Below are 57,671 nucleotides of genomic sequence, written 5' to 3' on the forward strand. Positions count from 1 at the left end.
AGTTACTTTTAATAACGGCGTGATTGGCGAAACCTTTAGGAAAAAAACAACAAATTTAAAGAAATAGCGGTAAAACAGAAGAAAGCGTGACTGGTCGTAAAATTATCGAAAAAAGATGAGAAAATCGCTAAAGTTGCCGGGAAGTCAGTCGAGTGAGAAATTGTATTTTTATTCGCCAAAAAGCACCGACCAAGCTGAAATGCTTTTATAAGATTGTAGGTAATTCATTAACCTAATAACGTTAAAGCTAGATTCGGCGCTTGCTTGGCTTGAGCGAGTATCGTTGTGCTCACTTGCTGCAGTATTTGTTGCTTGAGCATTTGAGTGGTTTCTTTGGCGTAGTCGGTATCTTTGATTCGACTGTTTGATGTCGCCAAATTCTCATGAACGTTTTCAAGATTGTTAATGGCATGATCAAAGCGGTTTTGCATTGCCCCTAATTCAGAGCGATGGCTATCGACATACTTCATCGCCGTATCCAAAATAGAGACGGCGCGCTGAGCACCACCCACATCCGTTACATTGATGTCATTAACTGACTCGTAATAGCCCGCTGACATCGAAAGCTCACTGGCTAATGAACCTGAAAAAGAGATGGTACCCGCGGTATCTTCACCTGACATATAAATCTGAAGTTGTCCGTCATCATTAACAGAAGCCGATAAGAGATCCGTTTGACCATTAATGTAAGTCGCCAACTCTTCGATATCATCGCCCGCTTTCGCGTTGATGGTGATCTCTTGTGGCTGACCAAAACGATCGGTAAACGACATCGTCATATCATTCTGGTTTGATTTCACTTCCCATGAATCACTGGCCATGCCATTAGCAACGTAGCTAAAGCCGCCCATGTTGATGTCATCAGTACGCATGCTTTTCAAACCAATCTGCACAGCTTCGCCCGAACTGCCGCCGATTTGAAACGAGGTGTGCCCAAAACTGCCGTTAAGGAGTTTTTTACCACCGAATGAAGTGGTTTCGGCAATTCGATTCAGCTCGTCATTTAACGCGGTGACTTCTTCTTGAATAGCGATTCGTTCCGATGAACTATTCGAGCCGTTACTCGCTTGTAGGGATAAGTCTCGCATGCGCTGCATGATATTAGTGGTTTCATTCATAGCTCCTTCTGCAGTCTGCATAATGGAGATACCGTCGTTAGCATTTCGAACAGCAACATCAATGCCACTCATCTGTGCTTCCAAGCGGTTCGAAATTTGTAGCCCTGCAGCATCGTCTTTAGCGCTGTTAATACGACTCCCTGAAGCCAAGCGCTCCAAAGATTGGTTCAGCATGTTATTGGCATTAGAGAGGTTTCTCTGGGCCACCAGCGCTGAGACATTGGTATTAACAGTTATAGCCATAGACCTTCGCTTACAAAAAGAGGAATAAAACTCACGATTGCTCTTATATCGACCAGTTCATATAAAGCTTTAATAAAAAAGGAGCCCTGAGGCTCCCTTTCTTTGCTGCAGATGAGGTGATTTACTTAATCGTTAATACACTCAACATGTCAGTTGAAGGTGCAAAGTAGTAAGCGCCAGTCACTGCTTTGGTAAAGCGAAGCAGTTGGTCTGTTTTGCCATCTGTTGCGCCGTACATGCTCTCTAACATCGCATCGAAGTTATGACGAACGTTACAGTAAGCAATGAACAATAAGCCGTGGTCGCCCGTAGCAGTACCGTAAGGTAGACTGTGGCGAACAATCTTAAGCCCCTTGCCTTCTTCTTTGATATCCACACGGCCAACGTGAGACGCCGCAGGAACATCATCTAACTCAATTGAATCAGGTTTAGTTCGGCCAATCACTTTCTCTTGTGCCGATACATTCAAACGATTCCAAGCTGGCAGGTTATGCACAAAACGCTGCACCATTACATAACTACCACCAGCGAATTCCCCCTCAGGCACAATAGCGACTTCAGCACGTTGTGCGTCTTTCGGGTTTTCAGTGCCATCAACAAAGTCTGTCATGTCACGAGAGTCTAGGAAGCGATAACCATAAGTTTCATCAACCACTTCAACATCAGCTGCTACTTCAGATAGCAATTTACGCAAGATAAAGAAGTGCAGATCATGTCGGTTTGAATGACAGTGAATCAGAACGTCAGACAGTGTGCTCGGTGCTGTGATATCACCTTCACCCAGCACAGGGAAGTCGATCAGATCAGCGGGCGCTGCTTGCTCGAACCTATCCCAAAAAGCTTTTGAGAACGCAACCGATGCCGTTAAGTTCGCATCAGGCTGAGTTTGGTTTAGTTCGTCGATTAGAGTCGGAAGCTTTTGAATTTCTGCTAGTACATTAGCAGTATTAGCGTTCACTTTAAGTTGAACGTAAAGCGCGAAAGGCCCAGCTTCAGGCAAAATAGCACTTTGAACGTTAGGCTGCTCATTTGAAACATTAAGCATAGATTATTCCTTCCAGTTTTAGCTTCTAAGTATAATTGTGAATGGGACAAATGTTTTGATGAGAATCAGTCTTCGAGCTCAACCACTTTAAAGCAATCCCTTGCAGCATGGCTATTGGTTAGATAAAGCGCTAACCACAGCAGCAACAATAGGGTGATGCCATTTGACCAACGGAACCATCCGTTATCCAAATAGATTAAATAAATCGTATGGGAGCCCTGTGCCAAGATAGCCATCATGGTAACCCAACGTCCCCATGACACGACTTTGTTAAGGCGCTTTCTATCTGGCGATCTTAGCCCAAATAACCACATCAGCAGCAAACTAGGCACACTCAACGCGATCCCGACATAAAACATCTGATGGTCTGGGTAGATTATCTCAAGAATATCGGTTCCCGATTCTCGGCTTGCGCCTGCAACAATGAAAACGACCAAGGCTTTCGCAAGAAACAACCAACCTAGCCAGAGCAAGATTGGAGCTTTCAAAAAGCCGTGCTTGTCGTATTGTTCTATGGAGTACCGCACAAATCTCACTTTCACTTATTTTCAAACCAACACTTTAACGCAAATCATTCATACTTAACTAGCTTTGCGTTATCTTAGTAGCCAATCCGTTTTAATTGTCGAACTCAGTATGAAAAACAAAACTAATACGCCCTCTGTTGAATCTCAACAGGAAGCACTGAAGATAGCCAAAGCGACTCAAAAGCCAGCTCAAACCAAAGAACAAACTAAACTGATTACTCAGGGTATCGAGAAAGGCATCGCACTGTACAAGAAACAGCAAAAAGAACGCAGCCGCCAAGCCGATAAAGCGAAGAAGCGCGTACAGAAAGAAAAACAGACTCAACAAGCTAATCAACACCAAGAAGACACGATCGAAACAAGTGTTGAAACACCATCAAATCACGCCACTAAACTGCCGTGGTTACTACTGTTCGCAAGCTGGGTAGGCTTCGCGATTTATTTGATGCAATAGCAGGGTAAACGTATGAAAAAGGAATTAGTCGCTTTGGCTATGAGTGGCATGTTACTCGGGTGTACCAAACCCACATCAACGCCTCATAGTAAAGCGGACAAGGTACAAATGGATTACCACGGCCTGATTAACATCGAGCAGTGTGAGTATAAAGGGGAAATCACTGGCAGCGAAGGTCATTGGTACAGCTACTTGTTCTTTCCCAATGACACCCTGATTCAAGGTGCGATGAATGAGCTTAAATCGAATGCCATTGAGCTAGGCGCAGACACCGTCATCTTTACCCTACCCCAAGATTTCAGCACTTCCGTGACTATGCTTGGTACCGCCTACCTGTGCGAGTAAGCAACTAAAGCGGCATATCGATATGCTTTGATTTTATGACACCCAAAAGAAAGCCAGCTTTCGCTGGCTTATGCACTAAATCCAAGGCTTGTTGCTATATCGCCTTTACGCTGGATAACCCATTGACTGTCAAATGGCCCCCAGTCGGATAACTGGTAATAGCCATCATTATGACGTCGCCCATCTTGAACAAACATAAGTTCGATACCGATCCCCGGTAACGCCTTGAGTACATCTTGAATAGTACGACGAGGCCACCCCGTTTTTTCGATGAGTTTAGGCACATTTGGCCTATCAAGGCTTTCCACTAACAATGCTAAATATAGCCGCCTTGCAAAAACAGGACTCAACTCCATTGACACCTCCTATATATGTGCAGCTCAATTATTTCTTTTTTCGCTGACAACATGTTGAGGCTGATCAATAAGTCTCCAATAGTGACATTTTCTTACGCTTTTTTTTCACTCTATGAAATATTCATCACTCTATTTTGTCTGAGTTGCTGCTTCCTGATAGGATTCAACTCATAACAATGAAATAAAATCACTCAAAGGAAGAATAATGACTATCACTATGTTTGGTATTCCAAATTGCGACACTATTAAAAAAGCAAAGAAATGGCTCGAAGCTGAAGGTATCGAGTTCGAATTTCACGATTATCGCAAACAAGGCATCAACACAGAGCTAGTAACAAACTTCTGTTCTGAGCTAGGTTGGGAGCTTGTGCTAAACAAACGTGGGACAACTTATCGCCAACTTCCTCAAGAGCAAAAAGACACGTTAACGGAAGAAAAAGCAGTGGCTTTGCTTGTTGAGCAACCAGCAATGATCAAGCGCCCAATCTTAAAAGTAGATGGTAAGCTTCACATCGGATTTAAAGCAGACCAATACGCGGCTATTTTTTCTTAGGCCGTTGTATTCACATAGACAGACAACTGGACGTTGATCATTGAATCAGCTTCTAAAAATTAATGACTAGACGTTTTATTTAAACAAGGAATTCAAGGATGACAGATAGCCCAACTTTGGCTCTGGCAAAAGACCTAATCAGCCGTCAATCGGTAACACCAGAAGATGCAGGCTGCCAAGACCTGATGATTGAACGCTTAAAAGCACTCGGTTTTGAAATCGAAGTGATGGTATTTGAAGATACGACCAACTTCTGGGCTCGTCGTGGTACTGAAGCGCCTCTGTTTGCTTTTGCTGGTCACACTGATGTGGTACCTGCAGGCCCAATCGAACAATGGAACACTAAGCCATTCGAACCGACTATCGTAGACGGTTTCCTACATGGCCGTGGCGCTGCTGATATGAAAGGCTCTCTGGCTTCAATGATTGTTGCCGTCGAGCAGTTCATTGCCAAACACCCAGACCACACAGGCTCAATTGGTTTCCTGATCACTTCAGATGAGGAAGGTCCTTTCATCAACGGTACTGTACGTGTTGTTGAAGCATTAATGGCGCGCGGTGAAAACATCGATATGTGTATCGTTGGTGAACCATCGAGCACTGAGTTCGTGGGTGATGTCGTGAAGAACGGCCGTCGTGGCTCTATCACTGGCGACCTAACGATTAAAGGCACACAAGGTCATGTTGCCTACCCTCACCTAGCAAACAACCCAGTACACAGCTCTCTGCTTGCTATTAATGAGCTAGCAACAACTGAGTGGGATAAAGGTAATGATTACTTCCCGCCAACCAGTTTCCAAATTCCAAATGTGAGTGCGGGTACTGGTGCTTCAAACGTGATCCCTGGTGAGTTTAATGTTCAGTTTAACCTACGCTTTAGTACAGAGTTAAGCAACGACATCATCGTTGAGCGCATCACAACGACACTCGACAAGTATGATTTCGAATACGACCTAAGATGGACATTCAATGGCGACCCGTTCTTAACAGACGCAGGTTCACTGCTTGATGCTATTGTTGATGCAGTGGGTCACGTCAATGATGTGAAACCAGCACTGCTAACGACTGGCGGTACATCTGATGGTCGCTTTATTGCACGTATGGGCGGACAAGTGGTTGAACTAGGCCCTGTGAATGCAACGATTCACAAGGTTAACGAATGCGTGAAGGTAGCCGATTTAGAAAAGCTAACTGACATGTACGAAAGAACATTAGTGAACCTATTCGCTAAATAGTCTTTCATCAGCGATTCATAGCATCCAATTATTGAGAGACTCGTTATGACACCAGAGCAGCTTACCGGACAATCAGATTCTCATCTAGAGCCTAGCCTGATCGGCACCAAGACCTTCTTGGTCCACAGTGAGGTTAAGAATGACCTGAATAATTTGATTGAAGCTGCTCAGCTCGCTGGTTTTAAAATGGAGATTGCCAGTGGCTTTCGCGACTATGAAAGGCAATCTCTGATTTGGAACCGTAAGTTTTCTGGCGAAGCTCCGATATTAGATTCAGAAAGCCAACCTCTTGATGCTTCAAAACTGACCGAACAACAAAAGCTATCGGCTATCCTGAGATGGTCTGCGCTTCCCGGCGCGAGTCGTCATCATTGGGGTTGTGACTTCGATGTCTTTGCTCGTAACCACTTACCTGAAGGCATACATCTGCAATTAGAACCATGGGAATACCTTACTGGCCACCAGCAATCGTTTTACCAATGGCTATCAGTTCATGCTGCACAATTTGGTTTCTTCTTTCCTTACCGCCAAGATTTGGGTGGTGTGGCGATCGAACCATGGCATATCAGCCATCGCAAAGTATCGGAGTCGTGTTTATCACAGTTATCTCCGACTTTACTTGGCAAGCAACTCCAATCTAAGCCAGTATTAGGGTATGAGATTATTATGGAGCAGCTAGACGAGATCTATGCACGCTTCGTAGCGAATATCAGTCATTAGGAGCGCTTATGTTGGAGTGGCTTACAAACCCTTGGGTTATCATCATCATCGTAGTTAGCGTTGTTGTGGGTAACATCGCAGCGCTCAAACAGACAGCCAATATGGATCTGACGGGGCGTGGTAAAACTGAGCGAGATTTAGATAAGCTCAATCGCTCGGATAAACTTAACCAAGAGAAAGCTGAAAAAGAAGAATCCAAAGACAATAAAGACGCATAGCCTTTTGCTTTGGCTAATCAGCTTGATTGACCAATTTTGATTGACCAATGTAGCCTGATGACAACGAATACAATAAAAAAGAGGACACAGTGTGTCCTCTTTTTTATTTGCTTTTGCTAATCACAAGGCTGATTTAACTCAGCTTGTGACGGCTTGAATGACTACTCAGCTTTCGCTTCTTTGTCATCTTTGGTTTGGTCAGCAATATGCGCTAATACCGGAACCATAGACTTAAGCAGCTCTTCTTCTACTGGCTTACCTGATGCATCTGTTACGTTGATTGACGTACGGTTGCCAAGGTCACCAAATAGGAAGTTGTAAGTGCCTGGCGCTAAGTCGATAGGCTGTAGGCCAATTTCTTCCCAGAACTCATCATCTGGTGCTGCGTACTTCGCCTTCACCGTACCCTGAGATTGATTGCGTTCTTCAAGCTCAAAGCCCATTTCAGGCAACAAGTTAGGCAGACGCTGCCAGAATACATTGTATGGCGTACGAGCAATAATCACAGGGAAACCACTACGGTCAGCACCCATTGAAATTGGAATACGCTTCACCAACTCTTGCGCTTTCAGCGCCGCTTCAGCACGAAGGTTTTCATCGTACTTAGCCATAACTAGGTTGGTCAGGAACGCGTTGTAACGCTCTTTATTGGTTGCCGTTACTGTTTTCTCTTCAGTACCTTCACGCCAATCAATCAGATTAATCTTGAAGCCATGACGGTTGTTTGCTTGGAAGCGAGAGATAGAGTAACGACTACCAATCTCTACGTCTTCATCTTCAGAAACCCAAGTTACCCAATCGGTCTCAATCTCATTCTCTGATTGCTCACGAATACCAATACCACGTTGAGCCAGCATATCTACAGCCGTTTGCCACACGCGGTCTGCCTCTTCTGCGCGAAGAAGCCATAGTGTCACTTCACCGTTTTGACGCTCAGCACGAGCACCCGGGATCAGTTCAAGAACCTGTTGCGGTGGACGAATATCCACTTCACGACCAGTACCACCACTGAATTCACCGCTTGGGATGTCAAAATTTGGGTAGAACTGAGGCTGAGCATCTACAGGCAATTGCCATTGTGAAAACTCAGGTGTTTCTAAGTATTCGAAATCATCTTTGGCTTGGCGACGTTGAGTCGGGTTGCCAGAACATGCTGTAAGAACGAAAACAGCCAGTGACCCAATCACTAGCTGGTGAGAATACTTCATTTATACTCCTAAATGCCGAAGGTTCGCTTCGGCATCACTTCATACGTTTTAGTAAATGCACGCTTCAGTCATTGCTTGAGCAACAACAGGTTGAACTGGCTCTGACAGTTCAGTCAGCGGTAGACGTAAGCCACCTTCAGCAATCAGACCCATTTTATGAACCGCCCATTTTACGGGAATAGGGTTAGACTCAACGAACAAATTCTTATGTAGAGGCATCAAACGCTCATTGATCGCTTCCGCTTCTTCAAACTTACCTTCTTTTGCTAGCTTGAACATGGTTGCCATATCAGCGGCTGCAACATTGTTCGTTACAGAGATCACGCCATCGCCACCACGCTTAACAAATTCTAGGCCTGTTAAGTCATCACCACTTAGTAAGATAAAGTCTTCGCCACAAAGTTCACGGTGAATTGCAATTCTGTCGAGATCACCCGTCGCATCTTTCAGTGCAACGATGTTTTCGATCTCAGCAAGACGAGCAACCGTTTCTGGCAACAAGTCTACCGCAGTACGACCTGGAACATTGTATAGAATTTGTGGAACGTCACTGACTTCAGCAATCGCTTTGTAGTGTTGGTACAAACCTTCTTGAGTCGGTTTGTTGTAGTAAGGCGTTACGCTCAGGCAACCAGCAATACCAGAACCATTCAACAAACGGCTGAATAGAACAGATTCATGAGTTGCATTTGCACCTGTACCAGCGATAACGGGAATACGACCATCAGCAAATTCAACGATCTTGTTGACGACTTTGACATGCTCTTCAATAGTGAGTGTTGAAGACTCACCTGTTGTGCCAACCGCAACCAGACCATCACTACCTGCAGCAATATGGTGCTCAACTAACTTTTTAAGGCTGTCGAAATCCACTTCACCATCTGTATTAAATGGCGTAACTAGCGCAACGATACTTCCTGAAAACATGTCTATCTCCCTTAATTTATTCTTTTTGCATGTTACTGTAAGCCAATCAATAAACACAAGACATTAAAGTGGCTTACCGGCAACATCTGCATTAAATATTGTCGTATGTTTGAGGTAAAACGACTTCTAACGGCGTTCTACCTAGAATTTGGGTAACCTGCACTCAATCTAGCGGATAGCACATCACTGGATGTCAGTAACAAGTAAGCTGTGCTCTCATCGCTCTATCTCATTTTTTAACGCGCTCGATATTCTTATCATTGGTTGCATGTTCGAAGCAAGGTCGCACATAAAAAGCCCCGCACGCACGCTTATTCCACGAGCTAACTGTGCTAACATGCATGAATCAATGGAATATAAAGAGACGTGATTTTATGACTCAACATCTAGTAATCACAGCTGTGGGCACTGATCGCCCAGGTGTATGCAACCAAGTGGTTCATTTAGTCAACCAATCAGGCTGTAACATTATTGATAGCCGTATCGCCCTGTTTGGCGAAGAATTTACGCTTATCATGCTGCTGTCTGGAAAGGCAAACAACATTACCCGCGTTGAAACCACCTTGCCCTTGCTTGGACAAGAGCACGACTTGATTACGATTATGAAGCGAACCTCAACTCATGATGTTATTGAGAACTCTTACACAGTAGAGGTGTTCGTTGAGTCAGACGATAAAATCGGACTTACTGAGCAGTTTACCCAGTTCTTCGCAGACCGAAACATCGGCCTCGATTCGTTAAGTGCACGAACCATCAATAAATCTAAGGTTCAACTCGACAACGACCAATTCCATATCTCTATTACCGCTTCTGTGCAATCAGAATGTAATTTGATGCAGCTACAAGAAGAATTCGATTCGCTGTGTCAGAGCCTATCAGTCCAAGGCTCGCTCAACTTTATCAAAAACAGTCTTTAAAAAGGAAATGTCATGAATACGCTAACGGCTGGTGTTCCAGCACCTGCTTTTTCTCTTCCAGATCAAGATGGCAATATCGTATCTCTTGGTGACTTCAAAGGTAAAAAAGTACTTTTCTATTTTTACCCTAAAGCAATGACTCCAGGTTGTATTGTGCAAGCGGAAGGCCTGCGTGATATCAAAACACAGCTTGATGACCTAAACGTGGTTGTTCTAGGTGTGAGTGTTGACCCAGTAAAACGTCTACCAAACTTCGTTGAGAAGAAATCTCTAAACTTCACCCTGCTATCTGATGAAGACCACAGCGTTGCTGAACAGTTTGGCGTTTGGGGCGAGAAAAAATTCATGGGTAAAATCTACGACGGTCTGCACCGTATTAGCTTCCTAATTGATGAAGAAGGTCAGATTGAACATGTCTTCAACAAGTTCAAGACTAAGACTCACCACGAAGTGGTTCTAGATTACTTCAATCAAGAAGCTTAAGGGCGATTTGAGTGAGTTAATGACTTAGATTCATCACTTTCTAAGGCAATAGCAACACTCATTAAGCTAATGATTAAGCTAATTATTAAGCTAATTATTAAGCTAAGAGCAAAAAGGCCGAACATCATGGATGTTCGGCCTTTTTCTATAACAAGATCAATTACTTTTGATGTTCGGGGTCATCGTCTAATGCGTGACTCGGTAAGGCATTCCAAACCGCCTTAACTAACGTTGCCAACGGGATAGCAAAGAACACGCCCCAGAATCCCCACAGTCCACCAAACACTAACACGGCAACAATAATGGCCACTGGGTGCAGGTTCACCGCTTCAGAGAAAAGAACAGGAACGAGCACGTTACCATCTAGCGCTTGGATAATACCGTAAGCGAGAAGCAACCAGTAAAACTGAGGCTCTAATCCCCACTGGAACAGGCCTACAATCGCCACAGGAACAGTCACAGCTGCCGCGCCGATATAAGGGATCAGTACCGAGAAGCCAACCGCGACAGCCAACAAGACTGAATAACGCAGATCCAGAATCGCAAAGGTTACGTAGCTAACACCACCAACAATTAAAATCTCTAAGACTTTACCGCGAATGTAGTTCGAGATTTGCTGGTTCATCTCTTCCCATACTTTGGTCGCTAAACGACGATTTCGAGGAAGTACACCGCTCGCCATTCTGATCATCTCTTCTTTGTCTTTTAACAAGAAGAAAATAAGCAGTGGTACAAGAATCAAGTAAACCGCTAAGGTCGCTAAGCTCACAAGAGAAGCAAGAGAACCTTTGACAACACTTTCACCAAAACCTAACGCTTTGTTCTTGGCGTTAGACATAATGGACTCAACGATCTGCAGGTTAGCTAATTCTGGATAGCGTTCAGGAATCGTCGCAATGAAGTTTTGCAAGCTGCCATACATGCTTGGGATATCATTAATTAGATTGCCCACTTGTTGCCAAATGGTTGGTACCAAGCCAAAGATCGCAAGTAGCATCACGCTAAAGAACATCATGATCACCAACATCACCGAAGGCGTTCTTGGAACACCGAGTCTTTGAAGTTGGGTAACAGGCCACTCAAGCAAATAAGCCAACACAATTGCAACCAAGAGTGGCGCAATTAGGTGACCAAAGAAGTAGATCGTAATAAAGCCGAAGAGAATGATGGCAACCAAACTGACAGCATGGGGATCAGAGAAACGTCGTTTATACCAACGATTGACCATTTCAAGCATCTGACTGCAATTCCTTTTTAGTGACGAGGAGATGATGGTAATTAGAGCAAACCTCAGTGATGACGTCATAGGCTTGCTTAGACAAATAAGTAACAATATCTTTCATCGAACTGTTATCAGACACATAAATTGACAATGACTGCCCTACTTCTAACTTTACACTGTGACGCTTGGCTAATAATAGCGCCATTGGACAGCGCTCTTGGCGTAAATCTAGAATATTAGGTGTCATTCTTGAGCTCGATGCTTATTATAAGGGTCGTATTGTAATCTGTTTTTGAAAACGCGCCATCATTCATTCATCCTCCTTCATGATAGCGCACGCACTTGGCAAAGGTTAAATCAGATAAAGAACCAATTTCCATTGCACTTGTCTTACTGTCAGAAGAAACGGAGTATTACTGACTAATATGTTTAAACGCGCTCGCTCAATTGCTTGCTTATGCATCGCAGCTACATTAAGCACCCCAACTATGGCGAATACCAATAGTTTGGAGCTACCAGATATCGGTACCGCTGCTGGCGGCACACTCACTATCGACCAAGAGCTTATCTATGGTGATGCCTACATGCGCATCATCAGAAGTAGCCAGCCTATCGTAAACGACCCAGTTCTAAATCTATATATTGATACTCTTGGCCATCGTCTGGTCGCGAACGCAAATGATGTAAAGACACCTTTCCAGTTCTTTATGATCCGTGACCGCAACATCAACGCCTTTGCTTTCTTTGGTGGTTATGTTGCTTTGCACTCAGGTCTATTCCTGCATGCACAATCTGAAAGTGAATTAGCTTCTGTATTAGCGCACGAAATCGCGCACGTAACCCAACGTCACTTAGCGCGTAGTATGGAAGACCAAGCGCGCCGCTCTCCAGCAACCATTGCAGCGCTAGCAGCCTCTGTATTACTGGCAATTGCAGCTCCTGAAGCCGGCATTGCAGCCCTAACGGCAACGACTGCGGGTAATATGCAAAGCCAAATCAACTACACCCGTAGTAATGAAAAAGAAGCCGACCGCTTTGGTATCAACACGCTAGCAAAAGCTGGGTTTGATGTGAATGCGATGCCACGTTTCTTTGGCCGTTTAGCTGATGAATATCGCTATGCGAGCACACCACCGCCAATGCTACTGACTCACCCATTACCAGAAGACCGAATTACCGATTCACGTGCTCGTGCTCGTAGTTACCCGCCACTGAAACTGGCTCCCTCTCTGGACTACCACCTAGCAAGAGCCCGCATTGTTGCGCGCTATGCTGGCATTAATAATGATGCTGCTCTTGATTGGTTTGAGCGTCAGCTAAAGAAAGCCCCTAAAGCTTTGGTTCCGTCATTAGAATATGGCCAAGCACTGGTTTACCTAGACTCTAAAAAATTAGACAAAGCAGAGCCCATCCTGAACAAGCTGATTAACAGCGATCCAACCAACCTGTTTTATCTAGATGCTATTTCGGATCTGCACATCGAGAAGAAGCAGCCTGAGATTGCGATTAAAGAACTTAAATCGGCACTGGTTCGTCAACCAAACAACCCGGTTCTGACCATTAACTACGCCAACGCACTGATTGAAAATGAAGATCTTCAAGAAGCGGTTCGCGTATTGCAGCGTTACACGCACGATAACCCGAATGACACCAATGGCTGGCACTTACTTTCAAAAGTAAATACGAGCCTTGGTAATAGCGACGAAGAACTGGCTGCTCGTGCAGAAATTTTGGCACTGCAAGCCAACTGGAACAAAGCGATTCAGTACTACACGCAAGCAAGCCAAATCGCAGAATTAGGAAGCCTAAAACAAGCACGCTACGACGCTCGAATTGATCAGCTAATGATTCAACGAGAGCGCTTCTTGTCGCTACAATAGAGTGTTTACTGGTAACGCTCGTTGCCAGTATAAAAAGAAAGCTCAACGTTACACAAAAAAAAGAAGTCACCTATGGTGGCTTCAGCTAAACAATTAAATCAAAAATAATAATGAGGAAGAACCATGTCTGTCGTGATTTATCATAACCCACGCTGCTCAAAGAGCCGTCAAACTCTAGAAGTGCTTCAGGAAAACGGCGTACAGCCAGAGGTAATCAAATACCTAGAGACTCCGTTAACAGTTGAACAGCTGAAAGTACTGTTCACTCAGCTTGGTTTTGACAGTGTTCGCGACATGATGCGCACCAAAGAAGCGGACTACAAAGAAGCAAACCTTGGTGATGCTTCAGTCACTGATGAAGATCTTTTCGCCGCGATGGCAACCAATCCAAAACTGTTTGAGCGCCCAGTCGTTGTCGCGAACAACAAAGCAAAAATTGGTCGTCCACCAGAGCAAGTGCTAGAGATTCTGTAATCCAATATGAGCATTAACATTCTTGTTCTTTACTACAGCCGCCACGGCAACACACAAGCTCTAGCAAGGCAGATTGCACGAGGGGTTGAGTCTATCCCAAACTGTGAAGCCATGTTAAGAACGGTGAACGACGTGTACACAGTAGAAGAGCAGCCTGATTCACGCTATCAACCAACCGATCCTATTGCCTCGTTACAAGAGCTTCGATCTTGTGATGGTTTGGCGCTAGGCAGTCCGGTTTGGTTTGGTAACATGGCCGGGCCAATGAAGCACTTTTGGGATAGCACGACATCAATGTGGATCAATGGTGATCTCATCGATAAGCCAGGTTGTGTATTTACCTCTTCTTCATCATTGCATGGTGGTCAAGAGACAACACAACAAAGCATGATGTTGCCCCTGCTTCATCACGGCATGTTAGTCGTGGGCATCCCCTACTCAGAACCGGCGCTGCACACCACTCAAACTGGTGGTACGCCTTATGGTGCAAGCAGTACTGGAGAGAGCGCTTCACTTAGCAAAGAAGAGATTGAGTTGGCGCAAAACCTAGGTAAACGCCTAGCGCGCATCGCAATAAATCAGAAGGGAATTTCTCAATGATGTATATGCCAGAGAAGGCTATGTCTCCCAAAACCAAGCTATTTCGCTACCTTGCTTTAGCGGGCAACTTGTCGCTTTTATTCTGGGTGGTGGCTTGGCAGATGACGCTTTCACCGCACCCTCATCTCAGTAATGTCACACTGGCGATTGCTTGGGCTATCCCGCTGTTATTGCCATTACCGGGCATTTTAGCAGGAAAACCTTATACGCACGCATGGGCAAATTTCGTCTTGATGCTCTATTTCCTACACGCATTAACTATCTTGTATGTAGACGATGGTGAACGTTTATTAGCGGCTGTAGAACTGCTTCTGACGACTCTAGGTTTCGCGGGCAATATCTTATTTACTCGCTTTAGAGCCAAAGAGTTAGGCATCAAGTTGAAGCGTCTTTCTGAAGTAGAAAAGAGAGAAAAAGCTAAGTTCGAGCAATAATATTGAGCCCATGCTTTTAAACTGACCGCTTACAAACAAAAAGCCCTGCGAGATTGCTCTTGCAGGGCTTTTTTCAAGTTTTCATTTCAATCAGTCATGTCAGCTGACAATTATGAGCGAACCCACTCGTATACCAAGCTTGGCTTAGCATGTACTGGCGCAGTGATGGTTAGATCTTCTGTACTAGAATCCTCTAACGTTGCGTCAGGCGTATTCGTTAGCTCAGCATCCTCAGATACCTCGTTGCCCTTAATCACTTGTACGCCTGAGTCAGTTTCGTCACCAACGACTTCAGCAGCGTCTGTTGAATCATCACCTACAGACATTGTGTTGTCTTGAGTTTCAAATTCAGGGCTCACTTCAGGCTCAATGTAAGATTCTTCAACCTTCGCAACTTGGCGAATACTTGCTACTTCTTGCTCAAACTCTTGTTGAGTCGACAATAAGTGAATTCGGAAAGTGACTTCGTTATTCTGAATCTTCAGAATATCTAGGCTTGCCACCGAGTTTAGACGCTTAAGTGCGTTCTCTAACTGGAAGAAGTCTTGAGCATTATTCAGGCTAATAAACTGCGTTAAAATCGATTCTGATGACTCACTCGCTACCGTCACAGCACTTTTGCCTGCGTAGTAGTTACTGATTTGGTCAACTAACTTCTTAGAAGTCGTGTCGCTGTTACCCGATAGTGAACCACTTACAGGCGATGTTGGTGCACTCGTCAATTGACTTGGCTTTTGATCGTATAGAGCCCAACGTAGGCCTGAAGATTGAGCCTTTATCACCAACACAGCATCAACAGGATAACGCTGACTCGCTTTACTGATTGGCGTAACAAAGCTACCCCACAAATCAGAAGTCGCAATACCCGTAATATCGTCAAAGTCACCCACAGGCAGCGTTAGAGGCAAGCCACGCTCTTTTGCGTTAGCTTGTAAGCTAGCTGCTAACTGTGAGTTAGAGTGTTCCCATACGATGTTCTTGTCGTAGTTGTCCTCTTCCACCAGCCAAACAAGGATGTTTGAACGCGTGTCAGGCCAGTAAGGTAACTGTGCTTGAGTCAACAGAGAACGGATTTGAGCACCGTTAAAACGCATACGCAATGTTGATTGGTCATTGCTTTCGCCAAAACTCATTTGAGACATGTACTGCGAACTCTTGCGCATCGCCTTTTGAATCGTCTCATTCGAAGCGACATCAGTTTGGCCAGTCGCACGTATCAATACCTGCTCCATACCTGTATTTCTTGCCACTTGTTCTGGCTGTTTGTCTTCAGCGTTAATCGCAACTTCAGCACTAAAAATATCTACTTGAGTTAAGGCATAACTCGGAGAGGCTAATAGTCCCATCAACAACAATGCTATGTAGCGCATACTGATCCTAATATTCAAATCTTGTGCCTAGATGATAAGCAACTATGGATTGAGGGGCAAGGTCGATAGCGCCCACTGTGTTTAATAACCACAAAATATCACCTGGCCATGATAAATCGCTCACTTATAAAATGAATTTCTAGGGCTTAGATGGATATAAAACATCACTAAGATAAATAAATTTGATCTATTTGGTGTAGCAATCGATTGCCAAGTGATAGAATCCCGCGAATTTTATTTTTCGCTTTTCATATAACGACCATTTTTAAGGACATAACATGAAAAATGCTCTGCAAGGTGCGCAAATGCTGTTTGTAGCATTTGGTGCGCTTGTATTAGTGCCGCTACTGACTGGACTTGATCCTAACGTTGCACTCTTTGGCGCAGGTATCGGTACCCTTTTATTCCAACTTATTACACGCCGTTCAGTGCCAATCTTCTTAGCGTCTTCTTTCGCATTCATCGCGCCTATCATGTTTGGTATTCAAACTTGGGGTGTAGGTGCAACCATGGGCGGCCTTATGGCGGCGGGTGTTGTGTATGTACTAATGGGCGCGTTAATTAAAGTTCGTGGCGTTGGCTTCATCCATAAACTGCTTCCACCTGTCGTGGTTGGCCCTGTGATCATGGTTATCGGTTTAGGCCTTGCGCCTGTTGCGGTTAACATGGCACTAGGTAAGACAGGCGATGGCGCAGTTCAGCTTGTTGATGCAGACGCTGCACTGTGGATCTCTTCTATTTCACTGTTAGTGACCATTGTCATCAGTGTGTTCTCTAAAGGCTTCCTTAAGCTACTACCAATCTTCGGTGGTATTGTCGCGGGTTACATCACTAGCTTGGTTTATGGCGCAGTCGACTTCACACCAGTAGCGCAAGCATCTTGGTTAGCACTGCCAAACTTCACAGCGCCAGAGTTCAACATCAACGCTATCTTCTTTATGGTATTTGTTGCGATTGCACCTGCTGTTGAGCACGTAGGTGACATGCTTGCTATCTCTAACGTGACCGGTAAAGACTACCTTAAAAAACCTGGCCTACACCGCACAATCACTGGCGACGGTGTGGCAACAATTGCGGCTTCTATGCTGGGCGCGCCACCAAACACGACGTACAGTGAAGTAACAGGCGCAGTAATGCTGACCAAAGCGTTCAACCCAGTGATCATGACTTGGGCTGCGGTAACAGCCATCGTTCTTGCATTGGTAGGTAAGCTAGGTGCACTACTTCAAACGATTCCGGTTCCTGTTATGGGCGGCATCATGATTCTACTGTTTGGTTCTATCGCAACCGTAGGCTTGAATACTCTAATTCAAAACAAAGTTGACCTGCACAAATCTCGCAACCTTGTGATTGTGGGCATTACCTTAGTCTTTGGTATTGGCGGCATGGCATTTGGCATCGGTGACTTTAGCCTACAGGGCGTAAGCTTATGTGGCATCGTAGCGATTCTACTTAACCTAGTACTTCCAGATGAGCTAGGTGACAACACTGTGGTAGATAAAGCTCAAATCGATTAATGAATCGATAAGGCTAGATTCAATAGAATCACAACCTAACAAGATCAAAAAAGGGAGAGCATCGAATGCTCTCCCTTTTTATTAATACAGTTAATTCAGCGAGTTAAGGAACTGTTTAGAGTCACTTAAGCTGAAACCGAATTACTTAGTACCGAAGATCTTATCGCCAGCATCGCCAAGACCAGGAACAATGTAGCCCTTGTCGTTTAGCTTCTCATCGATTGCAGCCGTGTAAAGCTCAACATCTGGGTGTGCTTTTTCTAGAGCAGCGATACCTTCAGGAGCAGCAACAAGCACAAGAATCTTAAAGTGCTTACAACCTTTCTCTTTCATCAGGTCGATAGTCGCGATCATAGAACCACCTGTCGCAAGCATTGGGTCTACCACTAGAGCAATACGCTCATCGATGTTAGATGCAAGCTTGTTGAAGTATGGTACTGGCTCAAGTGTTTCTTCGTCACGGTAGATACCAACAACGCTGATACGTGCACTTGGGATGTGCTCAAGAACGCCGTCCATCATGCCTAGACCAGCACGTAGGATTGGCACTACCGTTACTTTTTTACCTTTAATTTGGTCAACTTCTACTGGACCGTTCCAACCGTTAATCGTCACACGCTCAGTTTCAAAGTCTGATGTCGCTTCGTATGTTAGAAGGCTACCCACTTCTGTCGCTAGCTCACGAAAACGCTTAGTGCTAATCTCACCTTCACGCATCAGGCCAATTTTATGTTTTACTAGCGGGTGTTTCACTTCAACAACTTTCATTTCCAACTCCGGCAATATTTAAACAAACCTGTAGATTATACACGAACTCTCAGGTTATTTCAGAATCTTTATTCTAATAAAAAAAACCGCGCAAACGTTTGCTCTTGGTAATCAAGCCCTGTTAGAATAGCGCCGTTTTCACATCCAACTTAAGTTCGAGGACTATCCCGTGAGTGGTAATACTTCTTCTCTAAGCTACAAAGACGCTGGTGTTGATATCGACGCAGGTAATGCACTAGTAGACCGTATCAAAGGTGCTGTTAAACGCACTCGTCGCCCTGAAGTAATGGGCGGTATTGGTGGCTTTGGCGCCCTATGTGAACTTCCAACGAAATACAAAGAGCCGGTACTTGTTTCAGGTACTGATGGTGTTGGTACTAAACTTCGCCTTGCTTTGGATCTGAAAAAACACGACACCATTGGTATCGACCTAGTGGCAATGTGTGTGAACGACTTAATCGTTCAAGGTGGTGAGCCGCTATTCTTCCTAGACTACTACGCAACAGGTAAGCTAGATGTAGATACAGCAGCAGACGTTGTTTCTGGTATTGCTGAAGGCTGTGTTCAAGCTGGCTGTGCACTAATCGGTGGTGAAACTGCTGAAATGCCAGGCATGTACGAAGGCGACGACTACGATGTAGCTGGCTTCTGTGTTGGTGTTGTAGAAAAAGCGGACATCATTGACGGCACTAAAGTAGCAGCAGGCGACGCACTTATCGCTGTTGGTTCAAGTGGTCCACACTCAAACGGTTATTCTTTAATTCGTAAAGTTCTAGAAGTTTCTGGTGCTGATAAGAGTGAAGAACTAGAAGGTCGCACTATCGGTGAGCACCTACTAGAACCTACTAAGATTTACATCAAATCGGCACTTAAGATGATTGCTGAGCATGACATTCATGCTATCTCGCACATCACAGGTGGTGGTTTCTGGGAAAACATCCCACGCGTACTTCCTGAAGGTACTAAAGCAGTCATTGATGGCAAGAGCTGGGAATGGCCTGCTATCTTCAACTGGCTACAAGAGAAAGGTAACGTGGAGACATTTGAAATGTACCGCACTTTCAACTGTGGTGTAGGCCTAGTTGTTGCTCTACCTAAAGATCAAGCAGACGCTGCTGTTGAACTACTGAAAGCTGAAGGCGAAAACGCTTGGGTTATCGGTGAGATCGCAAACGCTGAAGCTGGCGAAAAGCAAGTTGAAATCAAATAAGTGATACGCTCACTTACTTAGTTAATCAATGAGGACCTAATGGTCCTCATTTTGCTATTTAGCCCGCAGAAAACCTTAGTTTATGTAGGTACATTGTAAACAGTTCCGTTAATCAATCGTATGACCCACTCTATGAAAAACAATCACTCAAATAAAACCAGTCACTCTAAGAAAAACATCGTTGTGTTAGTTTCAGGAAGCGGAAGTAACTTACAGGCAATTTTGAATGCTTGTGATAACAATATGATTGATGCTTCAGTTAAGGCTGTCTTTTCAAACAAAGCAGAGGCTTTTGGATTAGAACGAGCGAAAACCGCAGGTGTTGACGCACATTCAGTGAATCCAAAAGACTTTGGTTCACGTGAAGAGTTCGATCATGAATTGATGATTCAGATTGATGCATACCAACCCGATTTAATCGTACTTGCGGGATATATGCGTATCCTGAGTTCAGAGTTTGTTCGTCACTATGCGGGAAAAATGGTCAACATCCACCCTTCCCTGTTACCTAAATACCCAGGCCTACACACCCACCAGCGTGCCATTGATGCACAAGATAAAGAGCATGGAACTAGTGTCCACTTTGTGACCGAAGAACTTGATGGTGGTCCTGTGATCTTACAGGCTAAGGTACCGGTATTTGAAGATGATGATGCTGATATGCTGGCAAGCCGAGTGCTTACCCAAGAACACTGTATTTACCCTATGGTCTGTAAATGGTTCGCCGAAGATCGTTTATCAATGCTAAATGGGCAAGCTGTCTTAGACGGTAAGGCATTAGGTAAACACGGTTACGCAGAAGAGTAATTCTTCAGAAACTAAATCAAATCCAAAAAAAGGCCGCTTACTGATTCATTAGTTCAGTAAGCGGCCTTTTTTTATACGGTTCAAATAATACTATTCGGAATACTTAGCTTAATGGCTCAGTTGGCGCTTGGCTTGCTACCTTCTTCGGCGCATAAGCGACATCTTCCAACGCTTGATGGTTATTGCCAATTAGCTCACCAAAATGAAACAGCGCGTATTCACCCGGCTTCATTCTAAACCACTCTTCATTGTCTGTTAGAGGCTGAGTTGCCACCACTGTAACCACATCATTAGGCGTAGTTTCTTCTTGGAAGTTAATCTCAACATCTTCATCAATCAGGCTCGCTTTACCAAAAGGTGCGCGCCTTGTTATCCAGTACAAATGGTTGGTGCAGTAGGTCATCACATACTCACCATCACTGAGTAACATGTTAAATACGCCTTTCTCTCGGAGCTGGTCACAACATTCCGCTACGAAGCGAAACATACCTTCCATATCTTGAGGTGGCTCAGGGAAACGCTCTTCAAGTTGTTTGAGTAACCAACAGAAAGAGAGCTCACTGTCTGTCTCGCCAACCGGTCTGAAACGACCACTAATCAGATCGTCGTAATCCGTTAATTGACCATTGTGAGCAAAGGTCCAATATCGCCCCCAAAGCTCACGAGTAAAAGGGTGTGTATTCTCTAGATTAACACCACCACGGTTCGCTTGACGGATATGACTGACAACGGCTTGGCTTTTAATTGGGTAGTTTTGAACCAACTCAGCGATCTTAGATTCACAGCTCGGATTCGGATCTTTGAAGGTACGAAAACCCTTTCCCTCATAAAAGGTAATACCCCAGCCATCACGATGCGGGCCAGTGTTGCCTCCACGCTGCATAAGACCAGTAAAGCTAAAACAAATATCAGTTGGCACATTCGCGCTCATACCGAGCAATTCACACATGGTTTAATCTACTCCCTATTAAAACCAATGGAGCCACAAAGCTGGGCTCCAAATGTCTGTAAAACTATTATTCCATCTCTTTTTCAACAAGCTGAATCACAATATGAATGATCTTAATGTGAATCTCTTGGATGCGATCTGCATAACCAAAGTGTGGCACTCGGATTTCGATATCAGCACAACCCGCCATTTGACCGCCATCTTTACCCGTCAATGCAATCGTCTTCATGCCTTTAGCTTGAGCAGCTTCAATCGCTTTTAGAATATTGGCAGAGTTACCTGAAGTCGACAGACCGAACAACACATCACCTTTACGACCTACCGCTTCTACATAACGAGAAAATACGTGGTCGTAGCCAAAATCATTACTCACACAAGACAGGTGGCTTGGATCTGAAATCGCAATGCCAGCGTAACCTGGACGGTTTTCACGGTATCGGCCTGTTAGCTCTTCCGCGAAGTGCATTGCATCACAGTGTGAGCCACCGTTACCACAAGAAAGCACCTTGCCTTCTTGCTTGAATGAGTCAGCAATCAGTTTTGCTGCCGCTTCAATTTGAGCGATGTTATGGTCATCACTTAGGAACTTATTCAGAACGTCAGCAGCTTCGTTTAATTCACTTTTGATTAGGTCTTGGTACATAAGGCTTATCTCTTATTTTTTTGACGTAACTTAAAGTACGCGAAATGAGAACTGAGGGTTTTCCCCTCTTTATAGCTGAGTTTACCCACAAACATGAAATAGTGTCGACACTTAAGCCCAAAGATTGCCACCTTAATTAACTTGTCGTTGTAAATCCGTCCAAATATTCGCCACCAACCTCTCACAATTAGAACTTTAACTCTATTGAGATCACTTTTTACTCACTTTGGAGTTTTACAAATATTTAATATTTTGTTTACACTTAACTGGTTAGACCTCTTACCTAAAACTTAATAACAATAAGTGATCTCTGAAAAGGAAATCGATCATGAACATATTGCTCTCCCTACTCGGCATGACCGCCATCTTAGGCGTCTGTCTTTACCATAGAGTTAGTCTGGTACGTGCATTAGTTGTATTAACCGGCGCAATGGTAGCATCAACACTGCTTGGCGGCGTGGCTGTTACTGGCTGGCTTTGCTACCTGTTAGCGGTTGCGATCTTTGCTGTACCTACCATTCGTCAGACACTGATCAGCCAAAAAGCACTCTCTTTATTTAAGAAAGTTCTACCGGCGATGTCTCAGACAGAAAAAGAAGCACTAGAAGCTGGCACAGTATGGTGGGAAGCAGAGCTGTTCAAAGGCAAACCTGAATGGAAGAAGCTTCAGAACATTGCTGACCCGAAACTCTCTGAAGCTGAGCAAGCGTTTTTAGATGGTCCAGTAAATACCGTGTGTGAAATGGTCAACGATTACCAAGTGACGCATGAGCTTGCTGATTTGCCACCAGAAGTATGGCAATACCTGAAAGACCATAAATTCTTCGCCATGATCATCAAGAAAAAGTACGGCGGCTTAGAGTTCTCAGCTTACGCTCAATCTTTGGTTCTACAGAAGCTAACGGGAGTTTCTAGTGTATTGTCATCAACGGTTGGCGTACCTAACTCATTAGGCCCTGGTGAGCTATTACAGCACTACGGTACAGAAGAACAAAGAAACCACTACCTGCCTCGCTTAGCGGAAGGTAAAGAGATCCCTTGTTTTGCTCTGACTAGCCCAGAAGCCGGTTCAGATGCAGGCTCTATCCCAGATTACGGTGTGGTATGTAAAGGCGACTGGCAAGGCGAAGAAGTACTCGGCATGCGCCTAACTTGGAACAAGCGTTACATCACTCTCGCGCCTGTCGCGACCGTTTTAGGTTTGGCTTTTAAATTGCGTGACCCAGATGGTCTGCTTGGTGACCAAAAAGATCTTGGTATCACTTGTGCGCTTATCCCAACGGATTTAAAAGGCGTAGAGATTGGCAACCGCCACTTCCCACTAAACGTACCTTTCCAAAATGGCCCGACGCAAGGCGACGATATCTTCGTGCCTATCGATTTCATCATTGGTGGTCAGAAAATGGCCGGTCAAGGCTGGCGTATGCTCGTTGAGTGTCTGTCGGTTGGTCGTGGTATCACACTGCCTTCAAACTCAACGGGTGGCATTAAGTCTGCCGCGCTTGCAACTGGCGCTTACGCTCGTATCCGCCGTCAGTTCAAACAACCAATTGGTCGCATGGAAGGGGTTGAAGAGCCACTTGCACGCCTTGCAGGTAACGCTTATGTAATGGACGCTGCAAGTAACCTAACCGTCGCAGGTATCGACCTAGGCGAAAAGCCTTCGGTTATCTCTGCAATCGTTAAGTACCACTGTACTCACCGTGGCCAACGCAGCATCATTGATGCGATGGATATCGTCGGTGGTAAAGGCATTTGTTTAGGCCCATCGAACTTCCTAGCTCGTGGCTACCAAGGTTCGCCTATCGCGATTACGGTTGAAGGCGCAAACATCCTGACTCGTTCAATGATCATCTATGGTCAAGGTGCGATTCGCTGTCACCCTTACGTACTGAACGAAATGGAAGCGGCTTATTCTGAAAGCAGCTATGCGCTTGATAAGTTTGATTCAGCGTTAGCAGGGCACGTTAGCTTTACGATGAGCAACCTAGTCCGCAGCTTGTGGTTTGGTTTAACCGATGGTCGTGGTTCTGATGCGCCAACACCTTCAAATAAAACAGATAAACAGACACAGCGTTACTACCAACAGCTAAACCGCTACAGTGCAAACCTAGCGCTACTGTCTGATATCTCAATGGCAGTTCTAGGTGGATCACTGAAGCGTAGAGAACGTTTATCAGCAAGATTGGGTGACATCCTGAGTCAACTTTACCTCGGCTCAGCAACGCTGAAACGCTTTGAAAGCGAAGGCAGCCACGCTGAAGATCTACCGTTAGTACATTGGGGGATGCAAGATAGCTTACGTCAGACTGAAGTGGCGATTGATGAGTTCTTAGCGAACTTCCCTAACCCTGTGATTGGTCGTCTGCTTCGTGTTGTGCTAATGCCATTCGGTCGTATCCGTCGTGCTCCAAACGACAAGCTCGATAGCAAAGTTGCGCACATTCTACAAACACCAAGCGAAACACGCTCTCGTATCGGTCGCGGCCAATACTTAGAAGCGACGGAATACAACCCAGTAGGTAAGATTGAAAAAGCGCTAGAAGTGATTCTTCAAGCTGAACCTCTGTTCGACAAAGTCTGCAAAGAGACACATCAAAAACGTGCCTTCTTACGACTTGATCTTGTTGCTCAGTTGGGACTTGAGAAAGGTATCTTAACGCAAGACGAAGCAAATCTTCTGATTAGCGCTGAGGAACATAGACTGTACACGATTAACGTGGATGACTTCTCACCAGAGGAGCTTGCAGCAAAATCTCAGTACCCAGACCAATCGATTGATAACGTCGCTTAAGGCCAGAAAAAGAAACAAAAACGGGACTACTATGAGTCCCGTTTTTTTGTTCATGATTTCGTTGCCACAAATTCCAATGCTTTATCTAGCAGCTTATTCTCTCTAGACAATCTAATCATCTAAGCGAGTTACTTGGGCGCCTTGAGCTGCATCTCAGGTAACGCTTTTTTCTTCGCCTTGACCTTACGAACCACAAACCAAATCAATAAGCCCAATAGAATAGCGACCACATTACCCACCGCAATAATGATCATACTGCGCTGTCTGTCATCTTCACGTTTTTGAAGGATCATCAACTCTGTTGCGATACGCTTCTGTTCAGCAAGAGCTTCTTCTTGAAGACGTCGTGACTCTGCTAAGTCGATATCTTCAACAACGCTGTACGACTGCTCGGTAATTGGAAAAATCAGCGGGCGCTGACTTGAAGCATCAGTGGCATAAACCATCCCTGACCAATTATAAATTCCTAAATCGCCATTATAAGGCACCTCTAAAGCGACTTTCATTGCGTCGACTTCAGCTTGCCCCTGCTTGTACATCACATATTCATCAGGAGCCTTGTGCTCAACATGAACCGCTAACGAGCTCGGTGCGATCATCCCCTGTTCACCAGACACCACAATAGTATGAGGTAAACCCTCTTTTCGTGATTGAATGAAGGTGCTAGTGATCGGTGTTGGGTAAACCAAGACTTCTTGCTCTTGCGCTCGCAGGAACACGCCATTACCAGAGGTAATACGCGCTCGGTATTTACCGGGCTCGATATCAATTGGCAAAGAGACAGTGAACACACCATCTCCGGCCTTTTCATCAAGATCAGCGCCATCATCGGCAAACTCGCCCATCACAACCGACACCGGGCGCGCTTCTCTCACCAAAGACTCTTCGTTTTCAACAAACTTAGTAAAGGTAACCTTAAGCTTCACGCGATCGAGAAAATCGCGCAGCACCAGCGGCTTGCCATCAGAAGTCAGTCGAGCGGTAAATTTGATGCGCTCTGTTTGATACAACTTATCTGGGAACTCATTAGCATCCAAAACAAGATGAGACAGCAGCTTGATATTGTTCTTAGGGGAAACTTTACCTATCGCTTGCCAAGGGCCGGGCATCGGATTGTCGATAGAGATAATGTCCATGGACGATTCTTCGTACCAACGGACATTATCAGCATTGCGCCAAGAGTAGTATTTCTTGCCATCAGGGCGAACCAAAACGACAGGTTTAGAGTTATCGGCTCGATAAATCACAAAGGTGACTTGTTCAATACTGGGATCAACTCTAAAACGGTTGTCCAATAAACTCATAACGGATTCTGTTGCTGCATGTAAGCCAAAACTTAACAGCAATAAGCAACCGGTAGCCAATACCCTTAACATACTTTCTCCCTACTGACGCCAGAGGCAGCTTCCGCTTTTCTCGACGAGATCTAAACGACTTTGATGCGCTTCTACTTCATCGGCCGTAGCTCGTAAAACCTTTAGGGATTTTCGACCACTTTCTACTCTTCGTATGCTTTCGGCTTCGCCTTCCTGTTGACCAGCGTTAAATTGCAGCGAAGTTTGACCACCCGTCATCAATAAGTAGACGTCGGCTAGGATCTCCGCATCGAGCAATGCGCCGTGGAGAGTACGGTGCGAGTTATCGATACCGTAACGGTCACATAAGATATCTAGGTTGTTTCTTTTACCTGGGAATATCTTCTTCGCCATTGCCAAGGTATCGGTAACTTTACAGTAGTCATCCGTTTTACCTATCGCTGGGTTGAGCTTCTCAAACTCATAGTCCATGAAGCCCGTATCGAAGGGCGCGTTATGAGCCACCAGCTCCGCACCTTTGATAAAGTCGAGAAACTCTTTATGAATGTCTTGGTATTCAGGCTTATCAATCAAGAATTCATCGGTAATACCGTGAACGCCAATCGCCTCTTCTTGAATCGCACGATCGGGCTTGATGTAGACGTGGAAATGACGCCCGGTCAGCCTACGGTTGATGATCTCTACTGCACCAATTTCAACGATGCGGTGACCCATATAGTGAGGGCCACCTTCTGTATTCATACCGGTGGTTTCGGTATCGAGTACAACAATGCGCTTATTTTCGTTCGAACTGTTTTTTTCGTTCGTGCTTTGTTCTGGAGTGCTACTGGTATTCATAAGGATAACTGTGTCAGACTATGCCGATAATGTGCTTGAGGTAATAGTATCAAATCATGACGAAACAAGTTGAAATTTTCACTGATGGTTCTTGTTTAGGCAACCCTGGTCCCGGCGGCTATGGCATCGTACTTCGCTACAAAAAAGTCGAGAAGACGCTAGCAGAAGGTTTCACGCTAACAACCAATAACCGTATGGAAATGCTCGCCGCTGTCGTGGCTCTGCAAACCCTCAAAGAACCTTGCTCTGTGATTCTGACCACAGATAGCCAATACGTGCGTCAAGGCATCACACAGTGGATTCATAACTGGAAAAAGCGTGACTGGAAAACAGCCGACAAGAAACCGGTTAAAAATGCCGATCTGTGGCAAAGGCTCGATAAAGAAACCGCTCGCCATAACGTTGATTGGCGCTGGGTAAAAGGACACGCGGGACACAGAGAAAACGAAATGTGTGATGATTTAGCGCGAAATGCAGCGGAGAATCCGACTCTAGAAGATACGGGCTATCAACCAAGCTAATCGTCTTTTTAATTAGACGCACATTTCAGAAAGCGATTTATAATTTCTTAAACTAATTGACAATTTCTCAATCGAATTGATAGATGAAAAGCCGACAACTAATCGGCTTTTTCTGTTTTTAGCGGATATGACGCTTTGGCTGAATCCATTGTACGGCGCGTATTGGTTCTAAAACTTGCCCCAACAGGCGAGAAACGTCGCTTAAGGTGCCAATGTGGTTTGATGGGTTTTAGCGGGTAAGTACGCTTACGAGCAACAATAAAGTATTGGCTTCCGGCGAAGGATGCACAACCACCTAAGCAGTTCTCCAACCACGTCCACATCGCTTGATACTTACTCATCGGAAACAGCGCGTAGGTGTCACAATGAATTACTTCATAGTTAAGTACACCTAACCAGTCTTTAATTCGACTTGGCGTGTACATACGCCCACTCCAGGGTAAGCTGTTCTTTCGCCAAGGCATCAAACTGGCAAGCCCAGTGACACTGATTGGGTTGAAGCCGGTGATAATGATATAGCCATCGTCCATCATCACTCGATCGACTTCTCTCAATAATCGATGCGGGTCATTGCTATAATCTAACTGATGACTCAACACTACAACATCAAAGCTTTTCTCCAAAAAGGGTAAATTATAGCCATCCGCTATCACATTATGTAATGGGTTCTGGATATCTAGGTTTACTTGATGTTGAATGTTGCATGTGCAGCTAGAAATCTCACTACTGAGGCCACCGAGCTTGAGCATATGGTAACCAAATAGCTTTGGGCACCACTCATCGAGTCGAGTTTGAATAGATTCTCTCAACCAGTCTCCATTGTGCAATTGCGCCCAAGTGTAAGGACGTTCAAACTTCTTTCTGCTACGTGCTGGCTTCATCAATAATCTGTCTCACTTATTCTGTCGCACTAATAGTGACTGGAGAACCAATAATGTTACATATCAAAAGCATACCTGCATTTAACGACAATTACATCTGGCTGATTCAAAATAGCGATCGCCGTTGTGCTGTCGTCGACCCGGGTGATGCGGCTCCAGTATTAGAGTACTTGGCACACCATGAGCTAACTTTAGATGCAATCTTGATTACACACCACCACCACGATCACATTGGTGGTGTTCCAGAACTCGTTAGACAATTTCCCGGCGTGGATGTTGTCGGTCCAAGGAATGAACCTATCCCTACCTTAACTCATCCGGTCGATGATGGTGATCAATTAGAACTGTTTGGCGAAGTATTCCTCGTCCTAGGGCTCAGTGGCCATACTGCGGGTCATATTGGTTATGTGGGCGATGCCAAACTGTTTTGTGGTGATGTGTTGTTCTCTGCGGGCTGTGGCCGAATCATGGAAGGCACACCACAACAGATGTTCGATGCACTGAATAAGATCACGGCTCTGCCTCAAGAAACCGAAGTTTATTGTGCACATGAGTACACTGCAGCCAATATCGCTTTCGCATTAGCCGTAGAGCCTGATAACCAACATTTGCAGCAATATCGCGACCAAGTGAACCGACTTCGCGCTCAAAATAAGTCGACCATCCCCACAAATTTGAGACAAGAGAAGTTTGTGAACCCCTTCCTGCGCTATACCGAGCCAAGTGTAGTGAAATCAGTGTCTAATCGCACCGAGCAGACCGATCCTTTATCGGTATTCACCGCTTTACGTGCGTGGAAGAACGAATTTTAACAAATACAGACTTGTCACTCATAGGGGGTGGCAAGTATTATCATCGGCCGTTAATTAAAAAGGCTGTAACATGCGAGTTAAGTACAGCTGGGCTTTGGTATTACTACTTTCTGGTTGCCAATTAACTCAGTCAGAGAATCCAGACCAAGCTTCCGAGCAAACCAACACATCTCCTACTAAAGAAGTTTCTCAAGCGAACGTTTCATCAGAAGCAACAGCCAAAGAAGATCAAAAAGTTGAAGCACCTGTCGTTACTCCACAAACACAAGAAGATGTTTGGAAACGCATTGCGATGCAACTTGAAATGGAAGTGCCAGACCAAAAGAAGGTCGACTACTACCGAACTTGGTATCTCAAGCACCCGAGTCATCTAAAAACAGTATCAAAGCGTGCTGAACCTTTCTTGTATCTGATCACGACTAAGATTGAAGAAAAAGGCTTACCACTAGAATTGGCACTACTACCCGTTGTAGAAAGCTCTTTCGATGCGTTTGCCTACTCTCATGGCAGTGCTGCAGGTCTATGGCAGTTCATTTCAGGCACAGGCAAAGACTACGGTCTTGAACAGAACTTTTGGTATGACGGCCGCCGCGATGTTGCCGCCTCTACCGACGCCGCATTGGACTTCCTCTCAGATCTTAACCGACGTTTCGATGGCGACTGGAACCATGCGATTGCTGCCTATAACAGTGGTGGTGGTCGAGTAAACAGTGCAATCCGTAAGAACAAGAAGCTTGGCAAACCAATCGACTTCTTCTCTCTGGACTTACCAAAAGAGACCAGCAGCTATGTACCTAAACTGCTTGCTCTAGCTGACGTGATTGCCAACCAAGAAAAGTATGGCATCGATATTCCGGCGATCCCGAACAAGCCAGTGCTGACTCTGGTTAACCCTGAAGAACAGCTTGATTTAGCCATTGCTGCGAACTACGCAGGCATTCCTGTCAAAGAACTGCAAGGTTACAACCCGGCTTACAACCAATGGGCGACAGCACCAGAGAAACACCAACAACTATTACTTCCTTTAGACTCAGTTGAAAGATTCAACAAAGAAGTCGCTGCCAATAAAGGCAAAGGCATGAAGTTGGTGCGTTACAAGGTTCAATCTGGTGACAGCATTAGCGTACTGGCAGGCAAATATAACACCACCAGCAAAGTGATCCGCTCTGCGAACGGTTTGAGCAACAACAATATTCGTATTGGCCAGCACTTACTTATCCCAACATCCACCAAAGACGACAAGACATACGCCCTAAGCGCTTCAAATCGCCTAGCAAGCACACAGTCAAAGAGTCGTGGTCAATATAAGCTTAGCCATACTGTAAGAAGTGGGGACAGCCTATGGACGATTGCACGCGCAAATAAGGTCTCTCATCAATCACTGGCTAAGTGGAATGGCATGGGACCACGCGACACGCTTAGAGTTGGTCAAGAACTGGTCATTTGGAAAAATGGCTCAGACGGCGCCATCATCCGTACGATCTTTTATAACGTAAGATCAGGTGACACAGTCAGCGGTATTGCATCAAAGTTCAAAGTAAAAAGTACAGATGTTGTAAAATGGAACACTTTGCAGAACAAAAAATACCTACAGCCAGGACAAAAACTGAAGCTGTATGTTGATGTAACTAAGGTAAGTGTATGAACCCGTCAAGTAACCCACTCGTCATGCTGTTGGATATATTCCGTTCACCAACAGCTTGTTTCTTAGCGCTTTATCAACGAAGTGCTTGGGGATGGCAACCTTACGTCGTATTAATGCTCAGCCCATTTTTGTTTTGGGGTGCTTATTTTTCGAATGTAGATTTTGCCTGGTTAAGTGCAGAGCTATCGCAGCAACTGGCTCAAACGAACCCTGACCAATTGGCGTTACTTGACAGCAATACCTTACTCGCAAGTGAAATCATCAGCGACGTATTTGGCCGAACATTAACCATCGTTCTATTGGCATTCTGGTTTAACCTAGCAACCAAGCCAAGCCAACATCAGCACAGCTTTTGGCGATGGTTTGCAGCGGCATCTGTTGTTATATTCCCAGCTGTTTTAGGTGATGTAGCAAGCTACGCAAGCCTGATACTCAAGCATGGACATGTGATGAACTACGCTGCCGACTTGAACAGCTTAAATGGCTTGATCAAGTTACCGTTAACCAATGATTGGTCGCAGTTTGCTAGCTCATTACCACTGCTTCTGCCATGGTACATCGTGCTAGGTTATGCCGCGGTATTAACGTGGACTGAGTTTGAACGCGGGCAAGCGCTTGTGATTTCAGGCTTACCATGGGTTGGCTACTACCTAATCTGGGCGCTCTACATTTTAATCTTTTAAGTTGAAGAGATAAGGCTAGCAAAAACTCTCTAGCCTAATGTTCCGTTAGATTTCCCAAGGTAACCACCGTGCGAATGGTTAAGTTCCAATGACTAATAGCTAATCACTATTTAGCCTTAAAGGTCACTCGCATAGGGTTATGATCAGAAGCGTCCGTAATGGGCGCTTTTGCTTTTTCTACCAATAGCCCTCGATAAAACACGTGGTCGAGCACCAGTCCTGTAATGAACTGAGTTCTGTTATCTGGCTCAAAGGCAACTTCCGTCAAACCAACCTTCTCCAACGCATCTTTCAATACAGCAAAGCGAGCTTCACTCCAGCTATTAAAGTCCCCAGCAAAAATAACCGGCCCACGATACTTTTGCAGATTGTCAGTTAAGCTCCTGAGCTGAGCCTCGTAATCTTCCGTACCAAAGGTAAAGTTCACAGCGTGGATATTAATCACAGCCAGCTCTTCGCCATTGCTTAGTTGGTAACGCGACCAAAGCGCAGATTTAGGTAGTTGAAGCCAAGGTTCTTCATGAGTATAAGCACACGCTTCAATCGGCAAATGAGTTGCTAGGTTGAGTACCCCAGCACTTTGCTCAAAGGCCTCAAACGCATTAACACGTGTGCTTCCCCACTGGCCGCTCGTTACCCATTGGCGAAGTCCTTCTGTCATACTCGCTTCTTGCAGCAAGACTAAATCGCTACCTGCCGACAGCTTATTTAACTCACTCTGCCAATTATTTCGGTTTTGCTTGTAGATATTCCACACCGTAATGTCTAAGCCATCAGACACATCAATCGCTTTCGGTGCAGAGTTTTGGTAGCAACTGTAGATGTCGTTACTGGTACTTTGAGAGGAAGTGATTAGATTGGGTTTATTCGGGATCACGAAGATAAAATGAAAACTAACGACAGCAAGCGTTATCAATAACGTGATAACAATGATGGTTTTCTTAAACATACAACACCCTACCAGAAATGAAAAAGGAGCGATAAACGCTCCTTTTAGGGTAATAGTTTTTTTATACGGCGTCTTCGTCTTCTTCGCCAGTACGAATACGTACCACACGTTCAACTTCAGTAATGAAGATCTTACCGTCACCAATTTTACCTGTTTGAGCCGTCTCGATGATGGTATCAACACATTGGTCAGCCACTTCGTCGGTCACAACGATTTCTAGTTTCACTTTAGGTAAAAAGTCGACCATGTACTCTGCGCCGCGGTATAGCTCAGTATGACCTTTTTGACGTCCAAAGCCTTTAACTTCAGATACTGTCATACCCGTAATACCCACTTCTGCAAGTGCTTCACGTACATCATCAAGTTTGAATGGCTTGATAATGGCTTCAATCTTTTTCATGTTCATCCCTTAAACTGTGCGAATGGCTCATTATCGGTTAGCTATAGTAAACATTCAATGAAAAAAGCCAGAGCTTTAAAGCTCTGGCTCGAAATTTATCATCTTGTTTAATCAGCGCTTTGAGAAGGTTTTACTTAAGGCTTGCGTAGTAAGCGGCTAGATTCGCGATGTCTTCATCACTGAGCATTGAAGCTTGAGCCTGCATTACAGCGGCTAAACCACCAGTGCGCTGGCCGTTCTTGTAAGCCTTAATCGATGAAGCGATGTATTGCTCGTTTTGACCTTTAAGGTTTGGATAGCCAGGGATCACTGCGATGCCGTCTGCACCATGACATGCCGCACAGATTGCTGCTTTAGCTTGACCCGCAGCAACATCAGCCGCAAGAGCGTTACCACTCAATAGTCCAAATCCAAGAACTAATCCTAGTGTAATTTTCTTCATTGCATATTCCATTAATTATTTTTATTAAAGTGACGTCGAATTGTGACACAAACTTTTTCTACTTGCTCCAAAGCGCTTCACAATCTTGACCTTCGTAGTTTTTATCTACGAATAAACCTAAAACAGCGATCACTCGATCGCCATCCATTAATATCGGCGTTCTGCGTCTTAACCAACTGGGTACTTGGTACTCTTGAAACAACTTCTTCAGCTTCCTGCTATGACCGCGCCCAACAGGGTGTGCTGACAATCCCTCAGGGTAAAAGATCACTCGCAATGTTCTGCTCGCTGTGTTGAGACTAAAACGTAAACGTTGCACATCACGGTGGTTAGACACACCATCACTCGCCGCTGAAGTTAAGTTTAGCTCCCCTAAACCATCAGGCAGAACTAAGCTCTCTTCCATCGAGATATCGCTTTGCCAGTTCGACAAGTCTTTGGTCTCTTTGACGACATAGAGCTGATGATTAAAACGTCTAACCTCAACCTCATTCAACACTAACTTAGGATTGGCGTCCGCCTGAGCACATGCCACCTCATCCCATATAAGTTTGAGCTGCTTTTGGCTCGGCATCGGTTGATTACAGTGGCTCAGCCACATTCTTAATAGGCGTGCACGCAGTAAATCAGAGTGCTGAGATAATACCTCAATACTTAAGCTGTGCTTCTCAGTTAAAGCTTGTTGTAAGTGAGACTCAAGCAACTCATCCAACAGTAACTCTTGCTCTGCACATAGCTGAGCGCTGCGACTGACCGACTCTCGGAAACTAGGCCAACGCTCGGTCAGTGTCGGAGTGACTTGATGACGAATAAAATTGCGGTCAAAGCGAACGTCTTGATTACTCTCGTCTTCTACCCAAGTTAAAGCCATATCGCGCGCCGCCCCTTCAATATCCGTTCTCGTCACCGACAGCAGTGGGCGAACGATATGAGCATTAGCAAACGGCATCATTTTCGCCATTGAAGAGAGCCCTTTCGGACCACTGCCACGCTTCAACGCCAACAAGAAAGTCTCTACTTGGTCATCGATGTGCTGGCCTGTGACTAATACATCGCCTTGTCTAATATGCTTTTTAAAGGCTTGGTATCGCGCGTCTCGAGCCAGCTTTTCTACGCTCTCTCCACGGCTAATATCTAGCGAAACTCGTTCAATGAACAAGGATACCGACAAAGCATCACACCATGTTTGGCATTGCTCTGCCCAGTAATCAGCATTGTTGCTTAAGCCATGATGAACATGTACCGCGCAGCACTCAATGTGATGGGACTTAGCGTATTGCGCAGCCAACTCCAACAAAACTCGTGAATCGACACCACCACTGAAAGCGACGATCAACCGACAAGGCTTAAGCGCGCTTTGATCAAGTACAGATGTGAAGGTATCAATTAAGTGTGTCATGAGGCTAATAAACCAAGAGATCGTGTGTGAAGGGATAATGTTTTAATAATAAAAAAGGGTTGGCACTGAGTCCAACCCTTTCATCATTTGTTCGTATAGCTAGCCTTATCGCTAAGGCAAGTTATCAGCAGTAGCCGTAGCTCATTAGACGCTGGTAACGACGCTCAAGCAGCGTTTCGTTATCAAACTGCTCTAGCTCTTCTAGCTGTTTAACTAACATGTCTTTCATGTTCTGAGCTGTTTGTGCAGGGTCGCGGTGCGCGCCACCTAGAGGCTCAGGAATGATTTCGTCGATAAGCTCAAGCTCTTTCAGACGAGGAGCAATCAGGCCCATAGCTTCAGCAGCTTGTGGTGCTTTATCTGAATCGCGCCATAGGATTGAAGCACAACCTTCTGGAGAGATTACTGAGTACGTAGAGTACTGAAGCATGTTCACGTAGTCACCAACACCAATCGCTAGTGCACCACCAGAACCGCCTTCACCCACAACGTTACAGATAACAGGAACTGAAAGGCCAGCCATCACTTTTAGGTTTTTAGCGATAGCTTCAGATTGACCACGCTCTTCAGCACCAACACCTGGGTATGCGCCCGCTGTGTCGATGAAAGTGATGATAGGCATGTTGAAACGCTCAGCAGTTTCCATTAGACGTAGCGCCTTACGGTAACCTTCTGGCTTTGGCATACCAAAGTTACGGATCACTTTCTCTTTAGTCTCACGACCTTTCTGGTGACCAATAACCATAACAGGACGGCCATTTAGACGAGCCATACCACCCACAATAGCTTTGTCGTCAGCGTAAGCGCGATCGCCCGCCATCTCTTCAAACTCTGTGAATGCATGCTCCAGGTAATCTTTGGTGTAAGGACGTTGAGGGTGACGAGCAAGTTGAGCTACCTGCCATGCACCTAAGTCACTAAAGATTTTCTGTTTAAGCTCTAAGCTTTTTTTCTCTAGTTGTTCGATTTCTTTGTCTAGATCTACCGCTGTGTCACCACCGTGACGCGAAACGTCACGTAGCGCTTCGATTTTTGCTTCAAGTTCAGCGATAGGCTTTTCAAATTCTAGAAAGTTCAGGCTCATCTATGAATCCTTGTTGATTCAGCTCCGCATTCGCGAAGCTAAATTTTAGTTAAATTCGAGTTCTACTTGGCTATTTCCAAGCAGCTGTTTTAATTCGTCTAGTAATGTATCACTTGGCGTCACGCGCCATTCTGTGCCCAATGTTAACCGCGCTCTAGCGTCGGCACGCTGGTAGTATACATTGACTGGGACCGTTCCGGCTCTATAAGGTTCTAAGATTTGACTAAAGCGTTCAAAAAATTGACCGTTAATTTGGGATTGGTCGATAGATATCGACACCCCACGAGCATATTTCTCACGGGCGCTTCCTAAGTCCATGACCTCGCGCGCGGACATTTTAAGCCCGCCATTGAAATCATCAAAGCTGACCTGTCCGGAAACGACCACAATTTTGTCTTTTTCGAGCAATTCTGCGTAGCGATCGAGCGCATCCGAGAACAACATCACTTCCATTCGCCCCGAACGGTCATCAAGTGTCATCAAACCAATTCGCGTGCCGCGCTTCGTCGTCATCACTCTCGCAGCAATCACCAAGCCTGCAATTGTTAGTGATTGGTCACGACGCGTTGGCGTGGCATCTTTCAAACGACAGCTGGTGTATTTCGCTAACTCTTTGATGTAAGCGTTAACCGGGTGACCCGTTAAATACAAACCAAGCGTTTCACGTTCACCTTCAAGCCAAACCTTCTCAGGCCATTTAGGCACTTGGGTATACTTGTGTTCAACCTCTTCCGGAGCGTCGGTCAACACGCCAAACATATCAGATTGACCAAAAGACTCGGCATGATGATGTTGACTCGCCGCCTTCACCGCATCTTTCAAAGATGCCATCATTGCCGCTCGGTGAGGACCTAATCTATCTAAGGCTCCGGATAGAATCAACTTTTCGATAACACGTTTGTTGACCTTCTTCAGATCAAGGCGTGCACAGAAGTCGAATAAGTCTTTAAAGTAACCGCCTTTATTTCGCGCTTCAATGATCGCTTCAATAGGGCCTTCACCGACCCCTTTGATCGCACCGATGCCATAAACAATCGCGCCATCTTCATCCACATTGAAACGGTATAAACCTGAGTTGATATCTGGTGGTAAAAGCTTGAGCTTCATACGGAAACATTCATCAACAAGGCCAATAACCTTCTCGGTGTTATCCATATCTGCCGTCATTACCGCAGCCATAAATTCCGCTGGGTAGTGCGTTTTCAGCCATAGCGTTTGATAAGAAACCAGTGCATATGCTGCGGAGTGAGATTTGTTAAAGCCGTAGCCCGCAAATTTCTCTACCAAGTCAAAGATCTTCATGGCCAGCTCGCCATCAACACCATTGGCTTCAGCACCCTCTTTAAAGGTACCACGCTGCTTTGCCATCTCTTCTGGCTTTTTCTTACCCATCGCACGACGCAACATATCCGCTCCACCAAGCGTATAGCCAGCAAGGATCTGTGCGATTTGCATTACCTGCTCTTGATACAGGATGATGCCGTACGTAGGTTCTAGCGTCTCTTTCAGCGATTCGTGTTGCCACGTTTCATCTGGGTATGAAACCGCTTCACGGCCGTGTTTACGGTCGATAAAGTTATCTACCATGCCTGATTGCAGAGGACCCGGACGGAACAGGGCTACCAATGCGATAATATCTTCAAAACAGTCGGGCTGTAGACGTTTGATAAGGTCTTTCATACCACGCGATTCCAGCTGGAATACCGCGGTGGTTTCAGAATTTTGTAATAGGTTAAATGACGCTTGGTCATCAAGAGGAATCGACTCGATACGAACCGGTTCTTTCCCCTCTTTCTTCAAACGTGGATTCACTAGGCCTAACGCCCAGTCGATGATGGTCAGGGTACGCAGCCCCAAGAAGTCGAACTTAACCAAGCCAGCCGTTTCAACGTCATTCTTATCGAACTGCGTTACTGGGAAGTTACCTTCTGCGTCGGCATAGATTGGCGCAAAATCGGTGATCGTGGTGGGTGAGATAACAACACCACCTGCGTGCTTACCGGCATTTCGCGTACAACCTTCAAGGATGCGACACTTATCAATCAGCTCACGAACTTCTTCATCGCCATCGTAAAGCTCTGGCAATGCAGGTTCAGCAAGGAATGCTTTCTCTAGCGTCATACCCGGGTCTGGCGGTACAAGCTTTGAAATTCGATCGACGAAACCAAACGGGTGGCCCAATACACGGCCTACATCGCGGATTACCGCTTTTGCCGCCATGGTACCAAAGGTGATGATCTGAGAAACGGCATCACGACCGTACATTTCAGCCACGTGATCAATAACTTGGTCACGCTTATCCATACAGAAGTCGATATCGAAATCGGGCATGGATACACGTTCTGGGTTCAAGAAACGTTCGAAAAGTAGATCGTATTCAAGTGGATCGAGATCGGTGATATCCAAGGCGTAAGCTACTAGAGAGCCGGCACCAGAACCACGGCCAGGACCTACTGGCACATCGTTGTCTTTTGACCACTGGATGAACTCCATTACGATCAAGAAGTAACCTGGGAAACCCATGTTGTTAACAACTTCGAGCTCAATCTTGAGTCGCTCATCGTATTCCGGTCTGCGCTCAGCACGCACTTTTTCATCTGGGAATAGGAACGCTAGACGTCGCTCAAGGCCTTCTTCAGATTTCTTGATCAAGAAGTCTTCAATCGCCAAACCTTCCGTTGGGAAGTTAGGCAGGAAGTACTCGCCCAGACGAACCGTTACATTACAACGCTTAGCAATCTCAACACTGTTCTCAAGTGCTTCAGGAATGTCTGAGAACAGCTCACACATCTCTTCTTCACTACGTAGATATTGCTGCGCGCTGTAGTTCTTAGGGCGACGAGGATCGACCATAGTGAAACCATCATGAATCGCCACGCGGATTTCGTGAGCATCAAACAGGTCTTCAGTTAGAAAAACCACTTCGTTGGTTGCGACAACAGGCAGGTCTTCCTGTTCAGCAAGCTCTAACGCAAAGTGTAAGTATGACTCTTCATCTGGTCGTCCGGTACGAATCAGTTCCAAGTAAAAACGATCGGCGAAGTACGTTTTGTAAAACTCAACGCTGCTTGCAACCAACTCTCGATTGCCTTTCAGCAGCGCCTTACCAATCTCACCCTCTTTTGCTCCCGATAGAAGAATCAGGCCTTCGGCATGTTCAATCAGCCACTCTTTATCAATAACAGGCTGATGTTGAACATGACCACGAAGGTAAGCTTTTGAGATGAGTAACGTTAGGTTGTTATAACCTTTATTATTCGTTGCAATAACAGTGAGCTTGGTTAATTCATCGCCAAAATCCGGAGACTGCATCAAGAAGTCAGCACCAATAATAGGTTTAACCCCACACCCATGGGCAGTACCGTAAAACTTCACCAAACCACACAGGTTGGTAAAGTCGGTCAATGCTAGAGCAGGCATACCCATTTCAGCGACTTTTTTAACTAATGGTGGCACCTTGGATAGGCCATCCACCATCGAAAAGTCACTGTGTACGCGTAGGTGAACAAATTTTGGATCTGACATTATTTTTCCTGAGTTCTAGGTTTGAGCCTAGGATTACAACTGTGTGTATTCTATTTTTTTCTAATACAAGTTAGCAACTTTATTCGATGCTAAGCTCTAGTTAACGTAAAGCTCTAGTCTATGCCAAGAATACGTTTTACTGGCTTAAAGCTCTTTCGGTAATGCTCGGTTACACCATGTTTTTCAATCGCTTCGAAATGCGCTTTGGTCGGGTAACCTTTATGCTTAGCAAAACCAAACTCTGGATGCAGTTTGTCGAGTTCTTCCATCTCTTGGTCGCGAACCACTTTAGCGATAATAGACGCCGCACTGATCTCTGCTACTCGTAAATCGCCCTTTACAATAGCCAGACCGTCCATTGGAAGTTGAGGAACACGGTTACCATCGATCAGTGCCATGTCAGGCTGAACGCTCAACCCAGCGATAGCGCGCTGCATGGCGACCATGGTTGCCTGCAGGATGTTCAACTCATCAATTTCTTGTGGTGAACAACGACCAACCGACCACGCCAATGCTTTCTCTTTAATTTCAGGAAGCAGAGCAAGGCGCTTTTTCTCAGACAGTTTTTTTGAATCGTTTAAGCCTTCGATTGGGTTGTTTGGATCGAGGATAACCGCAGCAGTCACCACGTCGCCAACCAAAGGGCCACGTCCTACTTCATCCACGCCAGCAAACAGCTGGTAGCCTTGCGGGTATTCAAATGGAGGAAGCTCTTTTTTCTCTTTTACTGCCATAACTAATCTCTTAATATTCTGTAAGTAAGCGCTTTATGCTTCAACAAAAGGTCGGTCAATCAATTTCAATACTGCGTTAGCGGCTTGTTTGTCTGCGTCTTTACGGATCCAGTGATGCATCTCGGTAAAGCGTTCGATCAAGGCACTGTTATCGGCTGATAGCATTTTATCGACAGACGGGAACAAAAAGTCTGGGTGACACTCTTCAAGAATATGCTCTTTCACGATCTCTTCACCGGCCAAAATATTCGGCAGTGACACAAACTCAGTGATCGCCAACTTCTTAACAATGTAACCCGTCAGCTTATTTACTTTGTAACCAACCACCATAGGGCGTTTAAGCAACATACATTCGAGAGCCACGGTACCTGAAGCCAAAAGCACAGAATCAGCGGCGGTAATCACGTTGGTTGCCGTATCTTCGACTAACGTGAATTCAAGCTCAGGTGCGGTCGATTGCCAGATTTCAGTAAACTGCTTTTTACGCTGTTCGTTAACGAGCGCAACAACAAAATTGATATCCGGATACTTCTGCTTGATACGTTGGCAAGTTTCGATAAATGGTTGAGCAATCAAACCCATCTCACCACCACGACTACCCGGCAATACAGCTAACCATTGCTTGTCTTGATCTAAGCCTAACAGCTCACGTGCATCTTGTTTGCTTGGTTCTAAAGGAATAGCATCAGCTAACGTGTGACCAACAAATTCACAGGCAACGTTGTATTTATCATAAAACGCTTTCTCAAATGGCAGGAAGGCCAAAACCAAGTCGGTTGCTTTGTCGATTTTAAAGATACGTTTAGGACGCCAAGCCCACACGGAAGGGCTCACGTAATGAACCGTTTTAATGCCGGCGTTCTTAAGATCGAGTTCAAGTCTTAGGTTGAAGTCAGGCGCATCGATACCCACAAACACATCTGGCGGGTTTTGAGTGAAATACTTTACCAGCTCTGCTTTCACTTTTAATAAGCGAGGTAAACGGCCAAGTACTTCAACTAAGCCCATGACAGCCAGCTCTTCCATCTCGAAAAGAGACTCACAACCAAGCGCCTTCATTTTTGGTCCGCCAATACCCACGAATTCAGCGTTCGGGTACTGCGATTTGATTGCTTTGATAAAACCTTCGCCAAGCGTGTCACCAGAGAGTTCTCCGACAACGATACCTACGCGCAGTGGTTCATTCGAAACAAAGTCCGTGCTGTTGGTTGCTGTTTCTTGCTGTGCCATAGTTTTCCAATTCCCTTCTTGCCTAAAACAAAAAAGATCGCCTAATGATTAGCGATCTTTTTGTTATACCAATCTGATTAAGTAATTATTGTCATACTTACGCGGATTGGTACATAACCACATCGAGTATTAACGAATAATACCGCGCTCAGAGTTCTCTAGCATTTCAAGCATAGGAACTACCGAAGTAAACTCTTTTGCCATTTCCACTAAAGCCGCTTTCGCTTCTTCAAGTGTTTTACCTGAACGGTATAGCTCTTTGTACGCTTTCTGTAGTGCACGAATTTCAGGTTTCTCAAATCCGTTACGCTTCAAGCCTACTAGGTTAAGGCCGAATGGAGCCGCGTGGTTACCCTGTGCAAGCACGTACGGCAGTACATCTTGAACAACTGCAGAACAGCCACCGATGTATGCGTAAGCACCAATTGAGCAGAATGGGTGAATCGCAGAAAGTGCCATAACACCAGCGTAGTCGCCAACCGTTACATGACCGCCAAGAATAGCGTTGTTACCAATGTGAGTGTGGTTACCAACAATAACATCGTGCGCTACGTGAGCATTAACACAAAGTAAGTTGTCATCACCAATCACTGTGGTTGCTTTGTCTTGAACCGTACCACGATGGATTTGAACCGCTTCACGAATTACGTTGCGATCACCGATCACAACTGTTGTGTCTTCGCCGCCGTATTTCTTATCTTGGTTTTCTTCACCGATAACAGCGTGTGGGAAGATACGGTTTTCTTTACCAATGGTTGTGTGACCTTTGATCACAACGTGCGACATCACTTCAGTGTCGTCACCAATTGTCACGTTACCAGCAATGTAAGTGAAAGGCCCAACCGTCACGTTAGCACCGATAGTTACATCACCTTCGATTACTGCTGCCGGGTGAATTTTCGCTGTTTCATGAATCATATTAAAACTCTCTACGAGCACATTTAAGTTCAGCTGAACATACAACTACGCCGTCAACCTTAGCAACACCATTAAACGATGCGATGCCACGACGTTCTTTTAAGAATTCAACTTCGATAACCAGTTGGTCACCAGGTACTACTGGCTTACGGAATTTTGCTTTATCAACACTTGCAAAGTAGTAAAGCTCGTTGCCAGAAGGCGCACCAAAAGATTTAAATGCTAGAAGGCCTGTTGCTTGTGCCATTGCTTCTAAGATCAACACGCCTGGGAATACAGGAAGTTGTGGGAAGTGGCCTGTGAACTGAGGTTCGTTAACAGAGACATTCTTAATCGCAGTCAGTGTTTTTTCTTTTTCAAAGCTAGTCACACGATCAACCATTAAGAATGGGTAGCGATGAGGTAATAGTTCCTGAATTTCAGTAATGTTCATCGTTGTCTGTTCAGTAGTCAAAGTCGTATTCCTATATATATTCTTTATTTAATTAGAAGGATTATAAACGAAAAAGACTCGCTGTACGCGAGCCTTTTATTAGAAATGCTGGAATTATGATTCCGCGCTCTTCTCGATAAGTTTTTCAACAGTTTTCAAACGCTTGTTCATTTCATCAATTCGATGAACACGCGTTGCTGTTTTACGCCAATCTTTATTTGGCTGTAAAGGAATACCTGAAGAGTACATGCCTTTCTCAGTGATGCTGCGCATTACCATCCCCATACCGGTGATTGTAACGCCATCAACGATTTCAATGTGACCATTAATCACACTGCCGCCACCAATAATACAGTACTTACCTATCGTCGTGCTGCCTGCGATGATAGTACCACCCGCAAGAGCAGAACCATATCCGATGTGAACATTGTGAGCAATTTGAAGTTGGTTATCTAAGATAACGTTATCTTCAATGATTGTGTCATCTAATGCACCACGGTCAATGGTAGTACACGCGCCGATTTCTACGCGGTTACCAATGCGAACAGAACCCACTTGCGGGATCTTAACCCACTCACCTTTCTCGTTCGCATAGCCAAAGCCATCAGAGCCAATAACAGTACTTGATTGGATCAGACATGCTTCACCTATCACAACTTCATGGTAAACACTTACGTTAGCCCACAGCTTAGTGCCTGCGCCAATTTTTGCATTTTTACCAATAAAGCAACCAGCACCGATGATCACATCATCACTAAGTACTACACCAGACTCAATCACAGCGTTCGCGCCAATAGACACATTTTGTCCAATGGTTGCTTCGCTAGAGATTGAAGCAGAATCAGCAATAGCCGCTGCGGGAGCAGGAGTAGTATCAAGCGCTTGAGCAACTTTAGCAAAAGCAACATAAGGGTCATTAACCACAATCACGTTAGTCTTGCACAGTTCACGCTCACTCTCTTTAACCATAATAGCGGACGCTTTACAGTCACCTAGGTGCTTGCTGTACTTCACGTTAGAAAGGAACGTAATGTTACCTTCTTGCGCTTTATCCATCGGAGCGACTGCTGAAACGGTAATTGTACCATCTCCGTGTAGCTCTCCCCCGGTAATCGTTGCCAATTCGGCTAAAGTCAGATTCTTCATAAAACTTATTTCAGTGCTTTAATTACTTTCTCAGAGATGTTGTATTCTGGCTTGCCGTATTGCAGAGCTTGAATATCAACGATCATGTCGTAGCCTTCTTTCTCTGCAACTTTCGTTACAGCATCTTGAATCACTTTGAATAGCTTCTGCTTCTCTTGTGCTTCACGACGTTGGCTTGCTTTTTCTAGTGCTTGAGCTTTGATTTTGTACTTGCTGTCTAGTTGGCCTACTTCGATACGTAGCTTCTCAACTTCGTCAGGACCTAGTAGCTCGCCATCACGCTTAAGCTTTTCAATCTTCGTTTTAGCTTCAGCTTGAATGCTCTGTAGCTCAGCTGCTTTGTCTTTGAACTCTTCCTGCATTTTTTGAAGAACAACTTCACGCTGAGGTAGAGCCTGGAATACTTGTGCAGTGTTTACATAACCCACTTTTTGCGCAGCTTCAGCAGCTGTTGCAAAGAAAGAAGAGCTAAGAACTACAAGGCCTAAACCTGCTGCTTTAATCATATTTTTCAAAATATTGTCCTTTAAATATTAGAAAGTTCTACCAATGGTGAATGTGAAGAATTCCTCATCATCACCTTCGTAAACTTTAATTGGTTTCGCTAGAGAGAAAACCAGTGGGCCCATCGGTGACATCCATTGAAGGGCTGCACCATAAGATGAACGGTAATTTGTTGGATCAGAGTAATCGTAGTAGTACTGGCCGCCACTGTTAGGTGCGCCACGGTCTACGAACTCTGTGTCCCACACACTTGCCATATCGAAGAAGACACTGGTACGAATTTGGCTGCGCGCTTCATCAGAAGCAAACGGCGTTGGTACAATTAACTCTAAGCTTGCTAAGGCAACCGCGTTACCACCCACTGAATCATCAGTAGCGGTATCATAAGTTGGGTTATTACCTGTGCTGCTGCCGTAAACGGCTTTCGGGCCAGCTGAGTTAGAGCCAAAACCACGTAGGGTTGTAAAACCACCTGCGTAGTAGTTCTCGTAGAATGGGAACAAGTTATCGTTACCATCTGTTTGACCATAACCATTACCATAGCCTAATCGGCCGCGCATCAATAGTGTGAACTCATGCTTTTTGGTCAGCGGGATGTAATGTTTTACATCGTACTGCATTTTGAAGTACTGAGCATCAGAGCCTGGTACCGTCATTTTAGCGAAAGCACGTTGGTGGTTACCCTCTGTTGGGAAGAAACCACGGTTCAAGTTGTTACGCGTCCAAGAGATATTGATATCGAAGTCATCAGTTAAGATGTGCTCATCACCGTATTGGTCGATACTTCTCGCAAACTGTTCAACCTGGATATAAGTCGGTACGTTACCGATCTTGTTGTGCGTATAGCCAACACCGAACTCAATGCGGTTCAGCTCATCCATAGGGAAACCCCAGGTTAAGCTCGTACCATAACTTTGGTTGGTATAGTCGACGATGCCCGCTTCAGAGGCTTCAAATTCGTTGTAGAAGATCTTACCGCCTAAGCTCACACCATCCAGGTTCCAGTATGGGTCACGGTAGTCTAAGCTCACGTTTTTTTGGTAATCGTTCATCATGGCACTTACGCCAACACGGTTACCAGAGCCCGCAAAGTTGTCTTGTTGCAGGCCAACTTGGAAACTCACACCAGATTCAGTACCGTAGCCGACACCAAAGTTGATACTGCCTGAGTTCGCTTCCTTAACGTTGTAAACCAAATCAACTTGGTCTTCACTGCCAGGAACACGCACTGTTTGTACATCGACCGTTTCAAAGAAACCTAAACGGTTAAGACGGCTCTTACCGGTATCAATGGACTTAGAGTTAAGCCAGCTGCCTTCCATTTGACGCATTTCACGACGCAGTACTTCGTCTTTCGTTGAGTTGTTACCCGTGAATCGAATATCACGAACATAGATACGGCTGCCCGCTTCTACATTGATAACCAACGACACTTCTTTGGTCTCATCGTCAAATTCAGGAATCGTGCGAACTTGTGGGTACGCGTAGCCAGATTCACCAAGAATTCGTTTTACGTTCTCTTCCAAAGACGTTACCGAAGAACCGTTGTACGTATCGCCGTCTTCGAATGGCACTAACGCTTCGAAGTCAGCCTCACGACCGATTAATTCACCACGGAAAGAGACATCTTTAACGGTGTAGGCTTCGCCTTCATCGAGGCCAAGCGTGATGTAAACACCTTTTTTGTCTGGAGAGATCGCCACCTGCGTAGAGTCAACCTTAAACTTAAGGTAACCACGGTCAAGGTAGTAAGATTTCAGCGCTTCGATATCACCGGCTAATACTTGCTTTTGGTATTTTTCATCCGCAAGGAAATTCCACCATGCAACATCAACATTCAGATTGAAACGACTAAGCAGTTCAGAGTCAGAGAAGACTTCATTACCGATAAAGTTGATTTGCTGAATCTTAGCGGATACGCCCTCAGTAAACACAAACTTAAGGTCAGAACGGTTACGTGGCAGAGGTGTCACAACCGCTTTTACTGTCGCGTTGTACTTACCAACACTGTAGTAAAAATCTTCAAGGCCTTTTTCAATGTTACTCAGCGTAGTACGGTCAAGGGCTTCACCTTCACGAACACCAGACGCATCTAGGTTCTGCTGAAGCTGTTCTTCTTTAATCGCTTTATTACCAGAGAATGAGATGCTTGCGATGGTCGGTCGTTCTTGAACTTGAACAATCAATACACCTTCATCACGAAGTACTTTAACGTCCTCAAAGTTGCCCGAAGCATACAATGCACGAATGATCTCAGACACATCGCTTTCATCCACTTCATCGCCAATACGTACTGGCATTTTCAGTAGAGCTGCACCAAGTGCAACACGCTGTAAACCTTCGATCTTGATATCTTGAACTACAAAGTTTTGTGCTCCGTTCGCAGCCACACTAGTGGCCAATAGACTTGCGAACAGAATTTGCTTAATCGCCATACTTATTCTAATTATTCCTTGCTACTACCAATGCCTGTGAGAAACCATTCACAGACGAGTAAAATCGTTAAATATTGCCAGAGCCATCAATGAGAAGAGGATTGCCCCTCCCACTCTGTATCCCATTTCCTGAACTTTCTCAGGTACCGGTTTACGAGTAACGGCCTCAATAGCGAAAAACAGCAAATGTCCGCCATCAAGCATAGGCAGCGGAACCAAATTAATAATCCCTAAGTTAACACTAATCAGAGCCAAAAAGCCCAAGAAGTAAACCAGACCATAATCGGCGGTTGTACCTGCACCTTTAGCGATTGAAATAGGGCCACTCAAGTTGTTTAAGCCAACATCACCAACGATGAGCTTCTTAAGCATTGTCAGTGTCAATCCAATGATTTGACCTGTTTTATCAAATGCTTTTCCTACAGACTCAATTACACCAAATTGTAACTCAAAGCGATAATCTTCTGGCCATTCTGCGACTTCCGGAGCAATACCTGCATAGCCGATTGTCGAACCATCAGAAAGCTCTCGACTTTTTGGTGTCATAACCAATGACTGCTCGGCACCATTTCGCAATACGACCAAGTCCAATGATGTCATTGGATTAGCACGAATTAACTCAACAACCGACTGCCACTGTTCAATAGGTTGCCCGTTAATCTCAACAATTTTATCGCCAGCTTCAAGACCTGCATCGTATGCAGCGCCATCATCAATGATTTGAGCCAGTACGGTCGATATCTCTGGAGAATACGGTCTAAAGCCCAGCGTTGTCATTGCAGATTCAGTTTCTGGGTTGAACGACCAGTCTGAAATATCCAATGTCATTTGTTGCTCAAAGCCGATGTCGTCTTGAGAAGCAACCGTCACTGTCATGGATTGATCACCAATGTGCGATATCAACCCCATATTGACTGATTCCCAATCTGCGGTTTTGATTCCTGAAATAGATTTAAGTTCCATTCCAGTTTCAATTCCGGCTTGTGCAGCAATAGATTGTGGAGTGACTTCACCAATCACGGGCTTAACCGCGGGTACGCCAATCAAAAATACTAACCAATACGCGAACACCGCAAAGATAAAGTTGAATGCAGGGCCTGCACCCACAATCGCCGTTCGTTTCCAAAGCGGCTTCTTGTCGAAAGCGTATTGCTGTTGATCTTCAGAAAGATCGTCAACACGACCATCGAGCATCTTAACGTAGCCGCCCAGTGGAATCACTGACAAGCTGTATTCAGTACCATCACGGCCCACTTTACTCCAGATTGATTTACCAAAACCAATCGAGAATTTTTCAACTTTCACACCACAACGACGAGCGACCCAGAAGTGTCCAAACTCATGAACAGCAACCAGAATGCCAAGCGCTACGATAAAAGATGCGAAGTTCCACAGAATTCCACTCATGCTAGCTGCTCTTTAATAAATTGAATGGCTATTTGACGAGACATATTATCGAGCTCGAGAAGGCTTTCCAAGCTATCTAAACCCTCAGAGTTATGTTGTTCACATACTTTGCTCATAACGTGTTCGTTAATGACAGCAATATCGGTAAACTTCACCTGATTGTTCAAGAAAGCATCGACCGCGATCTCGTTTGCTGCATTAATGGCTGTTGTCGCATGCTGACCTAAGTAGCACGCTTCAATCGCTAACCTCAAACACGGGTAACGACTGAAATCTGGTTCTAAGAAGGTAAGCTCACCCACTTTAGTAAAGTCTAAAGGCTTAACACCCGCCTCGGTACGATTAGGGTAAGACATCGTCAAAGCGATTGGCGTTGCCATATCTGGTTCGCCCATTTGAGCAAGCACAGAGCCATCCTTGTACTGAACCATCGAGTGAATCACAGACTGCGGGTGAATGATGACCTTTAACTGCTCCTGAGAAGCATTAAATAGCCATTTCGCTTCAATGTACTCTAGCCCTTTATTCATCATAGTCGCAGAATCGACAGAGATCTTAGGCCCCATAGACCAGTTAGGGTGTGCAATTGCGCGTTCAGGAGTCACTGATTCGAGTTCAGCCACATCGGTATAACGGAAAGGACCACCAGAACCAGTCAGAAGAATATGGTTAATGCCGTTTTCTTCAAGGTTACAGCGGCCTAGGTTAGTTTGTACGTTCTGCGGAAGGCATTGGAAAATAGCATTATGCTCGCTATCGACAGGAAGCAGCTCTGCACCGTATTTTTCCACGGCGTCGATAAACAACTGCCCAGACATCACCAAAGCTTCTTTGTTTGCAAGCAAGATACGCTTGCCCGCTTTAACCGCAGACATAGTAGGAAGTAAACCAGCGGCACCAACAATCGCGGCCATTACCGTGTCCACTTCCTCTAGAGAAGCAACCTGACACATGCCTTCAGTGCCTGAAAGTACTTTTACGTTAGGGTAACTCACGGACAACACTTCAGTCAGTTGAGACGCTGCATCAGAGCAAGCCATAGCAACATAGCTTGGTTGCCACTTTTCAACTAACGCCAGCATCTTTTCAACATTCGAGCCTGCAGCCAGTGCAACCACTGAATAGAGATCTGGGTTTTGCTCAACGACTTTTAGTGTACTTGCACCAATTGAGCCGGTAGCGCCAAGGATAGTTAGATTTCGCATCACATATGACCGTAGAAATGTAATAAAGGGCAGAATCACTGCCCTTTTTTATTAGAATGCTAAATAAAGCAGAGCAAAGACAGGGAATGCAGCCGTTAAGCTATCTATTCTATCTAGTATACCACCATGACCAGGAATCAGATTACTGCTGTCTTTCACCCCAGAAACACGCTTAAACATGCTTTCAACAAGGTCACCTAGAACAGAAATAACAACGGTCACAAGGGTAATAACAATCATGTGAAGTGGGCTTGTGAATTGGATGTCAAACAAGTCAGCAAAGATCCAAGCCACGATCACCGCAGTAATAATGCCACCGATAAGACCTTCAATCGTCTTATTAGGGCTTACCGCTGGTGCCATTTTACGCTTACCAAAACTCTTTCCTGAAAAGTATGCGCCGCTATCTGCAGCCCAAACAAGCAAGCAAACAAACATCACCAGTTTAGCACCGTGGTAAGGATCAGCATCGATACCGTTAGCACGCAGGATAACCACACTCCAGAAGAATGGCAGCAGAGTCAGCACACCAAAGGCGTGACGAAGAAGAGAAGAGTCTTTCCATGCAGGCATAGACTTAGGATAAGTCACCGCCATGCCACTCGCGATTACCCACCAAATCGAGCCAATCGTTAGAATGGCGTAGTGAGCAGTAGACAAGTTATTAAGGCTAAATGCATCAAAAGGGATAAAAGCAAAACTTGCAGCACTTACCACAACCGTTGGAATCAACGCTACATAACGTGATTTGCTTTCAACAAACTGAGTCCACTCCCAAAAACCCAATAGCGAGATTACCGCTAGTGAAAGAATAAATGTAGGAAGTGATAACTCGAAAATACCTAGAATAACTAGGGGAGCTAAAATCAACGCCGTAATAATTCGTTGTTTCAAACCAAAAAATCCTTATTAACTGTCCATCAGAGCTTTAATTTGCTCACCGGTGCATCCAAAACGACGCTCACGGTTAACAAACCAAGTCACAGCTTCTACTAAGCTGTCTTCATTAAAGTCTGGCCAGAATTGTTCAGTGAAATACATTTCGGCGTAAGCCAACTGCCAAAGCATAAAATTACTAATGCGGCATTCGCCACTGGTACGGATAAGTAGATCGACTTCAGGAATATCTGCCATTGTCAGGTGCTGTGTAATCATAGCTTCATCAATGTCATCTACATTAATATCACCAGACTTTACCTGTTGAGCAATAGAGGTCATTGCTTGCTGAATATCCCACTTACCGCCGTAGTTAGCTGCAATATTAATAACCATACCCGTATTGGTGCTAGTCAAAGCTTCCGCTTCTTCTATCTTCTTTTGTAGTCGATCATTGAAACGACTTTTATCACCAATAACACGAAGTTGTAGATTATTTTTATGAAGCTTTTTAACTTCACTCGACAGCACTGAAATAAACAGTTCCATCAAGATACCGACTTCTTCTTCAGGACGACGCCAGTTTTCGCTACTAAATGCAAAAAGAGTAACGGCTTTAATGCCAAGTCTGGCTGCAGAAGAGATAGTTTTACGAACGGCTTGAACACCGTTTTTATGGCCAAAGACGCGAGGCTTGCCCTGAGCTTTTGCCCAGCGACCATTACCATCCATAATGATAGCAATGTGTTTAGGAAGAGAGTCTGTGAACGCTTGAGAATTATGCATAAAAGAGTGAATCAAATTCTAATAGTCGAACAGAGTAGCATAAAAAAACGCTGCACCGTGAGTACAGCGTTTTTCCGGAAAGAAAAGAATATGGAAAATTAAACTTCCATCAACTCTTTTTCTTTAACAGCTAGAACTTCGTCTACGTTCTTAACCGCAGCGTCAGTTAGCTTTTGAATTTCGTCTTGTGCTTTACGATCTTCATCTTCAGAGATTTCTTTATCTTTAAGAAGTGCTTTTAGATCGCCATTCGCGTCACGACGGATGTTACGGATAGCAACACGGCCACCTTCAGCTTCGCCACGAACGATTTTAACTAGGTCTTTACGACGCTCTTCCGTTAGCGGTGGAAGTGGAACACGGATAACCGTACCAGCAGACATAGGGTTTAGGCCTAGGTCAGATGTCAGGATTGCTTTTTCAACTAGAGGAGTCAGTGTTTTATCAAACACTGTAATAGCTAGTGTACGTGCATCTTCAGCGATAACGTTAGCTACTTGAGTCAAAGGCGTTGGAGCACCGTAGTACTCAACAGTAAGACCAGAAAGTAGGCTCGGGTGAGCACGGCCTGTACGAATCTTTTGCAGGCTGTTTTTTAGTGCATCAACACTTTTCACCATGCGCTCTTGAGCGTCTTTTTTGATTTCGTTAATCACAATTTCACCTTGATTATGTTCTTTCTTCAAGAAAGCTTTTTATTTGGAGTGATAAGGATAAGCTTACCAAGGTACAACACCTCAGTAAGCCCGAAAAATTAGTCAGCGTCGCTGATTAATGTACCTTCAGTTTCACCCATAACCACGCGACGTAGTGCGCCTGGTTTATTCATGTTAAATACACGGATTGGCATTTTGTGATCACGTGCTAGCGTAAATGCAGCCAAGTCCATTACTTTAAGTTCTTTATCAAGAACCGTGTTGTAAGACAACGTATCATACAACTCTGCGTCTGGGTTTGCTACAGGGTCAGAAGTAAATACACCATCTACTTTTGTCGCTTTTAGAACTACGTCAGCTTCGATTTCGATACCACGTAGACATGCAGCAGAATCCGTAGTGAAGAATGGGTTACCCGTACCAGCAGAGAAGATCACAACGCGACCTTGACGTAGTTGGCTGATTGCATCTGCCCAGTTGTAGTCGTCACACACACCTTTAAGAGGGATTGCAGACATTACACGTGCGTTTACGTAAGCACGGTGAAGAGCGTCACGCATTGCAAGGCCGTTCATTACCGTTGCAAGCATACCCATGTGGTCACCAACAACGCGGTTCATGCCAGCTTCAGCAAGACCAGCACCACGGAACAAGTTACCGCCACCGATAACAACACCAACTTGAACGCCTAGTTCAACCAATTCTTTTACTTCTTGAGCCATACGATCAAGGATCGTTGGGTCAATACCAAAACCTTCTTCGCCTTGTAGCGCTTCACCGCTAAGTTTTAACAGAATACGTTGATACACTGGTTTAGGGTTCGTAGTCATGGAGTTTACCTTCCAAAGAGTTGATGATTAACAGTCATGGATAAAAACTGAGTAAGTCAGTTTGCATTCATAACCACTAACGTTGCCTTCAAAAATAGTTCACTATTCATAAAAAGACCGCAGCATTTGCCACGGTCTTTTTTCAAACAATACGCTAAGGATTAACCTTTTTGTACCGCTGCAACTTCGTCAGCGAAGCTCATTTCAGCAGCTTTCTCGATACCTTCACCAACTTCTAGACGTACGAAGTTAGATACTGCAGCGCCTTTTTCTTTAAGGATTTCGCCAACAGTTTTCTTAGGTTCCATGATGAAAGCTTGACCAGTTAGAGAGATTTCGCCCGTGAATTTCTTCATACGGCCGATAACCATTTTCTCAGCGATCTCTTGAGGCTTGCCTTCGTTCATAGCGATTTCAACTTGAACTTCTTTCTCTTTAGCAACTACGTCTGCTGGTACGTCTTCTGGGTTAACAAACTCAGGACGAGAAGCAGCAACGTGCATAGCAACGTGCTTAAGAGTTTCAGCTTCGCCTTCACCAGCTACAACAACACCGATTTTCTCACCGTGACGGTAAGAAGCTAGTGCAGCACCTTCAACGTAAGCTACGCGACGGATGTTGATGTTTTCGCCGATTTTAGCAACTAGAGCAACGCGAGTTTCTTCGAACTGTGCTTGTAGCTCTTCTACAGAAGCTTTAGAAGCTACTGCTGCAGCTGCAACTTCTTCTGCAAACGCAGTGAAGCTAGCATCTTTTGCTACGAAGTCAGTTTGGCAGTTAACTTCAAGAAGAACAGCTACACCGTTCTCTTCTTTGATGATGATTGCGCCTTCAGCAGCAACGTTACCAGCTTTCTTAGCTGCTTTCGCTGCGCCAGATTTACGCATGTTTTCAATTGCTAGTTCGATGTCAGCGTTTGCTTCTACAAGCGCTTTCTTACATTCCATCATGCCAGCGCCAGTGCGCTCGCGAAGTTCTTTAACTAGAGCAGCAGTTACAGTTGCCATTCTCTATTCCTCGGTTGATTCGAAAATAAGGTAAAAATCAGGGGCCAAAATGAGGCCCCCAATCTAACTATAACTTAGCTTACATTTAATAAAGATTTCAAAATCTATATTAGCTAAGCCAAGCGTGATTCAGAGCCGCTATTATTCAGCTTCTACAAAACCATCTTTTTCAGCAGCTACAGCAGCAACGTCTTTGTTACGACCTTCTTTAACCGCGTCTGCAGCAGCGTTTAGGTAAAGCTGTACTGCACGGATTGCATCGTCGTTACCTGGGATAACGAAGTCAACGCCGTCTGGGTTAGAGTTAGTATCAACTACAGCGTAAACTGGGATACCTAGGTTGTTTGCTTCTTTAACTGCGATGTGTTCGTGATCAGCATCGATTACGAATAGAGCGTCTGGTAGGCCGCCCATGTTCTTGATACCACCAAGAGACTTCTCTAGCTTCTCCATTTCACGAGTGCGCATTAGAGCTTCTTTCTTAGTTAGCTTGTCGAAAGTACCGTCTTGAGCTTGCGCTTCAAGTTCTTTCAGACGCTTGATAGACTGACGAACAGTTTTGTAGTTCGTTAGCATACCGCCTAACCAGCGGTTGTTAACGTAGAACTGGTTGCTGTTTACAGCAGCTTCTTTAACAGCTTCAGATGCAGCGCGCTTAGTACCAACGAAAAGAACTTTACCTTTCTTCTCACCAACTTTAGCGATTTCTGCTAGAGCTTCGTTGAACATTGGTACAGTTTTTTCTAGGTTGATGATATGTACTTTGTTACGAGCACCAAAGATGAATGGCTTCATTTTTGGGTTCCAGTAACGAGTTTGGTGACCGAAGTGAACACCAGCTTTAAGCATATCGCGCATTGATACAGTTGCCATTTTAAAATCCTCTATGGGGTTAGGCCTCCACATCCCCCATGAATCCGACCCCTAACAACTAACCACTTTTCAGCCGTTATCTGTGTTGTTGAGGCACCCCGGAACATGTGTCGGAATGTGTGTGATTTAAAGAAATAAGTTAGTGGACATAAAGCTTGTTTCGCCAATTGGAGAAAACAGTCCTGATGTCCGGCGCGCTTTATACCATATTTTGTCTATCTATGGCTAGAAAAAATTCTAAAAATGGCGACTGCTATACTGATCTCTAAAGGTAAATTTTCTCTATAAAATAGTGTCTATATCAAGCAGGTTCTGCATCTGTTAACCGAACATTATTTAATCACGTTAACAGTATCCTCCAGTATTGTACGGACATGGTAATGTTGCGCTAAATTGCTGCACTGATAGAATAGCCCCAATATGCACACTTAGGTGCTACCAAATTAAGAGATATGCAATGGCTGTAAAAATTAAAACTGCTGAAGAAATTGAAAAAATGCGCGTCGCCGGCAAGCTGGCCGCTGACATTATTGAGATGATCGAACCTCACATCCAAGTGGGTACCACGACGGAAGAGCTCAATACGCTTTGTCATGAGTACGCTCTAGAAAGAGGTGCATACTCTGCGCCACTCGATTACCACGGTTTCCCTAAGTCTATCTGTACGTCTATCAATCATATTGTGTGTCACGGCATTCCCGCGTCACAAGACGAGACGGGTAGCACAGGTCAATTCAAACCTGCGGTACTCAAAGATGGCGACATTCTGAACGTTGATATCACAGTTATCATCCCTGATGACGCAAATGCCGATCTTAGTACTCGCCCTCAAGGCTACCACGGTGACACCTCTAAGATGTTCCTAGTGGGTGAGGTTTCACCTGCAAACAAGCGTCTGTGCATGGTTGCTCAAGAAGCACTTTACGAAGGCATGCGCCAAGTTAAGCCAGGTGTTCAACTTGGTCAAATCGGTACTGCTATCGAGAAGTACATCAAAACAAACAACAAGAACAACCCACGCGCTAAGTTCTCTATTGTTAAAGATTACTGTGGTCACGGCATTGGTTCTGAATTCCACGAAGATCCACAAGTAGTTCACTACAAGAACAGCGATCGCACAGTGCTAAAAGCAGGCATGTGCTTCACTATCGAGCCAATGATCAACGCGGGTAAGTTTGGCTGTCGTCTTGATGACGAAGATAGCTGGACAGTATACACAGCAGACAGCAAGAACTCGGCTCAATGGGAGCACACTCTGGTTGTAACTGATACTGGTTGTGAAGTACTAACACTGCGCAGCGATGATACAATCCCACGTATCATGAAGAACGCTTAGTTCACCGAACTGAGCGTATCAGCCTTTTAAAAATATCCTCGCATTGTCGAGGATATTTTTTATCTACTCAATTTCGATTTTCCATCAGCTTCTGTTAAATTGTTTACTATTCTCATTTGCTTGCACGGATAGCAGACTATGCCTTATCAATGCCCTCTTACGTTCAATGACGAACAAATTGAAATCTGCGAATTAAAAAATCAGCTCGAGATCTTCACGCAGTATCAAAAAAATGAATTTCTGAACCACCACCCCGTCACCGATTTGGTTCTACTGCGCTCCGAATACATGGATTTACTTCTCAATCGTTTGTGGGAAAATTTCGGATTCAACAAACTGCCTCATATTTCACTTGTCGCAGTGGGTGGTTATGGTCGTGGCGAACTGCATCCTTTGTCTGACATTGATATTCTCATTGTCTCGCAAAAAACACTACCACCAGCTCTTGGTGAAAAGGTCAGTCAATTCATTACTCTACTTTGGGATTTAAAGCTCGAAGTTGGCCATGCTGTGCGAACTATTACTGAGTGTCTCGATATCGGCACCGATGATTTAACCGTCGCGACCAACCTACAAGAGTCGCGATTGTTATGTGGTAGTGAAGACACTTTCCAAGAACTAAAACTGAAGATTCATTCCGATTCATTTTGGCCAAGTGAGACGTTTTACAAAGCCAAGATTCAAGAACAGAGAGAGCGTCATGCTCGCTACCACGACACCACCTATAATTTAGAACCGGACATCAAATCGACTCCGGGAGGGCTCAGAGACATCCATACCCTGAGCTGGGTTGCGCGTCGCCACTTCGGCGCGACCTCTTTGTTAGAGATGAGCAAATACGGCTTTCTGACCGATGCTGAATATCGTGAGCTCGTTGAGTGCCAAGATTTTTTATGGCGTGTTCGCTTTGCATTGCATATTGAACTGCGCCGTTACGACAACCGTTTAACGTTCGCGCATCAAGCTCAAGTCGCTGAACATCTGGGTTATACGGGTGAAGGAAACCGTGGTGTTGAGATGATGATGAAAGAGTTCTACCGAACCCTTCGTCGTGTTGCTGAACTGAATAAGATGCTGCTTAAGCTGTTCGATCAAGCGATCATCAATGGCGGTCAAACCCAAGACGCTGAAATTCTCGATAGTGATTTCCAACGTCGAGGTTCGTTGATCGAAGCGCGCAAGCCTGCCCTATTCCAAGCAAGACCAGAAACCATTCTCGATATGTTCATCCATATCGCCAATGACTCGACTATCGAAGGGGTAAGTCCACCAACATTGCGACAACTGCGTACGGCACGCCGTCGATTGAACCGATTCCTGCATACCATTCCTGAAGCTCGTGACAAGTTCATGGATCTAGTTCGCCACCCTAATGCCCTGCACAAAGCCTTTAGCTTAATGCACAAATTGGGCGTGCTCTCTGCGTACTTACCGCAGTGGAGCCAGATCGTTGGTCAGATGCAGTTTGACCTATTCCATGTTTACACCGTGGATGAGCACAGTATCCGCCTGCTCAAGCACATCAACCGCTTTGGTCAAATCGAAAACCACGATAAGCACCCTATCTGCTGTGAAGTCTATCCTCGAGTACAGAAGAAAGAGTTGCTGATCCTTGCCGCTATCTTCCATGACATCGGCAAAGGCCGCGGCGGAGACCACTCTGAGATAGGTGCGGTTGAGGCTTACTCTTTCTGTATTGAACACGGGCTATCGAAGCCTGAAGCCAAACAAGTCGCGTGGTTGGTACAAAATCACCTATTGATGTCAGTAACGGCTCAACGTCG

At 45.0% G+C, this 57,671-nt stretch carries 58 protein-coding genes (1 of these 58 running past the window's edge); 22 read left to right on the plus strand and 36 right to left on the minus strand.

The window, feature by feature from the left end; genetic code table 11:
• Positions 1-227 precede the first annotated feature (227 nt).
• The 3 genes from AB4161_RS15260 to AB4161_RS15270 form a co-directional block, all read right to left on the minus strand.
• The gene (locus AB4161_RS15260) at positions 228-1,361 is read right to left on the minus strand and encodes a flagellin (RefSeq protein ID WP_017063389.1); all 1,134 of its coding nucleotides are present in this window, start codon (positions 1,359-1,361) and stop codon (positions 228-230) included.
• A gap of 121 nt (positions 1,362-1,482) precedes the next feature.
• Positions 1,483-2,406 (minus strand): Dyp-type peroxidase, encoded by a 924-nt coding sequence (locus AB4161_RS15265; protein ID WP_102394434.1) that lies wholly within the window; start codon positions 2,404-2,406, stop codon positions 1,483-1,485.
• 65 nt (positions 2,407-2,471) lie between these two features.
• On the minus strand, positions 2,472-2,933 hold the full coding sequence (locus AB4161_RS15270) for a DUF2919 domain-containing protein (RefSeq protein WP_017060696.1): 462 nt from the start codon (positions 2,931-2,933) through the stop codon (positions 2,472-2,474).
• Between the two features lie 109 nt (positions 2,934-3,042).
• Here AB4161_RS15270 and AB4161_RS15275 point away from each other — a divergent pair, with 109 nt between their 5' ends.
• Together AB4161_RS15275 and AB4161_RS15280 are read left to right on the plus strand one after the other, a co-directional pair.
• Entirely contained in the window at positions 3,043-3,387 is a 345-nt protein-coding gene (locus AB4161_RS15275; RefSeq protein ID WP_372083568.1) for a DUF2956 domain-containing protein, read from the plus strand.
• A gap of 12 nt (positions 3,388-3,399) precedes the next feature.
• Positions 3,400-3,732 carry a DUF4156 domain-containing protein gene (locus AB4161_RS15280; protein ID WP_017071060.1) on the plus strand — a complete coding sequence of 111 codons (333 nt, stop codon included), beginning with the start codon at positions 3,400-3,402 and terminating at the stop codon, positions 3,730-3,732.
• 68 nt (positions 3,733-3,800) lie between these two features.
• Here the strand turns inward: AB4161_RS15280 and AB4161_RS15285 are convergent, their stop codons facing one another.
• Complete coding sequence (locus AB4161_RS15285) at positions 3,801-4,088, minus strand: helix-turn-helix domain-containing protein (RefSeq protein WP_004734273.1); 288 nt, start codon at positions 4,086-4,088, stop codon at positions 3,801-3,803.
• A gap of 205 nt (positions 4,089-4,293) precedes the next feature.
• On the opposite strand from AB4161_RS15285, the gene AB4161_RS15290 reads away from it, so the two are divergent.
• The 4 genes from AB4161_RS15290 (at position 4,294) to AB4161_RS15305 (ending at position 6,814) form a co-directional block, all read left to right on the plus strand.
• Positions 4,294-4,641 (plus strand): ArsC family reductase, encoded by a 348-nt coding sequence (locus AB4161_RS15290; protein WP_060982502.1) that lies wholly within the window; start codon positions 4,294-4,296, stop codon positions 4,639-4,641.
• Positions 4,642-4,739: 98 nt separating this feature from the next.
• Entirely contained in the window at positions 4,740-5,876 is a 1,137-nt protein-coding gene (dapE, locus tag AB4161_RS15295) for a succinyl-diaminopimelate desuccinylase (protein ID WP_017060700.1), read from the plus strand.
• Positions 5,877-5,921: 45 nt separating this feature from the next.
• On the plus strand, positions 5,922-6,596 hold the full coding sequence (locus AB4161_RS15300) for a M15 family metallopeptidase (RefSeq protein ID WP_372083569.1): 675 nt from the start codon (positions 5,922-5,924) through the stop codon (positions 6,594-6,596).
• Between the two features lie 8 nt (positions 6,597-6,604).
• Positions 6,605-6,814, plus strand: coding sequence for a DUF2897 family protein (locus AB4161_RS15305; protein ID WP_017060702.1), 210 nt, complete (start codon positions 6,605-6,607; stop codon positions 6,812-6,814).
• A gap of 161 nt (positions 6,815-6,975) precedes the next feature.
• Here AB4161_RS15305 and bamC read toward each other — a convergent pair whose 3' ends face one another.
• Together bamC and dapA are read right to left on the minus strand one after the other, a co-directional pair.
• On the minus strand, positions 6,976-8,022 hold the full coding sequence (gene bamC, locus AB4161_RS15310; RefSeq protein ID WP_017060703.1) for an outer membrane protein assembly factor BamC: 1,047 nt from the start codon (positions 8,020-8,022) through the stop codon (positions 6,976-6,978).
• Between the two features lie 48 nt (positions 8,023-8,070).
• The gene (dapA, locus tag AB4161_RS15315; RefSeq protein ID WP_372083570.1) at positions 8,071-8,949 is read right to left on the minus strand and encodes a 4-hydroxy-tetrahydrodipicolinate synthase; all 879 of its coding nucleotides are present in this window, start codon (positions 8,947-8,949) and stop codon (positions 8,071-8,073) included.
• Positions 8,950-9,323: 374 nt separating this feature from the next.
• Between dapA and AB4161_RS15320 the strand changes: the two genes are divergently transcribed.
• Both AB4161_RS15320 and bcp read left to right on the plus strand, forming a co-directional pair.
• Positions 9,324-9,866, plus strand: a complete 543-nt coding sequence (locus AB4161_RS15320) for a glycine cleavage system protein R (protein WP_372083571.1) — start codon at positions 9,324-9,326, stop codon at positions 9,864-9,866.
• Positions 9,867-9,878: 12 nt separating this feature from the next.
• Positions 9,879-10,349 (plus strand): thioredoxin-dependent thiol peroxidase, encoded by a 471-nt coding sequence (gene bcp / locus AB4161_RS15325; RefSeq protein ID WP_017060706.1) that lies wholly within the window; start codon positions 9,879-9,881, stop codon positions 10,347-10,349.
• 160 nt (positions 10,350-10,509) lie between these two features.
• Here the strand turns inward: bcp and AB4161_RS15330 are convergent, their stop codons facing one another.
• Both AB4161_RS15330 and AB4161_RS15335 read right to left on the minus strand, forming a co-directional pair.
• Positions 10,510-11,586, minus strand: coding sequence for an AI-2E family transporter (locus tag AB4161_RS15330; protein ID WP_017063383.1), 1,077 nt, complete (start codon positions 11,584-11,586; stop codon positions 10,510-10,512).
• Entirely contained in the window at positions 11,579-11,818 is a 240-nt protein-coding gene (locus AB4161_RS15335) for a sulfurtransferase TusA family protein (protein ID WP_017060709.1), read from the minus strand. Before AB4161_RS15335 ends, AB4161_RS15330 begins: the two co-directional genes overlap by 8 nt.
• Positions 11,819-11,996: 178 nt before the next feature.
• On the opposite strand from AB4161_RS15335, the gene AB4161_RS15340 reads away from it, so the two are divergent.
• From AB4161_RS15340 to AB4161_RS15355, 4 genes are all read left to right on the plus strand, one after another.
• Positions 11,997-13,451, plus strand: coding sequence for a M48 family metallopeptidase (locus AB4161_RS15340; RefSeq protein ID WP_017060710.1), 1,455 nt, complete (start codon positions 11,997-11,999; stop codon positions 13,449-13,451).
• Between the two features lie 123 nt (positions 13,452-13,574).
• Positions 13,575-13,925 (plus strand): arsenate reductase (glutaredoxin), encoded by a 351-nt coding sequence (arsC, locus tag AB4161_RS15345; RefSeq protein WP_017060711.1) that lies wholly within the window; start codon positions 13,575-13,577, stop codon positions 13,923-13,925.
• A 6-nt stretch (positions 13,926-13,931) separates the two neighbouring features.
• Complete coding sequence (gene wrbA / locus AB4161_RS15350) at positions 13,932-14,525, plus strand: NAD(P)H:quinone oxidoreductase (RefSeq protein WP_017060712.1); 594 nt, start codon at positions 13,932-13,934, stop codon at positions 14,523-14,525.
• Positions 14,522-14,959, plus strand: a complete 438-nt coding sequence (locus tag AB4161_RS15355) for a DUF2069 domain-containing protein (protein ID WP_017060713.1) — start codon at positions 14,522-14,524, stop codon at positions 14,957-14,959. The genes wrbA and AB4161_RS15355 overlap by 4 nt, the downstream gene beginning before the upstream one ends.
• 110 nt (positions 14,960-15,069) lie before the next feature.
• Here AB4161_RS15355 and AB4161_RS15360 read toward each other — a convergent pair whose 3' ends face one another.
• A complete protein-coding gene (locus tag AB4161_RS15360) occupies positions 15,070-16,329 on the minus strand; it encodes a DUF2066 domain-containing protein (protein WP_017060714.1) in 1,260 nt (419 codons plus the stop codon).
• Positions 16,330-16,607: 278 nt separating this feature from the next.
• Here AB4161_RS15360 and AB4161_RS15365 point away from each other — a divergent pair, with 278 nt between their 5' ends.
• On the plus strand, positions 16,608-17,846 hold the full coding sequence (locus AB4161_RS15365; RefSeq protein WP_050619933.1) for a uracil-xanthine permease family protein: 1,239 nt from the start codon (positions 16,608-16,610) through the stop codon (positions 17,844-17,846).
• A 141-nt stretch (positions 17,847-17,987) separates the two neighbouring features.
• Here the strand turns inward: AB4161_RS15365 and upp are convergent, their stop codons facing one another.
• Positions 17,988-18,614, minus strand: a complete 627-nt coding sequence (gene upp / locus AB4161_RS15370; RefSeq protein WP_017060716.1) for a uracil phosphoribosyltransferase — start codon at positions 18,612-18,614, stop codon at positions 17,988-17,990.
• A gap of 169 nt (positions 18,615-18,783) precedes the next feature.
• On the opposite strand from upp, the gene purM reads away from it, so the two are divergent.
• Both purM and purN read left to right on the plus strand, forming a co-directional pair.
• A complete protein-coding gene (purM, locus tag AB4161_RS15375) occupies positions 18,784-19,824 on the plus strand; it encodes a phosphoribosylformylglycinamidine cyclo-ligase (protein ID WP_372083572.1) in 1,041 nt (346 codons plus the stop codon).
• Positions 19,825-19,956: 132 nt separating this feature from the next.
• On the plus strand, positions 19,957-20,631 hold the full coding sequence (gene purN / locus AB4161_RS15380; protein WP_372083573.1) for a phosphoribosylglycinamide formyltransferase: 675 nt from the start codon (positions 19,957-19,959) through the stop codon (positions 20,629-20,631).
• Positions 20,632-20,734: 103 nt separating this feature from the next.
• Here the strand turns inward: purN and AB4161_RS15385 are convergent, their stop codons facing one another.
• Together AB4161_RS15385 and lpcA are read right to left on the minus strand one after the other, a co-directional pair.
• Positions 20,735-21,580 (minus strand): class II glutamine amidotransferase, encoded by an 846-nt coding sequence (locus AB4161_RS15385; RefSeq protein WP_048606639.1) that lies wholly within the window; start codon positions 21,578-21,580, stop codon positions 20,735-20,737.
• 67 nt (positions 21,581-21,647) lie between these two features.
• Complete coding sequence (gene lpcA / locus AB4161_RS15390) at positions 21,648-22,223, minus strand: D-sedoheptulose 7-phosphate isomerase (RefSeq protein WP_372083574.1); 576 nt, start codon at positions 22,221-22,223, stop codon at positions 21,648-21,650.
• Between the two features lie 328 nt (positions 22,224-22,551).
• Here lpcA and fadE point away from each other — a divergent pair, with 328 nt between their 5' ends.
• On the plus strand, positions 22,552-25,017 hold the full coding sequence (gene fadE, locus AB4161_RS15395) for an acyl-CoA dehydrogenase FadE (protein WP_136982701.1): 2,466 nt from the start codon (positions 22,552-22,554) through the stop codon (positions 25,015-25,017).
• Between the two features lie 128 nt (positions 25,018-25,145).
• On the opposite strand, the gene AB4161_RS15400 is transcribed toward fadE, so the two are convergent.
• Together AB4161_RS15400 and dnaQ are read right to left on the minus strand one after the other, a co-directional pair.
• The gene (locus AB4161_RS15400) at positions 25,146-26,393 is read right to left on the minus strand and encodes a TIGR03503 family protein (RefSeq protein ID WP_372083575.1); all 1,248 of its coding nucleotides are present in this window, start codon (positions 26,391-26,393) and stop codon (positions 25,146-25,148) included.
• A 9-nt stretch (positions 26,394-26,402) separates the two neighbouring features.
• A complete protein-coding gene (dnaQ, locus tag AB4161_RS15405; RefSeq protein WP_017060722.1) occupies positions 26,403-27,170 on the minus strand; it encodes a DNA polymerase III subunit epsilon in 768 nt (255 codons plus the stop codon).
• Between the two features lie 56 nt (positions 27,171-27,226).
• Here dnaQ and rnhA point away from each other — a divergent pair, with 56 nt between their 5' ends.
• Positions 27,227-27,691, plus strand: coding sequence for a ribonuclease HI (gene rnhA, locus AB4161_RS15410; protein ID WP_017063376.1), 465 nt, complete (start codon positions 27,227-27,229; stop codon positions 27,689-27,691).
• 98 nt (positions 27,692-27,789) lie between these two features.
• Here rnhA and AB4161_RS15415 read toward each other — a convergent pair whose 3' ends face one another.
• Positions 27,790-28,572, minus strand: coding sequence for a class I SAM-dependent methyltransferase (locus tag AB4161_RS15415; RefSeq protein ID WP_372083576.1), 783 nt, complete (start codon positions 28,570-28,572; stop codon positions 27,790-27,792).
• Between the two features lie 53 nt (positions 28,573-28,625).
• Here AB4161_RS15415 and gloB point away from each other — a divergent pair, with 53 nt between their 5' ends.
• The 3 genes from gloB to AB4161_RS15430 all read left to right on the plus strand — a co-directional run bounded on the left by gloB (position 28,626) and on the right by AB4161_RS15430 (position 31,712).
• On the plus strand, positions 28,626-29,384 hold the full coding sequence (gene gloB, locus AB4161_RS15420; protein WP_017060725.1) for a hydroxyacylglutathione hydrolase: 759 nt from the start codon (positions 28,626-28,628) through the stop codon (positions 29,382-29,384).
• 70 nt (positions 29,385-29,454) lie between these two features.
• On the plus strand, positions 29,455-31,029 hold the full coding sequence (locus AB4161_RS15425) for a LysM peptidoglycan-binding domain-containing protein (protein ID WP_372083577.1): 1,575 nt from the start codon (positions 29,455-29,457) through the stop codon (positions 31,027-31,029).
• The gene (locus AB4161_RS15430; protein WP_017060727.1) at positions 31,026-31,712 is read left to right on the plus strand and encodes a YIP1 family protein; all 687 of its coding nucleotides are present in this window, start codon (positions 31,026-31,028) and stop codon (positions 31,710-31,712) included. The genes AB4161_RS15425 and AB4161_RS15430 overlap by 4 nt, the downstream gene beginning before the upstream one ends.
• A 106-nt stretch (positions 31,713-31,818) precedes the next feature.
• Here the strand turns inward: AB4161_RS15430 and AB4161_RS15435 are convergent, their stop codons facing one another.
• The 21 genes from AB4161_RS15435 to rpsB form a co-directional block, all read right to left on the minus strand.
• Positions 31,819-32,661, minus strand: a complete 843-nt coding sequence (locus tag AB4161_RS15435; protein WP_372083578.1) for an endonuclease/exonuclease/phosphatase family protein — start codon at positions 32,659-32,661, stop codon at positions 31,819-31,821.
• A 61-nt stretch (positions 32,662-32,722) separates the two neighbouring features.
• Positions 32,723-33,061, minus strand: a complete 339-nt coding sequence (gene glnB / locus AB4161_RS15440) for a nitrogen regulatory protein P-II (RefSeq protein WP_017063373.1) — start codon at positions 33,059-33,061, stop codon at positions 32,723-32,725.
• 130 nt (positions 33,062-33,191) lie between these two features.
• Positions 33,192-33,515, minus strand: a complete 324-nt coding sequence (locus tag AB4161_RS15445) for a cytochrome c (RefSeq protein WP_170791809.1) — start codon at positions 33,513-33,515, stop codon at positions 33,192-33,194.
• Between the two features lie 46 nt (positions 33,516-33,561).
• Entirely contained in the window at positions 33,562-34,902 is a 1,341-nt protein-coding gene (tilS, locus tag AB4161_RS15450; RefSeq protein WP_372083579.1) for a tRNA lysidine(34) synthetase TilS, read from the minus strand.
• A 124-nt stretch (positions 34,903-35,026) separates the two neighbouring features.
• Complete coding sequence (gene accA, locus AB4161_RS15455; RefSeq protein WP_017060731.1) at positions 35,027-35,986, minus strand: acetyl-CoA carboxylase carboxyl transferase subunit alpha; 960 nt, start codon at positions 35,984-35,986, stop codon at positions 35,027-35,029.
• Between the two features lie 45 nt (positions 35,987-36,031).
• Entirely contained in the window at positions 36,032-39,511 is a 3,480-nt protein-coding gene (gene dnaE / locus AB4161_RS15460; protein ID WP_372083580.1) for a DNA polymerase III subunit alpha, read from the minus strand.
• Between the two features lie 113 nt (positions 39,512-39,624).
• Positions 39,625-40,245, minus strand: coding sequence for a ribonuclease HII (gene rnhB, locus AB4161_RS15465; RefSeq protein ID WP_017069379.1), 621 nt, complete (start codon positions 40,243-40,245; stop codon positions 39,625-39,627).
• Positions 40,246-40,278: 33 nt separating this feature from the next.
• Positions 40,279-41,475, minus strand: coding sequence for a lipid-A-disaccharide synthase (lpxB, locus tag AB4161_RS15470; protein WP_017069380.1), 1,197 nt, complete (start codon positions 41,473-41,475; stop codon positions 40,279-40,281).
• A gap of 129 nt (positions 41,476-41,604) precedes the next feature.
• Entirely contained in the window at positions 41,605-42,393 is a 789-nt protein-coding gene (gene lpxA, locus AB4161_RS15475) for an acyl-ACP--UDP-N-acetylglucosamine O-acyltransferase (protein WP_017069381.1), read from the minus strand.
• Between the two features lies 1 nt (position 42,394).
• Positions 42,395-42,847, minus strand: a complete 453-nt coding sequence (gene fabZ, locus AB4161_RS15480; protein WP_009847408.1) for a 3-hydroxyacyl-ACP dehydratase FabZ — start codon at positions 42,845-42,847, stop codon at positions 42,395-42,397.
• Positions 42,848-42,940: 93 nt separating this feature from the next.
• Positions 42,941-43,972 (minus strand): UDP-3-O-(3-hydroxymyristoyl)glucosamine N-acyltransferase, encoded by a 1,032-nt coding sequence (gene lpxD / locus AB4161_RS15485; protein WP_017060734.1) that lies wholly within the window; start codon positions 43,970-43,972, stop codon positions 42,941-42,943.
• A 5-nt stretch (positions 43,973-43,977) separates the two neighbouring features.
• Entirely contained in the window at positions 43,978-44,478 is a 501-nt protein-coding gene (locus AB4161_RS15490; protein WP_017056311.1) for an OmpH family outer membrane protein, read from the minus strand.
• 27 nt (positions 44,479-44,505) lie between these two features.
• Positions 44,506-46,911 carry an outer membrane protein assembly factor BamA gene (bamA, locus tag AB4161_RS15495; protein ID WP_017069384.1) on the minus strand — a complete coding sequence of 802 codons (2,406 nt, stop codon included), beginning with the start codon at positions 46,909-46,911 and terminating at the stop codon, positions 44,506-44,508.
• Positions 46,912-46,959: 48 nt separating this feature from the next.
• Positions 46,960-48,318: a sigma E protease regulator RseP gene (gene rseP / locus AB4161_RS15500; RefSeq protein ID WP_017060736.1), complete on the minus strand. Its 1,359-nt coding sequence runs from the start codon at positions 48,316-48,318 to the stop codon at positions 46,960-46,962.
• On the minus strand, positions 48,315-49,523 hold the full coding sequence (ispC, locus tag AB4161_RS15505) for a 1-deoxy-D-xylulose-5-phosphate reductoisomerase (protein ID WP_017060737.1): 1,209 nt from the start codon (positions 49,521-49,523) through the stop codon (positions 48,315-48,317). Before ispC ends, rseP begins: the two co-directional genes overlap by 4 nt.
• 51 nt (positions 49,524-49,574) lie before the next feature.
• Positions 49,575-50,417 (minus strand): phosphatidate cytidylyltransferase, encoded by an 843-nt coding sequence (locus AB4161_RS15510; protein ID WP_017063365.1) that lies wholly within the window; start codon positions 50,415-50,417, stop codon positions 49,575-49,577.
• 15 nt (positions 50,418-50,432) lie between these two features.
• The gene (locus AB4161_RS15515) at positions 50,433-51,185 is read right to left on the minus strand and encodes an isoprenyl transferase (RefSeq protein WP_017063364.1); all 753 of its coding nucleotides are present in this window, start codon (positions 51,183-51,185) and stop codon (positions 50,433-50,435) included.
• Positions 51,186-51,283: 98 nt separating this feature from the next.
• Positions 51,284-51,841 (minus strand): ribosome recycling factor, encoded by a 558-nt coding sequence (gene frr, locus AB4161_RS15520; RefSeq protein ID WP_017060741.1) that lies wholly within the window; start codon positions 51,839-51,841, stop codon positions 51,284-51,286.
• Positions 51,842-51,939: 98 nt separating this feature from the next.
• Positions 51,940-52,671, minus strand: a complete 732-nt coding sequence (pyrH, locus tag AB4161_RS15525; protein WP_017060742.1) for a UMP kinase — start codon at positions 52,669-52,671, stop codon at positions 51,940-51,942.
• A 161-nt stretch (positions 52,672-52,832) separates the two neighbouring features.
• Positions 52,833-53,678, minus strand: a complete 846-nt coding sequence (gene tsf, locus AB4161_RS15530; protein ID WP_017063361.1) for a translation elongation factor Ts — start codon at positions 53,676-53,678, stop codon at positions 52,833-52,835.
• A 141-nt stretch (positions 53,679-53,819) separates the two neighbouring features.
• Positions 53,820-54,551: a 30S ribosomal protein S2 gene (gene rpsB / locus AB4161_RS15535; protein WP_032546326.1), complete on the minus strand. Its 732-nt coding sequence runs from the start codon at positions 54,549-54,551 to the stop codon at positions 53,820-53,822.
• Positions 54,552-55,008: 457 nt separating this feature from the next.
• Between rpsB and map the strand changes: the two genes are divergently transcribed.
• Together map and glnD are read left to right on the plus strand one after the other, a co-directional pair.
• Positions 55,009-55,887 carry a type I methionyl aminopeptidase gene (gene map, locus AB4161_RS15540; protein ID WP_017060743.1) on the plus strand — a complete coding sequence of 293 codons (879 nt, stop codon included), beginning with the start codon at positions 55,009-55,011 and terminating at the stop codon, positions 55,885-55,887.
• A 138-nt stretch (positions 55,888-56,025) separates the two neighbouring features.
• Positions 56,026-57,671: the 5' portion of a bifunctional uridylyltransferase/uridylyl-removing protein GlnD gene (gene glnD / locus AB4161_RS15545; protein ID WP_017060744.1), read on the plus strand. Its footprint extends 976 nt past the window's final position; only the first 1,646 of its 2,622 coding nucleotides appear in the window; it begins with the start codon at positions 56,026-56,028; the stop codon falls past the right edge of the window.

Origin of the sequence: Vibrio sp. 10N.286.51.E5, from assembly GCF_041469125.1 — a bacterium.
GTDB lineage: Bacteria > Pseudomonadota > Gammaproteobacteria > Enterobacterales > Vibrionaceae > Vibrio > Vibrio crassostreae_C.

What these genes read in the sequence shown, in the direction of transcription:
- AB4161_RS15260 (WP_017063389.1), bottom strand. Translation starts at nt 1,361, where the DNA reads ATGGCTATAACTGTTAATACCAATGTCTCAGCGCTGGTGGCCCAGAGA.
- AB4161_RS15265 (WP_102394434.1), bottom strand. Translation starts at nt 2,406, where the DNA reads ATGCTTAATGTTTCAAATGAGCAGCCTAACGTTCAAAGTGCTATTTTG.
- AB4161_RS15275 (WP_372083568.1), top strand. Translation starts at nt 3,043, where the DNA reads ATGAAAAACAAAACTAATACGCCCTCTGTTGAATCTCAACAGGAAGCA.
- AB4161_RS15280 (WP_017071060.1), top strand. Translation starts at nt 3,400, where the DNA reads ATGAAAAAGGAATTAGTCGCTTTGGCTATGAGTGGCATGTTACTCGGG.
- AB4161_RS15285 (WP_004734273.1), bottom strand. Translation starts at nt 4,088, where the DNA reads ATGGAGTTGAGTCCTGTTTTTGCAAGGCGGCTATATTTAGCATTGTTA.
- AB4161_RS15290 (WP_060982502.1), top strand. Translation starts at nt 4,294, where the DNA reads ATGACTATCACTATGTTTGGTATTCCAAATTGCGACACTATTAAAAAA.
- dapE (WP_017060700.1), top strand. Translation starts at nt 4,740, where the DNA reads ATGACAGATAGCCCAACTTTGGCTCTGGCAAAAGACCTAATCAGCCGT.
- AB4161_RS15300 (WP_372083569.1), top strand. Translation starts at nt 5,922, where the DNA reads ATGACACCAGAGCAGCTTACCGGACAATCAGATTCTCATCTAGAGCCT.
- AB4161_RS15305 (WP_017060702.1), top strand. Translation starts at nt 6,605, where the DNA reads ATGTTGGAGTGGCTTACAAACCCTTGGGTTATCATCATCATCGTAGTT.
- bamC (WP_017060703.1), bottom strand. Translation starts at nt 8,022, where the DNA reads ATGAAGTATTCTCACCAGCTAGTGATTGGGTCACTGGCTGTTTTCGTT.
- dapA (WP_372083570.1), bottom strand. Translation starts at nt 8,949, where the DNA reads ATGTTTTCAGGAAGTATCGTTGCGCTAGTTACGCCATTTAATACAGAT.
- AB4161_RS15320 (WP_372083571.1), top strand. Translation starts at nt 9,324, where the DNA reads ATGACTCAACATCTAGTAATCACAGCTGTGGGCACTGATCGCCCAGGT.
- bcp (WP_017060706.1), top strand. Translation starts at nt 9,879, where the DNA reads ATGAATACGCTAACGGCTGGTGTTCCAGCACCTGCTTTTTCTCTTCCA.
- AB4161_RS15330 (WP_017063383.1), bottom strand. Translation starts at nt 11,586, where the DNA reads ATGCTTGAAATGGTCAATCGTTGGTATAAACGACGTTTCTCTGATCCC.
- AB4161_RS15335 (WP_017060709.1), bottom strand. Translation starts at nt 11,818, where the DNA reads ATGACACCTAATATTCTAGATTTACGCCAAGAGCGCTGTCCAATGGCG.
- AB4161_RS15340 (WP_017060710.1), top strand. Translation starts at nt 11,997, where the DNA reads ATGTTTAAACGCGCTCGCTCAATTGCTTGCTTATGCATCGCAGCTACA.
- arsC (WP_017060711.1), top strand. Translation starts at nt 13,575, where the DNA reads ATGTCTGTCGTGATTTATCATAACCCACGCTGCTCAAAGAGCCGTCAA.
- wrbA (WP_017060712.1), top strand. Translation starts at nt 13,932, where the DNA reads ATGAGCATTAACATTCTTGTTCTTTACTACAGCCGCCACGGCAACACA.
- AB4161_RS15355 (WP_017060713.1), top strand. Translation starts at nt 14,522, where the DNA reads ATGATGTATATGCCAGAGAAGGCTATGTCTCCCAAAACCAAGCTATTT.
- AB4161_RS15360 (WP_017060714.1), bottom strand. Translation starts at nt 16,329, where the DNA reads ATGCGCTACATAGCATTGTTGTTGATGGGACTATTAGCCTCTCCGAGT.
- AB4161_RS15365 (WP_050619933.1), top strand. Translation starts at nt 16,608, where the DNA reads ATGAAAAATGCTCTGCAAGGTGCGCAAATGCTGTTTGTAGCATTTGGT.
- upp (WP_017060716.1), bottom strand. Translation starts at nt 18,614, where the DNA reads ATGAAAGTTGTTGAAGTGAAACACCCGCTAGTAAAACATAAAATTGGC.
- purN (WP_372083573.1), top strand. Translation starts at nt 19,957, where the DNA reads ATGAAAAACAATCACTCAAATAAAACCAGTCACTCTAAGAAAAACATC.
- AB4161_RS15385 (WP_048606639.1), bottom strand. Translation starts at nt 21,580, where the DNA reads ATGTGTGAATTGCTCGGTATGAGCGCGAATGTGCCAACTGATATTTGT.
- lpcA (WP_372083574.1), bottom strand. Translation starts at nt 22,223, where the DNA reads ATGTACCAAGACCTAATCAAAAGTGAATTAAACGAAGCTGCTGACGTT.
- fadE (WP_136982701.1), top strand. Translation starts at nt 22,552, where the DNA reads ATGAACATATTGCTCTCCCTACTCGGCATGACCGCCATCTTAGGCGTC.
- AB4161_RS15400 (WP_372083575.1), bottom strand. Translation starts at nt 26,393, where the DNA reads ATGTTAAGGGTATTGGCTACCGGTTGCTTATTGCTGTTAAGTTTTGGC.
- dnaQ (WP_017060722.1), bottom strand. Translation starts at nt 27,170, where the DNA reads ATGAATACCAGTAGCACTCCAGAACAAAGCACGAACGAAAAAAACAGT.
- rnhA (WP_017063376.1), top strand. Translation starts at nt 27,227, where the DNA reads ATGACGAAACAAGTTGAAATTTTCACTGATGGTTCTTGTTTAGGCAAC.
- AB4161_RS15415 (WP_372083576.1), bottom strand. Translation starts at nt 28,572, where the DNA reads ATGAAGCCAGCACGTAGCAGAAAGAAGTTTGAACGTCCTTACACTTGG.
- gloB (WP_017060725.1), top strand. Translation starts at nt 28,626, where the DNA reads ATGTTACATATCAAAAGCATACCTGCATTTAACGACAATTACATCTGG.
- AB4161_RS15425 (WP_372083577.1), top strand. Translation starts at nt 29,455, where the DNA reads ATGCGAGTTAAGTACAGCTGGGCTTTGGTATTACTACTTTCTGGTTGC.
- AB4161_RS15430 (WP_017060727.1), top strand. Translation starts at nt 31,026, where the DNA reads ATGAACCCGTCAAGTAACCCACTCGTCATGCTGTTGGATATATTCCGT.
- AB4161_RS15435 (WP_372083578.1), bottom strand. Translation starts at nt 32,661, where the DNA reads ATGTTTAAGAAAACCATCATTGTTATCACGTTATTGATAACGCTTGCT.
- glnB (WP_017063373.1), bottom strand. Translation starts at nt 33,061, where the DNA reads ATGAAAAAGATTGAAGCCATTATCAAGCCATTCAAACTTGATGATGTA.
- AB4161_RS15445 (WP_170791809.1), bottom strand. Translation starts at nt 33,515, where the DNA reads ATGGAATATGCAATGAAGAAAATTACACTAGGATTAGTTCTTGGATTT.
- tilS (WP_372083579.1), bottom strand. Translation starts at nt 34,902, where the DNA reads ATGACACACTTAATTGATACCTTCACATCTGTACTTGATCAAAGCGCG.
- accA (WP_017060731.1), bottom strand. Translation starts at nt 35,986, where the DNA reads ATGAGCCTGAACTTTCTAGAATTTGAAAAGCCTATCGCTGAACTTGAA.
- dnaE (WP_372083580.1), bottom strand. Translation starts at nt 39,511, where the DNA reads ATGTCAGATCCAAAATTTGTTCACCTACGCGTACACAGTGACTTTTCG.
- rnhB (WP_017069379.1), bottom strand. Translation starts at nt 40,245, where the DNA reads ATGGCAGTAAAAGAGAAAAAAGAGCTTCCTCCATTTGAATACCCGCAA.
- lpxB (WP_017069380.1), bottom strand. Translation starts at nt 41,475, where the DNA reads ATGGCACAGCAAGAAACAGCAACCAACAGCACGGACTTTGTTTCGAAT.
- lpxA (WP_017069381.1), bottom strand. Translation starts at nt 42,393, where the DNA reads ATGATTCATGAAACAGCGAAAATTCACCCGGCAGCAGTAATCGAAGGT.
- lpxD (WP_017060734.1), bottom strand. Translation starts at nt 43,972, where the DNA reads ATGAAGAATCTGACTTTAGCCGAATTGGCAACGATTACCGGGGGAGAG.
- AB4161_RS15490 (WP_017056311.1), bottom strand. Translation starts at nt 44,478, where the DNA reads ATGATTAAAGCAGCAGGTTTAGGCCTTGTAGTTCTTAGCTCTTCTTTC.
- bamA (WP_017069384.1), bottom strand. Translation starts at nt 46,911, where the DNA reads ATGGCGATTAAGCAAATTCTGTTCGCAAGTCTATTGGCCACTAGTGTG.
- rseP (WP_017060736.1), bottom strand. Translation starts at nt 48,318, where the DNA reads ATGAGTGGAATTCTGTGGAACTTCGCATCTTTTATCGTAGCGCTTGGC.
- ispC (WP_017060737.1), bottom strand. Translation starts at nt 49,523, where the DNA reads ATGCGAAATCTAACTATCCTTGGCGCTACCGGCTCAATTGGTGCAAGT.
- AB4161_RS15515 (WP_017063364.1), bottom strand. Translation starts at nt 51,185, where the DNA reads ATGCATAATTCTCAAGCGTTCACAGACTCTCTTCCTAAACACATTGCT.
- pyrH (WP_017060742.1), bottom strand. Translation starts at nt 52,671, where the DNA reads ATGACTACGAACCCTAAACCAGTGTATCAACGTATTCTGTTAAAACTT.
- tsf (WP_017063361.1), bottom strand. Translation starts at nt 53,678, where the DNA reads ATGGCAACTGTAACTGCTGCTCTAGTTAAAGAACTTCGCGAGCGCACT.
- rpsB (WP_032546326.1), bottom strand. Translation starts at nt 54,551, where the DNA reads ATGGCAACTGTATCAATGCGCGATATGCTTAAAGCTGGTGTTCACTTC.
- map (WP_017060743.1), top strand. Translation starts at nt 55,009, where the DNA reads ATGGCTGTAAAAATTAAAACTGCTGAAGAAATTGAAAAAATGCGCGTC.